Raw genomic sequence first — 57187 nt, forward strand, 5'->3', positions numbered from 1 at the left:
ATTCGTTGCCTTTCATGAACGGATCGTATTGGGTATGAACAATGTGATTCGTGTAGTTGCTCATGACCTTCGTTGCCACGCCGAGGATAACTTCGAGCACGTTTTGCCGCGTATATCCGGCGGCGAGGAACGCGTCGACATCGGCGTCCGACGCGAACCCGCGTTCCCGAACGACGATCGTCGCAAAACGGTGCAGCGCTTCAAGCTTCGCGTCAGGCAAAGGCTTGCCTTCGCGCAGCGCCGCGATGACGCCGGCGTCCATCTTGATCATCTTCGCGAGAGCGGAATGGCCGGCCATGCAGTAATGACAGTTGTTCTCGAAGTTCGAGGTTAGATAGACGACCTGCTGTTCGTGTGGCGTCAGCGTGCTTTTCGAAAAGAGATCCCACAATGCCGAGTAGCCCGCAAGCAGCTCCGGAGACTCAGCCATGTGCGACTGTAGGTTCGGCACGAAGCCGAAAGTCTTTTTTGCGTCTTCCAGGCCAGATTTTGAGGCGGCCGGGGCTGTTTCGATGGTGTACGAGCTGAAGGTGCCCATCGTCTGCTCCACTGAATGAAATTGATGATGAGCAGATGCTACGCGAGGCGCCAATGCCGCAGAAGACAGCGTTACGGCATAACGTTCATTCCTGGCACGCATAGGTCGAACGCGCTCCGTGGCGTCCGATTCGTCCAAGGGTCCGATCTCCGGAGCGGGTTCCGCATGCGCGAAAGCGTCGCTGGCAGAGGTGTGGAAATTTTCCTGCCTCGATGACACGACGCAGGTGGCCGTTTCCGGGCGCATGAAGTCCAACAGTACCGAAGTGCTGCGGGAAGCCGTACTGGACGACGCCGGCATTGCGCCGCGTGCAACGGACGATTGCACAGTGGCCGTATTCTGCGCGACGCGGTGAACGCTTAAGCTTTCGACAGTCGACGTCGGATGGCCTGCATGGGGGAAGTTGCAGTCGGTTGCTAAACATGCGCCAAAATAGCTCAAGCAGCAGGTACGACGCACGGATGTGCCCGACGACCGCTATTTCACCTCGCTCAGGGCGCTCGAAGTGGTCGGTACGGCACCGCGTGAGCAACCCGGGCATCGAGATCGACCGGGAAACCCTCTCCAACGGCCGGCGAATAGTGAAGCCGATGCAGGACCTTCGCGTCCGGCCGGACGCCCGGCTCCTGAAGAAGCGCCGCCCTGAGCGCCTCAAACACTGTCCAGTTCTCGATGGCCATGGCGAAATCAGGTATCCACCAGAGAGAAGCAAACCGCGCTAAAACATCGGATGTGCCGTCGGATAGAGCGCCGTTCTCAAGGCGAATCCACCGAGTACAACAAAGATGATGGCAGCAAGGATGTGAACAGCCTTCGTCGGCAGGCGATCGGCAAACTTATGTCCAAGATAGATGACCGGCACATTTGCCAGCATCATGCCCAGTGTCGTGCCTGCGACAACACCGAAGAATTCATGAAAGCGCGCAGCAAGCGCGATGGTCACGATTTGAGTCTTGTCGCCCATCTCGGCGAGAAAGAACGTTACAGCCGTTGTGCCGAAGACGCCCATCGAGTTCTTCGTCAATACCGAATCGGCGTCGTCCAACTTGTCGGGAATGAGAATCCACACGGCCATGACCGCAAATGATACGACGACGGCCCAATTCAGAATGTTGGGGCTCAGAATACTCGCGAGCCACACGCCCAGTGCACCCGATGCGCCATGGTTGATAAGGGTCGCTGCAAGCACACCGAGGATGATGGGAACAGGTTTGCGATAGCGCGCCGCTAACACCAGGGACAGCAGTTGAGTCTTGTCGCCGATTTCGGCGAGGCCGACCACACTGGTCGAAACGAGGAAGGATTGCATGGGATGTTGTACCCGGGCCGCGCTGAAAGAACGCGATGACGCGCATTCCGGCGACCCGGTTAGGTCGGAATGCGAGTCATCGGTCTTGCCAGGCACTTGGCTGCGTACGCCATAGCGGGTCTTTCGACTCGCCAAGTATGTTGACGTACGCCCTCGAACATGGCGTTCGAGGCGGCTACTCCCCAATGATCAGGCGCAATTCTATCGCGCCGTGTGTTACGGAAGCAAGTCGCCACGCCGGAAGCTCATGGCGGATAGCGACGCGCCCTAGATCGAGTTATTCAAAGTTGCAGCACCCGTGGGCAACGCCGAGGCTTCCCGCTGCAGCTTGGCCTGTCGCCTCGCCCGGTCGTTAATCACCTGATGGCGCCGGTGGTCGGTCATCTTCTTCCAGTCCCGAATTTCATCGAGGGTACGAAAACACCCAACGCACAATTTGGTCTTGCCATCGAAGGCACAGACATCGATGCACGGCGACTTGACTGCCATGGGTTAGGCCGCCGCGGGTGAAGGTTGCACTTCAACGGTGACATGCGACAGCCCCTTGAAGCGCTCGAGCACGGCGTGATAGAAGCGCGAATCACGCTCGGTTTCACCCGTTGCCACTGACACCACGGCACTCATGTGACCCGGACCCACCCGCCATACATGCAGGTCGACGACCTTGTCGCCACGATCCTCGATAGCGTTCCGCACGTTTTCCGCCATACGTCGGTCGGAGTTCATGTCGAGCAGAATTGCGCCCGTGTCCCGCATCAGGCCGTACGACCAGTTTGCAATCACCAGCGCGCCGATGACACCAGCGAGCGGGTCCATCCAGAGCCAGCCAAATGTGCGCGCCAGCAGGAGTCCGATGATAGCCAGCACGGAAACCGCCGCGTCCGCCATCACATGAATGTACGCGGACCGGATGTTATGGTCGCGGGTCGCTGCTTCATGCGTATCGTCGTGGTGCTCGTGCTCTTCGAATTCGACTTCGTGCTCGCCGTCCGCCATCCGCACGATGGCCTTGAAGGCGTGTGGCTCCGGAATGTCTTCCTTCGATTCCAGATAGCCGCCACGGTCCGCCAGCGCGAATACCTGTTGCGTCCCATCGGGTCGCACCGTCGTAACGGACACCGCGGAAGCGTCCAGTCGTGAACCCTCCGTCGCCGGTGTAATGCGGAAAACGGGCGGCACGCCATCCTCGAAGATGGAAACGGCAAACACACCGGACGGCGCGAAAATCTTCTGCACCTCGTCTTCATGAGCATGGTCGTCGTGACCATGACTGTGGCCGTGACTATGACCATGGCTGTGTCCGTGGTCGCCGCCACTCAGCAGCCACACACTCGCCAGGTTGACCAGCAGGCCGACCACCGCGATAGGAATCGCTTCGCCGAAGTGAATGGGTACCGGCGACAGAAAACGCGACACCGCCTCGTAGCCAATCAGCACGGCAATCATTGCGAGCACGATGGCACTCGTGAACCCTGCGAGGTCACCCAGTTTGCCGGTACCGAACACGAAGCGGGAATCGGTGGCGTGCTTGCGCGCGTAGGTGTACGCGAGGGCCGCAATCAGCATTGCGCCAGCGTGCGTCGACATGTGCAGACCATCAGCAACAAGCGCCAGCGACCCGAACATACTGCCACCGACGATTTCAACCAGCATCATCGCGCTGCACAGCGCAATCACGGCCCACGTTTTGCGCTCGTTCTTTTCATGACCGGCACCCAGAAAGATGTGGTCGTGCCCTGCGCCGAATGCGGCGTTTTTGAAATCACTCATGTTTTGCTCTACTTGAAATAGCTGTGAACGACTTCGATGAGCTGGTCAGTCGCACTGCCGGCCGGCTCTTCGTGCGTTTCCGCATCGACGAGATGGGTGCGGATATGGTCCTCGAGCACCACCGCCAGCAGGCCGTTCATCGCGCCGCGGCAACTGGTTATTTGCTGCAGGACGTCGATACACCCCCGCTCTTCCTCGAGCGAACGCTCAATGGCTTCCATCTGCCCCTTGATGCGGCGGACGCGGTTGAGCAGCTTCTGTTTGTCGCGAATGGTGTGGCTCATTAATGACCTCCGATATACCCTAGGGGAGTATAGCTAATATAGGGTGGAGGGGTATACCAATATTTGCGAGCGAAGGGTTTTTGAAAGCACTCGCCTGGACGACCTCGTCAAATAACCGTTTGCTCAGTCGGGCACCGCTGCGCGCACAATTATTACGGCAGCCTTTCTGTCGCATCATCACCCACGGCGTCAGTGGAAACCGTATTCGGGGTTGCGTCGATCGAAAATCGATTCGCTCCAGTGATGAGGTACGACGTCCCCGAAACGGATCATCTCCACCAGGTCGCCGCGTTCGTCCCACGCGGCTTCGCCACTTGGCCAGGGATGCTGAAGATCGAATAACAGTCTCACTCGTTGTGCATAGTGTGCCGGCGGTCCCGATGGAGCGGTCCATGTCCAGGCCAGCATGCGCGTGCCGTGCACGCTCACGACTTCGACCTGGGTCGGCTTTTCAGTAAGACGCTCGTCACAGAAGCTGCGGGCGTCGTGCTCGACGGTGCGCGCGATGAACTGCAGGCCGAGATCGCGGACACTATGGCGGGACTGTGCGCGCGCGAATGAGCCATTGATGGCGACCTTGCCCGAGAAAATACGCAGCGCGCCGCCCAGATGACCGAAGACGCTATCAGGGTCCCTTGTTTCGTCGTAGAGAATTTCCTGTCCCGCATGGGCGCCATCAGATAGCCATTTTGCGTAGACTTTTCGCGGAGTGTCCTGGTATCGGATAACCATGTGATCGGGCCGCTCGGCCCATCTGCCGGATACACGCTCCTGTCGAAACATCCGATATTCGTAAGCGTCATCGCGAACCATATCGAACCTCGCGTACTCGACGAAGGCGTCCGGCTTCATCGCACTCATCAGGGCAAGGATTTGGGCGTCGGCGAGAGACAAAAGTGAGTGGCTTTCAATCCGCGTTCGCAACGACGCCGCCTGTTCGCGAGCCGTGAGACAGCGGAAGTGGTTGATGTCCACACTCACGGTGTCCGGCGTGACGACATCGGCGCATCCCGCCGATGTACCGGAAAGGGCCGGCGTGACCGGGTTGGCCGATTGGGCGAAAGCGCTCATTGAGACAAACAGGCATATCAAGGCGAGCTCACACAGCAACGTCCGCACGGCTGCCTGCCAGCCCGCGGTGGACAGCGTGTTCCGACTTGCTGGATGATCGGAAATGCGAGTTCCGCGATGCATCATGGGTTCAAGCTGTCGCTGGCTTCCCGGCTTCTAAACGCCCGCCCAAGCATGCTGCATGCGTCGATTGCCATGGATCGCAATTGCACCGTGGAGACCAGGCCAGTCAGCGCGCATCCCGTCCCCCGACTTCCCCAGTAGAACGTGCTGCGATTGCCGTTACGAAACAGGCGGAATGCCGTCGCGTCCTTTGGAACCGCAGCGACGTACATCGTGAGCCTTGCGCCGGCCATGTTCTGATACATGAATAGCGCGGCGGGACCGGACTCGCCGGGCAGCAAGCGACCGCCAATCAGCGAATACCCATAGTCCCGAAGCGAAGGCACCGACAACCGCTGACCAAGGCGCCGTGACAGCCAGTCGACCAGTTGATCGCGTGGAGGTGCCGCTACCTCCACGGGGTGGCGTTGCTCAGGCGCGTACACCGCGAAAGCGATGTCGGCGCGCTCCGCGAACACGGGTGGATCGGTCGCGAAATTCGCCGACACCCAACCGGGCGACGAGCCGAGCGCCACGCCCACAGCCATGCACGATGCCGCCACGCCTGCCTGCCGCCACCACGGCACGCGGCGGCGCACGAGAATACAATGCGCATCGTCTCCCGGGTCTTCGAACAGTACGGTCAGCGCGGCTTTTTGCGCGCGATAGTTGCTCACGCGCGTGGCCGCCCCTGGGTCGGCCGCCAACCGAGCGAGCGTGGTTACGCGCTCCGTGGCGGAAAGCTCATCGTCTGCAAACGCCGACAGCGGCCGCAAATCCCGCTTGCCAAAACGTCCTCTCATCCGGTCGCTATCGTCGTTCATGGCGCGTTTGAAACTTCTCAACATGATGTCTCGTGACGACGAGCCGCGGCGCAGCGGCCATGAGCAGGATCGGTGTCAGCAAACGAGCTGGCGATGGTATTTGCGATACGCGTCAGCGGCTCGAAACATCCAGCGTCGACACCATTAATAAACGTAAGGCGTGGCCGCTATATTCCAATCAGGCGATCTAACGGTTTGCCGTGTCCGATCCAGGAATAGTTCGGACACCACGCCGCTACCGGCTCGGGCAGCCAACTTCGCAACGCCTTCGCGCCATCAAGTTCTGCACAAAGGATGGAATAGACGTCGCGCCGAATCGTTTAGAGGTAGTACGAACCCACGGCAGACTTCGATGAACATTCAACAGCAACACGTCATTCGTTTTGCCAACGCAAATCTTCTAGTTGCATCCGCTGCATTGTTCGCTGCGTGCGGAGGCGGCGGCGGTGGCGGCGGCAGCCCAAGCAGCGTGTCGATGATTTCGATCGCCGGTACGGCGGCAAGCGGCAAGGCACTCGCGAACGCGACGATTAGCATCGACTGCGCACAGGGCTCCATATCGGTCGCTGCAGATGCGAACGGAAACTACCACGCGACGCTCGGCGCAGTGACGCCGTGCCTGATCGCTGCGACTTCGGGCGCGACGATGCTGCATTCCGAGGCATTCGCTGGCGGCACGTACAACGTCACGCCTGAGACTGACTTGCTGCTGTCGTATCTCGCGGCGCAACTCGGTACGAATGAAAGCGGGCTCATCGCCAGCTTCACGACGAACACGCAGTTTCAGCAGACGCTGGAGAATCAGACCGACGTTCTGACTGCGCAGACCGCTGTCGTCCAGGGTCTGCAGCAGAAGTACGGTGTTACGCTTTCCACGCCCAATTTTCTGACCACCGCATTCACTGTCGGCCAACCAGGCGAAGACAGTGATCTGGAAGCGCTCCTTGCTCTCGGCGCAATCGACACAAACGGCGAACCGGACGCAGCCGCCGTCACACTCATGGCCACGACGGGGGCCGCGCATCCGATTACGACATCGCCAGGCACCGGCACCAGCGGGACCGGTGGGACCGGGGTGGGCGGCACGGGAAGCCCGGGCGGCATGATGTGAGACGACAGGACACCTCATGCCCTTGAGTCACCGTTCAACGTCTCCAGGTATCTTTCGACTAGTGCCGATGCACCCCGCCGAATCCGTGCGTCCCGCCGAACCCATGCATGCCGCCGAATCCCCTCGTACCACCGAAATCACGCACACCACCACCGGGGAACGGGCCGCGATGAACGCTCGCGCCGACGAATGTAACGTGGCCGTGACCCATCTGATGAAAGTGATCGAAGTGGTGAAAGTGATGGAAATGGTCGACGAAGATCAAGCTCACGCCCGCGCCAATGAATAGCGGCGGCCCCCACCACCAGGGGTCGGGATAGGGATAGGCCGCGACGGGGTACCACAGCATGCTGCCATCCGGGCTTTGCACAATCTGCCAGGTCCCGTCACTTTGCAGGCACGCACGTCCGACGACCTGCTGCATCGCCCCATCGATTTCTGCCTGCCCGACAACCGCGCGGCAATTCGTGCTGTCAACCGGCACGGGTGACTCGTCATAGGTTTGCGCGAGTACAGGCGCAGCGAAGCCGAGACAGACGAGCAATGTCCCGACACGAAGCAGGTTGTCCATGATGGTTGGCCACATGAATTCCCGACGTTTTCGACGTCATGCCATCGGCGTCACCCAGCACATCGGTGTGCTTGCATAAATTCACGCCGCGGGTGTGGCAGCCGTGAAAGCTTGCCGCCCGGGACGTGGTTGCCTGACGAGTAAACGATGGAGCACACCGGCTTATTCCAGCGTCGCACGTGTGACCGTTCACGCTGGAATATTTGTTCCCGCCACCCGTTTACTGCGCGCGGACGATTCAGTTCCGTGATGCATGAAGCGCGCCTCGCTTGCCACGCACCCGCCGGCAACGGGCCTGTGCTTGCCTGTTTGCAGGATTTGCCCCACCGTTGCTGACGCTGCGCGACGCGCGTTCGAGTTGCACAACAGTTGTCCTCGTACGCGTCTCGCAGGCACGGGCGAAATTCGCTAGCGGCGGCCTGCACGCATTGCGTGCAGCGACAACAACGCGCCCGCCCCGCGGCCTTCTTGGAGAGCCCAGTCATGAACCCCGTCATACACGGCTTCAATCCGACAATCGACCGGCAACCCTGCCAGCGCGGTGTCCGTGCAAAAGACCGCACATTGAAACACCTGCTGCTGGCTGCCCTGTACGGCGCCAGTCTCGCCCTTTCGACAGCGGGCTCCGCCCTTGCCGACGAGCTCACGCCGCTGCTCCCGCCCTCGTCCATCACCTCATCGACGGTGCCTGCCGATGGTGACCTCAATCCGTATGGTGTCGCGTTCGTGCCCGACGGATTCCCTCGCTTCGGTACCATCGCCCCAGGCGACCTGCTGGTCTCGAACTTCAACAACGCGCAGAACGCGCAGGGCACCGGCACGACCATCGTCAAGATCGTGCCGAACGACAAACCGGTCACGTTCTTCCAGGGCGCCCCGGGTCTTGGCCTGAGCACCGCGCTCGGGGTTCTCGAGGGCGGCTTCGTGCTTGTCGGCAGCGTACCAACCACGGATGGGACCTTCAAGACGATCCAGCCCGGCGTGCTGCTGGTGCTGAATCGAACCGGCGGCATCGTCGCGCAATGGACGCCTGCAACGGCGAAGATCGACGGGCCCTGGGATCTGACGATCTTCGATCAACGCGACCATGCAAAGGTGTTCGTATCGAACGTGCTCAACGGGACGGTCGTGCGCCTCGATGTAAGCGTCGACGACAACGGCATTCATCTCAACCACGCGACGCAGATCGCCTCGGGTTACCCGTTTCGCGGCGATCCGGCAGCACTGGTCGTAGGCCCGACTGGACTCGCCTACGATCCACAGCGCGACGTACTCTATGTCGCGTCCACCGTCGATAACGCGATCTTCGCGGTATTCGGTGCGGGCAATTCGCAGCACGACGGTGGCAAAGGCGTGGTGATCTATGCGGACAACGCACATCTCCATGGCCCGCTCGCGCTAGCCCTCGGACCGAACGGTCATCTGTTCGTCGCGAACGGCGATGCGATCAACAGCGATCCGAAGCAGCCGAGCGAAATCGTCGAATTCACGCCGCAAGGCCGCTTCGTCGCGCAGCTTCCTGTCGACCCCGCTCAAGCCGGTGCATTCGGATTGGCGTTCAGGCAGCCGGGTCAAGAGTTCGTGCGCTTTGCCGCGGTCGACGACAACACAAACACCGTGACCGTCTGGAAGGTGCCTTTCGAGAATGGTGGGCAATAAGGCGCGATGAAATGACGTGTAAAGCCGTCAGAAGCACGATCTCGTCGCCGTTGGTTTCGGCGACGAGCCGTTCGCCAGCCCCCTGAGTTCGCGCTCTGGAATCACGAAATCGAGACGCTCGAGCACTTCGCGTGCGACCTGCGCCATGCGCGGCCGGTCGATCACCTGAAGCCCGAATTGGCGGCGCCCGCGGCAAAGCGCGCCGATCAGTTGCGTCGGAAATGTCGTTACCGTTCTATTTATCCCAGCACATTCCGGAGATCGTATGCTTCTGCATAGTTACAATTGACTCCGCAACGTGCTCATGTGCGCATATGCAGGCGGCAAGGCGACACGACATGACTCATGATCCATCGACCGGACCACAATTTCGCTGGAGCGATTCGAACGACGCCCCGTGGATACCGTCAATGCTCGCGAAGGGCGTCGAAGTGAAGAATCTGGGCAAGGCGAACGGGCGCGCAATTCAGCTCGTGCGGTTCTCACCTGACGCCACGTTTCCCGATCACCTTCACACTGGCCCTGAGTTCATCTTTGTTCTGGAGGGCGAAGTGATCTGGAACGGCCGACCGCTAGCGCGCGGATGCGTCGGCGTGGCGGAAGCGGGAACGGTCGAGCGCGGATTTCGTAGCACGACCGGATGCGTGTTCCTGCTTATGTACGACCTCGATCAGCTTTTCGATTCGGTGCGGCCGGCAAGGGATTCACGCTGAGGATCCCATGCGACGCGCTTGCTAACCATCTTGAGATCGTTTCATTACAGCAAGGGCGAAAAGATCTATCGCGCTTTGCCCGCCCCACTCCAGTTAAAACCAAAACCGAACTGCATCGCCGGCACCCACTTCGCGCAGCCCTGAAAGCTCAACGCAGCGCCGCCGACGGCGAACAACACCGGAATCAGAAAGTCGTGGCTCACCCGGGTAAATTCAAAGACGAGAACCACAGCCGTTATCGGCATCTGCATCGATGCGGCTAGAAACGCGGTCGCACCAACAACGGCAAACGCCCCTGCGGAAGCCCCCGGCCAGAACAGACTCCAGGCTCCGCCGAGCACGATTGCCAACAGCGCGCCATTCGCAAGCCCTGGCGTCAACAGACCGCCTTCAGCACCCGCACGCAAACTACTCGCGGTAATCAACACCTTCAGCACCAGCAACATGGCCGCGAGACTCATCGTCAAGCCACCATCGAACGCCAGTCCCGCAGGCCCTTTGCCATTACCGAGCAGTTGCGGAAAGTGCATCGCCAGCACACCGATGATCGCGAAGTTCAACAAGGACAACACCGGCAAGCGCCAATCCTTCGGCGCCTCTGCACGCGCGCGCTTCGTCAGCTCGGTAAAACCCCATGCCGCAGCACCGAAAATCGGCCCGCACACCACGGACCACACCACCAGCGATGTACTCATCGTCAGCGACGGCACCAGATACTGATGCTCGTTGCCCAGACCGAATTGCGCGACCAGCGCCGCCACCGCGGATGTCGCCACGGCCGGCACCACGGCTTTCCAGCCAAACGTCCCCAGCAGGACCTCGAGCACAAACACCGCGCCGCCGAGCGGCACGTTGTAGACGGCAGCCAGACCCGCGCCGGCGCCGCAAGCGACCATGATCCGGCTCTGCTCGACCGATAACCCCGCTCGATGCGACAGCCACCCGGCCAGCACCGAGCCGATTTCGCGTGGTGCGACTTCACGCCCGAGCGGCGAGCCCAGCGCCACCGTTACGATCTGGAGCAACGCATGCACGATGGTGCTCAACACAGGCATACGCGGATCGTCGGATTTGACGGCCTGGCGAATGCTCACGAGCGGCCGCCCGAAGCGATACAGCAACCACCAGCCGAGCCCCGCCACCAGTCCGCACATCGTCAGGACGAGCACGCGACGCTCAGGCGCGGCATCGGTGACGCCTTGCAGAAAGCTCTCGCTGCTGATCACGTGCGTCACGCTGTAGCCGTCGGCGAGGTGCTGAATGCCGTGCAGCAGCAAGGCAAGCAACATGCCGCCGAGACCGGCGCCAATGCCGGTCAGCAATGTGACCGCGGCCATTGCCGCAAGGGGGCTGCGCGCGCGCCGCCGTGGCGCCGAAGTGTTTGATTTGACTGGCATGGTGCGTCGACAGAGGCGGAATTAGTGGGATGGCGGTCATCCTATTCCGCGTCGCAACATGAGTCCAATTGATTTTTCTGCTCGACTGATGCGTTATACGCATATGTGACACGCACCCGCCTGGGTCGACGGAAATCTAAACGCGTGAACCCATCCGGATCGTGGGAGCCGGCGACGCACGCATCAGTCGCCTCACCCCACGCTTCGCTTTACCTCAGTTCACCGCACGAAAAACATCGAGACCACACACGCGACGCCGACGAACCACACCAGCGAGCGCAACGACGCCAGATTCGCGACGTACAGCACGCCATACAGCACGCGCGTGACGACAAAAGTAATCGCCAGCCCGTTGATCCACGGGTTCGACCCGCCTGCCTGCCCTGCGACGACGATCGCGGCGGTAAACATCGCCAGTGCTTCCCACGCGTTCTGATGCGCAGCATGAGCACGCGCGCGCCAGCCTTCGAGGCCGGCGAGATAGGTGCGCGGCGCGCCATTGTCGTAGCGCTTGCTGACCTTCGCCAACATCGTCCATGGGAACGGCAGCAGAGCCACGATAAGCAGGCACAGATGCGGAATCGTCATTCGTCAGTCTCCTTGTATGCGCGGCGTGAATGCCGCGAGCCGCTGTTATACCCGCCTGCATCCGCCGTCGCCAACCTGAATCCCGCGAGTACCGCCTCTACCGGCCACGCGAAACGTGGAAGCCAGATTGACCGGATTGCCGCTCGCGATTGCGAAATTAATATTACAAATAACAAACAAAAAATCAAACACGATTAATACAATAATTACATTTACCAAACATTCCGCATGCAGCGAGATTCAGCATGAAATTCGCTCCAGGGATTAGTACGGATAAACGCCGGTTCAATCATGCAAGCGTTTAAGGGTCGGCGTACACTCGCTCGAAGCCCACGCCACAGGCCACACGGGGCTGCAGAGCCGCCCGTCGTCAAACACGGGTTATTGGAGACTCAGGAGAACAATCAATGAGCTGGACACGGGAACAGAGAAACGTCACGATCGCCGCCTATCTGGGCTGGACCCTGGACGCGTTCGATTTCTTTCTAATGGTGTTCGTATTGAAAGATATCGCGGCGGAGTTCAATACAAAAATCCCGACGGTCGCCTTCGGCATTACGCTGACTCTGGCGATGCGTCCAGTCGGTGCATTGATTTTCGGCTGGCTCGCCGACAAATACGGCCGCCGTCCCACGCTGATGGTCAACATTGCGTGCTTCTCGCTGCTGGAATTGCTGTCCGGCTTTTCGCCTAACCTGACCACCCTGCTCGTGTTGCGTGCCCTGTTCGGTATCGCGATGGGCGGCGAATGGGGGGTGGGCGGCGCACTGACGATGGAAACCGTGCCGGCGAAATCGCGCGGCATCGTCTCGGGTCTCCTGCAGGCCGGCTATCCGAGCGGCTACCTGCTCGCCTCTGTCGTGTTCGGCGTCTTCTATCAATACATCGGCTGGCGCGGCATGTTCTTCGTCGGCGTGCTGCCCGCGTTGCTCGTGCTGTACATTCGCGCGCACGTGCCGGAGTCGCCGGCCTTCAAGACGCTCGAGAAGAAAACGCGTCTGGGTCTCGTCGCCACGTTGAAGCAAAATGTCGTGTTATCGCTCTATGCGATCGTGCTGATGACCGCGTTCAACTTCTTCTCACACGGTTCGCAGGATCTTTATCCGACCTTCCTGCGCGTGCAGCATGGATTCGACGCGCATACCGTGTCGTTGATCACGATCACGCTGAACATTGGCGCGATCTGCGGCGGCCTGTTCTTCGGTTACATCTCGGAGCGGATCGGCCGCAAGCGCGCGATCTTCATCGCCGCGTTGATCGCGTTGCCGGTGTTGCCGCTGTGGGCTTTCTCGTCTACACCAGTACTGCTCGCCGCCGGCGCATTCCTGATGCAGATCTCCGTGCAAGGCGCATGGGGTGTGATTCCGGTCCACCTGAACGAAATCTCGCCCGATGAAATTCGCGCGACGTTCCCGGGCCTCGTGTATCAGCTCGGCAATCTGATCGCATCGGTGAACGGCCCGCTGCAGGCGAGCGCCGCCGAAGCGCACGGCAACAACTACGCGCTGATCATGGCCGTCGTGATCGGTATCGTGGCGGTGGTGATCGCCGTGCTGATTCCGTTCAGCCGCGAACGCCGCGGCATCGACATGACGCAGTCGGCGAAAGAGGTCGCGGCATAGCTTTAAGCGTTCGAACTAAACAGCTATTTCGCTGGCGCGTTATCGGGCACAATAGATACAAAGGCGGCTCGAACCGCCGCGAAAATAGCGCGGCAGCGCAGACGCAAGGCCAAACATAGGTAGCAAGCAATACGAGGCCGTTCCGATTTCGATCGGAACGGCCTTTTTTATTTCCGCGCGGTTTGACGTACCCGCGCGCATTGGAAAGACGGACCTTCGTCAGGTCTTCTAGAGGAGTTAGTCCACACAGGGCCCTTGATCGCAGTCCCCATCCTTCTTTATCCTGAAAAAAACGGCTGTTTCAAATAGTCATTTGAATCGCTTGTTTGCGGGCCGGATGCCCGGCAACTGGGAGACGCAACATGGCAGTTCGCACAACAGGCCGGCATGCCGGCGACACGAAGTCCCGCATCCTCGACGCCGCGGAAACGCTTTTCATCGAATGCGGCTATGAGGCCATGTCCCTGCGCCAGATTACTTCGCGTGCCGAAGTGAATCTCGCGGCAGTCAACTATCACTTCGGCAGCAAGGAATCGCTGATTCACTCCATGCTGGCGCGCCGGCTCGACCGGCTCAACCAGGAGCGGCTCAAGCTGCTCGACCGTTTCGACGACATGCTCGGCGAGCGTCTGACCTGCGAGCACGTGCTCGGCGCAATGTTCATTCCCGCGCTGCGGCTGTCGCGCGATCCACGCGTGGGCGGCAAGGCTTTTCTGCGCTTGCTGGGGCGTGCTTATACGGATCCGTCAGCATTCATTCGGGACTTTCTGAATGCGCACTACGAGTCTGTGGCGGTGCGCTTTTTCGATGCGTTCCAGCGTGCGCTGCCCCATCTGCCGCGTGAAGAGCTCGGCTGGCGTCTGCACTTCGCGATCGGCGCGCTGTCCGGGGTGCTGGCCGGCACCGATACCGACAGCCTGATTTCCGAGTTCTCGCAGGGCAAGTCGATGAACGACCTGCAACTGATCGCGCGTCTCGCTTCGCTGATGGTAGCCGCGCTGAAAGCGCCCTTACCCGACAGCTCGCAACTGGCCACGTTCGCCGCCGTGCTGGGCGACGCCACCGACGGCGCCCCGGAAGGCCAGTCGGAAGCCATGAACCCGGTGGCGGTGACGCAGCAAGCGCCGGGCGGGTTTGAAGCGTCGGCGCCAGCAGATTCAGAGGGCGAGCACCGCGGCGGCAACATGGAGGCAAGTTCGTTTCAGCCGGCGTTGCACGGCACTGCTTAATCTGGAAACCGCGCTGAAAACTGAGCTGGAGCCCGCGCGGGCGGCGCCGACATAGGCCGCCCGCGTGCAAACAACATGAATACCGCATTGCCGAGCAGCACGTCTAAGTCCCGCACCTAAGCAACGTGACGCTGTCGAACTACAAACACGACACGAAACGCGAAGCAGGCGCGACTCGAAAACCGCTCAGGAGCGCCTGGAACAGCGACTAAAAAACAGCTACAGGCAACTTGAAAGCGCCCCGAGCGCGCGACGCAGCAGCAACACCGCCAGTTAGAAGATCAATAGAACGCGAGCCGTCCGCGCCCCGTGGATGCGTTCGCACGCACCATCGAAACAGGAGGAAACGTCATGTCGTGGTTCATCCTAGTGCTCATCATTGCCGCTCTCGCGCTCGTCTACGTTCAGGCGCGCGCCTCATGGTGGCTTGCCTTCATGATCGCCTGGGTGGCAGCCGCGCATGCCAGCGGAGCAGCGGGTCCACTGGCGACGACGGTGCTCGCGATCGTCTTCGTGCTCCCCGCCCTCGTGCTCACGGTCAAACCGCTGCGCCGTGCGTGGCTCACGAAGCCCGTGCTCGACCTCTTCCGCAAGATCCTGCCGGAGATGTCGCCGACCGAGCGCGACGCAATCGAAGCCGGCACTGTCTGGTGGGACGCCGAACTGTTCTCCGGACGCCCGCATTGGGACACGCTGCTCGGCTACGGCCCGGCCACGCTCTCCGCAGAAGAGCAATCGTTTCTCGACGTCGAATGCGAGCATCTGTGCGATCTCGCGAACGACTGGGAAACCACCATGGTGTGGCAGGACCTGTCGCCGGCAACCTGGCAATACATCAAGGAACGCGGCTTTCTCGGCATGATCATTCCGAAGCAGTACGGCGGCAAGCAGTTCTCCGCTTACGCGCATTCGCAGGTCATCATGAAGCTCTCCACGCGCTGTTCGGCCGCCGCCGTTTCGGTGATGGTGCCGAACTCGCTCGGCCCGGCTGAATTGCTGATGCACTACGGCACCGAAGCGCAGAAGAATCACTATCTGCCGCGCCTCGCGCGCGGCGACGAGATCCCCTGCTTCGCGTTGACGAGCCCTTACGCGGGTTCCGATGCGGCCGCGATTCCCGACGTCGGTATCGTCTGCAAGGGCACGTTCGAAGGCCGCGAAACGCTGGGTTTTCGCGTCACATGGGACAAGCGCTACATCACGCTCGGACCGATCGCGACCGTGCTCGGCCTTGCGTTTCGCGCACTCGATCCCGACCATCTGCTCGGCTCGGATAACGAACCTGGCATCACCTGCGCGCTGATTCCGACCGACCACCCGGGCGTCAACATCGGCCGCCGTCACTGGCCGCTGAACGCGGTGTTCCAGAACGGTCCGAACTCGGGCAAGGACGTCTTCATTCCGCTCGACTGGGTGATCGGCGGCCGCGCGCAAGTCGGCAATGGCTGGCGCATGCTGATGGAGTGTCTCGCCGCGGGCCGCGCGATTTCGCTGCCGTCGTCGAATGTGGGGATGGCGAAGATCGCCGTGCGCGGTACCGGTGCCTATGCTGCGATTCGCCGTCAGTTCCGTACCGCCGTCGGCAAGTTCGAAGGCGTGCAGGAAGCACTCGGCCGCATGGGCGGCAATCTCTACGTGATGGACGCCGCGCGCCGCCTGTCCGCACATGCGGTGGACCTCGGCGAAAAGCCCTCGGTGATTTCGGCGATCGCAAAGTATCACATCACCGAACGCGCCCGCATGGTCATCAACGACGGCATGGACGTCGCCGCCGGCAAGGGCATCTGCATGGGGCCGTCGAACTTTCTGGCACGCGCCTATCAGCAGGTGCCGATTGCGATCACCGTGGAAGGCGCGAACATTCTTACGCGTTGCCTGATCATCTTCGGCCAGGGTGCGATTCGCTGTCATCCGTATGTGCTGAAGGAAATGGCAGCCACGCGCGAACCGGATCGCGCCAGGGCGCTGCGCGATTTTGATGCAGCCTTTTTCGGCCATGCCAGTTTCACGCTGTCGAACGTGTTGCGCAGTTTCGTTTATGGCATCACGGGTGGCGCGTTCATCGCCAAGCCGCGCATGGCGTACGCACCGCTGCTGTCGTACTACCGCGCGGCGACCCGCATTTCGACCGCGTTTGCGTTGCTCGCCGACGTCTCCATGTTCGTGCTCGGCGGCGATCTGAAACGGCGTGAGCGCATTTCCGGGCGTCTGGGCGATGTGCTCTCGCAGCTCTACCTGATCTCGGCAACGCTCAAACGTTTCGAAGACGAAGGCCGTCAGGAGGAAGATCTGCCGCTGGTGCGCTGGGGCGTCGAGGATTCGCTATACAAGGCGCAACACGCGCTCGACGGCGTGCTCGCGAACTACCCGAACCGCCTCGCCGCGGGTCTCGTGCGCGTGCTCGCCTTTCCGTTCGGCCTGCCGTATCGCGAACCGTCCGATCAGTTGGGCACCGAAATCGCGGAGCTGATGCAAACGCCGGGCGCTGCGCGCAACCGCCTGGTGTCCGACTCGTACGTGCCGCACCCGGATGTCGACGCGCTCGGCTATGGCGAGCTCGTGTTCGAGTTGAACCCGCGCTTCACGCAGATCGACCAGAAACTGCGCGATGCAGTCAAGCAAGGCCTGCTCGAACCGATGCCGCAGAGCCTGCCGCACCTGGCCGCGTGGACCGAAGCGGCCCAGCAGAAAGGCCTGATCGATGCCGACGATCGTCGCGTGCTGGAAGACTACGCACGGTATGGCGCGCAAGTCGTGAAGGTCGACGACTTCCCCGCCGACTTCGACATGCTCGCCAACTTGCAAAAGCGCAAGGACGCGCTCGAAAAAGCGCTGGAACTCGCGGCCTGAGTGCCTTAAAAACAACATCCAGGCGGGGCACACTCAGTGCCCCAAACTGGGTGCACACTGACACACGTCCGACGTCCCCTCGGGGTGACGTCCTTCGGGCCTGGCCAGCGGAGCAACGAATAACATGAACGACTTTTATCTGAACTTCGTCAACTCGCCGTTCGGCGCGCGCCTTGCGCGTTCCCTGGGCTTGCCGAAGCCCGAGGTGCTGCACCGCTATCGCGCGGACCGGCCCGAGTTCGACGGGCTGGTGGCGATCGGTGCGGGCCGCCAACCACATCTGCTCGAAGCGCTCGCGAATCTCGTCGCGAGCATCGGCGTGACCAGTGTGGCTCATGAAAGCGCGGGGCTGTGGGTGCCGCTCGCGAATCGCCATGGTCTGATGACGGGTCGTTTCGAACCGGCGGAGTCCGGTTCGCATGGCAAGCTCACCGCCTTGCTGTTCGATGCGAGCGGTATCGAAGACAGCAGCCAGCTCGAACCGCTGCACGGATTCTTCCACGACACGTTGCGCTCGCTCGGCAAGTGCGGCCGCATCATTGTGCTGGGGCAGCCGCCGGAAGCCTGCGCGACGCCGCGCCAATGGACCGCGCAGCGCGCGCTCGAAGGCCTCACGCGTTCGCTCGGCAAGGAAGCGCGACGCGGCATTACCGCGAATCTCGTCTACGTGGAGCAAGGCGCCGAGAACGGTATCGACTCAACGTTGCGATTCTTTCTGTCGCCGCGCTCCGCCTATGTGTCGGGCCAGGTGGTGCGAATCGGTGCGCGCGCCGCCGCCGATACCTTGCCGGCGTTCGACTGGAATCAGCCGCTCGCGGGCCAGCGCGCTGTCGTGACCGGCGCGGCGCGCGGCATCGGCGCATCGATCGCGAGCGTGCTCGCCGCGGAAGGCGCGCACGTGATCGGCATCGACATCCCGTCGGCGCGCGACGCGCTCGATTCGACCATGCGCCAATTGAACGGCACCGCCCTCGCCTTCGACATTGCCGCGCCCGAAGCGCCAGCACAGATCGCCGCAGCGCTCGACGAACAGGGCGTGGATATCGTCGTGCACAACGCGGGCATCACCAAGGATAAAACCATCGCGAAGATGACCGACGCCGCGTGGCAAAGCGTGATCGACATCAACCTGTCCGCGCAGGAACGGATCGACGACGCGTTGCTCTCGGCAGGCATTCTGCGCGACGGCGGCCGCATCATCGGTGTGTCGTCGATCAGCGGCATTGCCGGCAACCTCGGTCAGACCAATTACGCCACCTCAAAAGCCGGCGTGATCGGCCGGGTGCAAAGCATGGCGCCGCCTCTACGCGCGCGCGGCATCACGATCAACGCGGTCGCGCCCGGCTTTATCGAAACGCAGATGACCGCGAAGATTCCGTTGACCATCCGCGAGGCCGGCCGCCGCATGAATTCGATGAGCCAGGGTGGCCAGCCGGTGGATGTCGCACAGACCATCGCATGGCTCGCGCATCCGGGATCGGCGGGCGTGAGCGGCCAGGTCGTGCGCGTGTGCGGACAAAGCCTGATTGGAGCGTGAGCATGGGTGAGCCGGGTGATCCGTTCAGGAGTGCTCACGCAGCGAGCGTGACCCGTCCGAAGACCGTCGTCATCGAGCAGTTACCCGCGCCGGCGAAGCTGTATGCGCGCGCGTTGTCCGGCATCGTCAAACGCGGCCGGGACACGCATTTGCCGGCGTTGCGGCTCGTGCGCCCCGCCGTGTTCCTCGATCCCGGGCCGATCTGGCGTTATTCGCGGGTCTGCGGTTTCATCCCCGAGCACGGCGTGCCGCTCACGTATCCGCATCTGCTTGCCTTCCCGCTGCATCTGTTGATGCTGACCGACCCGGCGTTTCCCTGGCCGGCGCTTGGTCTCGTGCATCTGGCGAATCATGTGCGGCTGCGCCGGCCGCTCGCTTACAAGGACCAGTTGCGCGTCGAAGTGGAATTCGGCGCGCTGCTACGTCACGACAAGGGCCAGGCGTTTGTGCTGCATACCCGCATGTACCGCCGCGGCGAAGCGGTGTGGGACGGCGACAGCGTCTATCTGAAACGCGGTGTGCCGGCGAGCGGCAGTCCGCTCGATCCGCTGGAACTCGGGCACGACGCACTGCAGCGCATCTCGCGCTGGCAACTGCCGCCGCAACTGGGCCGCGACTACGCGAGTGTGTCCGGCGACTACAACCCGATTCATCTCACTGCGCTGTCCGCGAAGGCATTCGGTTTTCCGCGCGCCATTGCGCATGGCATGTGGACACTGGCGCGTGCCGCCGCCGCCCTGCAACCGCCGAAGCCACTCGCCGAGGCAACACTTTCCGCCGAATTCAAGTTGCCGATGCTGCTGCCAGGAGAGGCGTCTCTCTGGAGCGCGTCGCCATCGCTGATCGAGCGCGACATCGAAGTACGCGACATTGCTGGAGAGAAACCGCATTTGCGCGGCCGCATGCAGTGGAAGCTGCTATGAAGCATGCGCAGGCACACGCGTGTTTTCGTCGCCGGATGGAATTGAAGCCGTCTGCAAATCGTTGCTGATTTTGCAGAAACACCAACGCAAAGCAGTTTTAAGCACCAGTCGCACCGTTCAATAACCAGGGAACGACCCAAAGGAGCCGAGCATGTCCAACCCGCTGCCCGCCGTGCGCCGCGTCGCCATCATAGGCGGCAACCGGATTCCGTTTGCCCGCTCGAACACCGCCTACGCGACCGCGTCGAATCAGGACATGCTGACGTTCACGCTGCAAGGCCTGATCGACCGCTACAACCTGCACGGCGAACGCCTAGGCGAAGTGGCCGCCGGCGCCGTCATCAAGCATTCGCGCGATTTCAACCTGACGCGCGAATCCGTGCTGTCCACCACGCTCGCGAAAGAAACGCCGGCCTACGACGTGCAGCAGGCCTGCGGTACCGGGCTGGAAGCGGCCATTCTCGTCGCCAACAAGATCGCCCTCGGGCAGATCGAGGTGGGCATTGCGGGCGGTGTCGATACGACCTCAGACGCACCGATCGGCGTCAACGAGCGCATGCGCAAGATCCTGCTCGAAGCGAATCGCGGCAAGAGCACCGGTCAACGCGTCGGTGCGCTGACCAAACTGCGGCCAGGCATGTTTTTCAAACCGCTTTTGCCGCGCAACGGCGAGCCGCGCACCGGGCTGTCGATGGGCGAGCATTGCGAGCTGATGGCCAAGCGCTGGAACATCTCGCGCGAAGCGCAGGATGTGCTCGCTTACGACAGCCACCGCAAGCTCACCGAGGCGTATGCGCGTGGCTTCGTCAACGATCTGATGACGCCGTACCGCGGCCTTGCGCGCGACAATAATCTGCGCGCCGATCTGACGCTCGAAAAACTCTCCGGCCTGAAGCCGGTATTCGATCGCGACGCGGGCACGCTAACCGCTGGCAATTCGACGCCGCTAACGGACGGCGCGTCCGCTGTGCTGCTCGCGAGCGAAGAATGGGCGGCCAAACATGGACTGCCGGTGCTGGCGTATCTGAGCTGGTCCGAAACCGCCGCCGTCGACTTTTTCGACAAGAAGGAAGGCCTGCTGATGGCGCCCGCCTACGCCGTGCCGCGCATGCTGGCGCGCGCCGGGCTCACGTTGCAGGACTTCGATCTGTATGAGATTCACGAAGCCTTCGCCGCGCAGGTGTTGTGCACGCTCGCGGCGTGGCAGGATGACGCGTATTGCCGCACGCAGCTCGGCTTGCCGGGGCCGCTCGGCGCGATCGATCGGGCAAAATTGAATGTGAACGGCAGCTCGCTCGCCACCGGCCATCCGTTTGCCGCCACGGGTGGCCGCATCGTCGCCGGACTCGCGAAAATGCTCGCCCAGCTCGACAAGCCGGCCGGCACCGCGCGCGGGCTGATCTCGATCTGCGCGGCGGGCGGCCAGGGAGTGGTAGCAATTTTGGACCGCTGAGCGTCGCGGCTGGCTCAGCGCGTGCTTCAATGAATGCCTTGTTTCGAAGGCTGCTGCCATGACTGCTTCGAGGACCGCTTTGATAACGTCAATGACTGGCTGCAAGACCAGCACACAAACAGATGAAGCCACGGCTTCAGGAGACGACCGATGACCCAGCCCACTCAAGCCCCGCTCTCGCCCGCCGCCGGATCCGCACCGCTCGCGAATGCAGCGGACCCGGCGCCCAGTCAGATGCCCGGCCAGACGGCGAATCACGCGCCCAACACCGACGGCATCTGGTACGCGTCCTATCCGGCAGACGTACCGCACGAAATCGACGTCAATCAGTACGAGTCGATCGTGCAGTTCTTCGACGAATGCATTGCACAGTTTCGCGAGCGGGTCGCGTATGTGAGTGTCGGCGCGAACATGACCTATGGCGAGCTCGGCCGCAAGGCGACTGCCTTCGCCGCGTATTTGCAAAGCATCGGCGTGAAGCCCGGCGAGCGCGTCGCGATCATGCTGCCGAATACGTTCCAGTATCCGGTGTCGCTGTTCGGCGTGCTCAAGGCGGGCGGCGTGGTAGTCAACGTGAATCCGCTCTACACGGTGCGTGAGCTCGCGCATCAGCTGAAGGACAGCGGCGCGCAAACCATCATCGTGTTCGAGAATTTCGCGAAGACCGTTGAAGACGCGCTGCCCGGCACCAAGGTGCAGAACGTCATCGTGACGGGTCTCGGCGATCTGCTCGCCGACGGTCTGAATCTGAAAGGGCGTCTGCTCAATTTCATGCTTCGCCATGTGAAGAAGATGGTGCCGGCATACAACCTGCCGAATGCGGTGCCGCTGCTCAAAGCACTCTCGACCGGCTACACGCGGCCTCTGACGCCCGTGCGCCCCACTCACCACGACATCGCCTTTCTGCAATACACCGGCGGCACCACGGGTGTGGCCAAAGGCGCGATGCTCACGCACAGGAACATCATCGCCAACCTGCTGCAGGCGAAGGTATGGTCCGAGGGGCAGTTGAGCGGCGACATCGAGACGGTGCTCACGCCGCTGCCGCTCTATCACATCTATTCGCTGACGGTGAACGCGCTGATCTTCATGGGCCTCGGCGGACGCAACATCCTGATTGCCAATCCGCGCGACATGAAGCGCGTGATGATGATCATCCGTCACGAGAAATTTACCGGTATCACAGCGGTGAACACGCTCTACAACGCGTTCCTCGACAACGAAGAATTCTGCAAACGCGACTTCTCGAACCTGAAACTCGCGATGGCCGGTGGCATGGCCACGCAGAAGTCGGTCGCCGATCGCTTCAAGGCAGTCACCGGCAAGCCGATCATCGAAGGCTATGGGCTGACCGAGTGCTCGCCGATCGTATCGATGAATCCGGTGGACCTGACCAATCTGCGCGACTTCGAAGGCTCGATCGGTTTGCCCGCGCCGTCCACGCAAGTACGCTTCAGGAAAGACGACGGTACGTGGGCAAACATCGGGGAAGCCGGCGAACTGTGCGTGAAGGGTCCGCAGGTGATGAAAGGCTACTGGAATCGTCCGGAAGAAACTGCCAAGGCGATCGACGACGACGGCTGGCTCGCCACCGGCGACATCGGCGTGATGGATTCGCGCGGCTTCATCCGCCTGATCGACCGGAAGAAAGACATGATCCTGGTGTCGGGCTTCAACGTCTATCCGAACGAAGTCGAAGACGTGATCGCGATGCTTCCGGACGTGCGCGAAGTCGCCGCAATCGGCGTGCCCGACGCGGCGCAAGGCGAACGTGTGAAGGTGTTCATCGTCAAGCGCAACCCCTCGCTGACCGCGGAACAGGTGATCGCCCACTGCCGCAAAAACCTCACGGGCTATAAGGTGCCGAAGCTCGTGGAGTTCCGCGACGAGCTGCCGCAAACCAACGTCGGCAAGATTCTGCGCCGCGCGCTGCGCGACGAGGAACTCGCGAAGCAAAAACCTGCCTGACAGGCGAGGTGCTTGACACCACGCCTTGCGCCATCCTTTCGGAGAGATTCATGAAGCTCAGCATGTCCGCACGCTTGAACCGCTCGCCGGCCTTCATGCGCCTCACCCGTTTTTCGTCAGCGAGCGCAACATGGGGTGCGCCCCTGACTGCTTCATTACGTGCGCTTTCATCACGCGGACTCCTGATCGGCGCGCTCGTTGCCAGCGCTGCTGCGTTGGCCACGCCGCCGGCGTTCGCGCAGAACGACGACACGCCGCCCGCACTCGACACCGCGAGCGCCGTGAAAGCACCCACCACGCCGTCCTCGCAGGTCGGCAAGCTCACGCTCGATCAGCAGGTCAAGTGGCTGCGGGCCGCGCAACAAAGCGGCGAGATGGAAAAGCTCGACGACGCGCAACTGGTCGCTCTGTTCCAGTCGCTTGATCCGCTTGCGTTGCCGCGTTACATCAAGGAAGGGCCGAACGGTTATCCGTCATACGAGTTCATCATGTCGCGCTCGGAACGCATTCACGGCCAGTGGCCCGACAAACCCGATCACATGCTGGTGCGCCTCGCCCACGACCCGCTGCGGATCTACGCAAAGTGGTTGCCTGACGGTGCGCACGCCGGTCAGGAAATCATCTACGACGAGTCCAAACGCACCGACGAAATGTATGGCCACCTCGGCGGCATCATGAATGTGATGCCGCTATGGACCTCGCTGAACGGCGCCCTCGCCCGTGCGCAATCGAACCACCAGGTGCGCGATCTCGGTACCGAGTACATTGCCAATCAGTACCTCTCCGAAGGCAGAAAATACATCGAAGCCGGCGTGCCGCACTCGACTCAGGTGGAAGTGAAAACGATCGACGGCGTGCGCGTAGTCGCCTTCACCTTCGAAACGCCGAACGGCCAGCCGCAGTTCTATGCGAAGAAAAACACGCTCGGACTGGATCTGCGGCATCCATATTTCCGCACCGTCGAGTCGTATAACAACGACGGCAAGATCTTCGAGAAAATCGTCTTCGAAAGCATCACACCGAAAACGTTCGACGACTCGACCTTCGATCCGAAGAACAAGGCTTATAACTTCTAGCGGAGAAGGCGCGGCGTCAGCGCGAAGGCGACATGCGCAATGGGCCCCGCGCCCTGCTCGTGGCTGTGCTCGTCCATGTGGCCAACGCGGGTGGCGAGTTCCTTGAGCACGAAGTAATCGGAAGCGCGGATGAGGCCGATCAGCGACGTCGGCGTTTGCGTCGGCGTTTGCCGGAGACGCGGTGCAAGCGTCGTGTACCAGAGCGCGCCGATGTCGTCGCCGGTTTCGAAGGCGGGCAGTTTCATACGGGCGACGTAGTCGGCGAATGAAGGGCCACACGCAAGAGTGGAATCGATCACGGCGAGCGTGCCGTGCCGTGCGGCAGCATGCGTGAGCCACGGCCATGCGCCACCTGCCGCGGTCGAGAACCATGCGCCGGTCATCATGAAAGTGCGTCGGTCCATTGTCTGGTCACGCAAATAAGTCACGAATGTCACACACGTCGTTCATCCCGCTCACGCGCCTCACGTATAACCCCGCCGGTCGCGCCACGCCGCCGGCCAGATCCCCTGCTTGCCCGGCGCGAGAATACCGTTCGGGTCGAGTGCGTCCTTGATCGTTTCCGAGAGCCGCAGCAACGCGCCGTCGTTGAAACTGTACTGCGCCGCGGCGAAATCCATATACGCGAGATGCGCGCGATATTCGCCGTAACCCGCCGCGCGTGCGTCGCTCATCAGCGAACGCAGTAAAGCGCCGGCCTGCTCGACCTGGTTCGCGTCGTCGCGGTCGAAGATTGCCGCGAAGATGTGATGCAGATGACGCACACCCGCCGTAAAACCGCCGTAGTAATCGAAGCCATATTCCGCCGCGCGCGCCTTCACCATCGTGTACTGGCGCAGCGCGTCGCGCCCGGTCGCCGGGCACACCGGCGCGAAGTCCACATGTGCGCCCGCGCCGCCGCGCCAGTCGAGCATGCGGAACGCGCTCATCGCCGGGACACCGGCCAGGTTGCGATCGCCGCCCGCGATGGGTTGCGCATCGCCCGCATAGCGAGCGGCCGAGAGTCTGGCCTGCGGGACGCGGGCGAACGCGCGCTGCACGATCGCATAGCGGGCATCGATCAATTCAGGCGTCCCGTACAGCGCGAAATGCAGATTCCAGCGGCCCACATTCAGCCTGTCCAGCATCGCCGCCACCGCGTTCTCGGGCATCGCGCCTTTGCCTTCATACCACTGCTGACGTGACGACAGTCCCGCGGCCCGGCGCAAACCACCTTCGATCACCGCGTTGTTGCGGATCGTTTCATCGAGCCGCAACGGCCGCAGGAGTTCGACGATCGTTTCCAGATCCTCCTCGTGCCGGAACTGGATTTCGCCGAGCAGATACGCGGGCGGCGCGGGCATCAGCCAGACACCGAGCTTGGTGACGATGCCGTAGTTCGACTGCATGAACATCGCATCGAAGGAAGGCCCATAGCCCGGTTGATACAGTTGCCACGCGGTGCCGATTTCGATCCCGCCCATCCCGGTGCGCAGCACGTCGCCGTTGGCGAGCACCACTTCCATGCCGCACTGCGCCGCCGCGTGATCACCGTACGCGGTGTAGCCGAAGCCGCGCTCGAGCGTATTGCCGACCACGCTGCCCCAGCCCGCTGCCGGCGGATCGACCCAGAGCTTGTAGCCTTTATCGCGCAAATGCGCATAGAGATCGAAGTAGCTGACGCCCGGTTCGACCAGCGCGTAGGCAAGCGTTTCGTTCACTTCGATGATGCGGTTCATTCGCTGCAAATCGAGCACCACCGAACCCGTCAGCCGCGGCGCGGCGCCACCGTACGCGAAGTTGCGTCCGGTCGAGACCGTCCACAACGGAATACGAAATTGATTGGCAATCCGCAATACAGCACGGATCTCGTCGACGGATGCGGGCAACAGCGCGGCGGACGCCGAGAACGCTTCGCGCTCGCCGGGCGCGAACGGATCGAGGTATGCGGCAAGCCCGGTAGCCGAGGTCACCACCTGCGGATCGCCGACAATCGCGCGCCAGCCCGCGAGCGCGCGATCGAACTGAGTGGCGGAAACTTTCGGCGGCAAGCTGCGCGTCAAGATCTCTCCTTTGCGGTCACGTGTGTGGACGACGGGCGGTCACGCGTGTGGGCGCCGGCAAGCTAGCGGTGCATCCCACCCCCGCCGCCGTGCGACATGCCACTCCACATCTGCGTGGATGCACCGCCATGCCAGCCGCCGCGCGCCCCCATTCCAGACGATCCGCGCACATAGTGCACGTGGTCCATGTGATGAAAATGATGAAAACGATCGACGAAAATGACCGACACGCCGGCCGCGAATACCACCGGCGGCCCCCAGTACCATGAATCGTAGTAATACACCGGAGCCGGGCCTAAGGCCAGCGCGGCGGCATCGTCTTCGACGATTTGCCAGCTGCCGTCCGGCTGCAGGCAAGCGCGGCCGCTGACCTGCTGCATGACGCCGTCGATTTCGGCCTGACCCACGACGAAACGGCACGCCGAAGCGTCGCTCACCGGCGCATTGGCGTCAGATTGCGCCTCGACCGGCGCCGCGCAACCGGCGCACAGGCACAGACAAGCTACACCGGAACACAGCCCCGTGCCGAACAGATGAAAAGTAAGCATGATTTCGCTGCCTCGACGCGTCGGCGTTGCGACTCGCAAAGGGCGTGTCGACACCGTGAAGACCCCGTCGGTTTGCCTCGCACGGGACCGTGCCATACCGGTGCGCGTGCAAGGCGGGACGGCAGGATCCTGCAGCAAGTAAACGAAGCGCCGCGCGACGCTATTCCGACGGCTGCCCGCGAGCGCAAGGCGTTTCTGTTACCGCGTGTTGCAGCGGGGTCTTCTTGCCAACGTTTTGCCAGGTCCTGGTGCTCGCCGTGCTTTCAGCGCTACTGCCAGTCCTCCGGCTTGCCGCCGAGCGCGCTGCACACGTCGATCGCAATCGAGCGCAGCTTGCCTTCCGCAATCGGCCCGGACAGCGCATAGCCCATGCGGTCGCTGACCCAGTAGAAGGTCCTGCGGTTACCGTCGCGGAACAAGCGGAACGCGGTTTCGTCGCGCGAAATTCCGGTGATGTACAGCGTGAGCCGCGCGCCGCTGGAATTCTCGTACATGAACTGCGCGGCCGGTCCCGCCTCGCCGGGCAACAAACGCCCTCCTACCAGCGAGTAGCCGTACTCCTGCAATGACGGCACCGACAGCGGCCGGTTCAGCCGCTTGGACAGCCAGCTGATCAGATGCTCTTCCTCGTTCGCGGCGACTTCGACGGGGTGACGCCGCTCGGGTGTGTACACCGCATAGGCGACGTCGGCGCGCTCAGCAAAGCTCGGCGGCTGGCTGCCGCCCAGACCGTTCCACGCGCCGCCCGTCAGACGCGGGGCAAGTGGCCCCAAGGCGAGCGCGAGACCCGCGCCGGCCGCGAGCCAGCACGCCGCGAGGCCGACGCGTTGCCACCATGGGGTCGGCCGCCGCACCACGATGAAAGCCGGTTCATCGGCCGCGCTCTGCCCGACGCTCCCGCTGCGCTCATTGTGCTCATTGCGCTGTGGCGCACCACACAGCGCCCGCAGCGCCGCTTTCTGCGCGCGCCATGCGGCCACTCTCGCGACAGCCTGCGGCTGCTGCGGCAGTTGCGCCTCGATCGCGGCGTGCTCCACAGGCGGCAACTCGCCATCGACAAACGCCGACAGCGCGCGCAGATCGAACCCCTCAGGCAAGCTGGAATCGTGGTCGTCGTTCATTACGGATTTCTCACTACTTTCAACGGCGCGACTTTATGCGCCAGTCCCTCAGCGCCCCCTTCAACCGGCCCCTCCGTCATCAGCACGCGCATGTGCTCGCGCGCCCGCGAGAGCCGCGACATCACCGTACCGATCGGCACGCCGAGCGCCTTCGACGCCTCCTGATAAGACAGCTCCTCCACGCAAACGAGCAGCAGCACTTCCCGTTGCTCGACCGGCAGGCAATACAGCGCGCGCTGAAGATCGCGCAGCACCAGACCGTCGACTTCGCCATGCGGCGCTTCGAGATTGCGCCACGGCGCGCTTTCATCGTCGACGGCAATCTCGCGACGGCCGCGCAACTGATCGATGTAAAGATGCCGCAGGATCGTCAGGAGCCACGCGCGCAGGTTGCTGTTAGGACGGAAGGCCGCCCAGCGCGCAAGCGCGCGCTCCGCCGTATCCTGCACGAGGTCGTCGGCCCAGGCGCGGTCGCCCGTCAGTGCGCGCGCATAGCGGCGCAACTGCGGGAGCCACGAAATCACTTCCGCTTCGAAATTCACCCGGCGTGGCAACGCTCAGTAGCCGCCGCCGCTGCCGCTCGCGCTGCCGCTGGAGCCGCTGCTGCCTGAGGCGCTGCTGTCGCTCGCGGAGGTGCAGGCGCTCGTTGCGAGCGAGCCTAGCGCGAGCGCCAGCAGCACGAAGGCGGCCGAAAGAATGCGGGATGCTTTCATGGTGAGTCTCCTGATGAGTGCCTGGCCGGTGCGCGCGAGCCGGGGATCCGATCGGCCACGTGCGATATGCAGCGCAGCCATGTCTGACTTAACGTGAGCGGGCTGTGATTTATTCCGCGTGCGGCATCGGCACGCGCTATCTTTTTCCGCCATCCGTATCGGAACCGCCCGAGCGTGGCCGAAGAGAGCGCTATTCGTACGCAGATTCGTAACTCAACGTTACAGCTAATAGTTATCAGATGCTTATGTGCGCGCAAGCCGTTATAGTGGACGCAGTTCGCCCGCCGACGCGTTCCGCCCCCACACAGGGTAGAATCGCGGCGAACAACCGTCTTTCTAACCTGAATTGTCCATGGCTTCCGCAGAATCGCATCCGCAAAACGACTTCATGAACGCTGCGCGCAAAGAACGAAAGCGCGTCGAGATCTACCTTGTCAACGGCATTCGCCTGACGGGGTGCATCGAGTCGTTCGATCAGTATCTGGTGATGCTGCGCACGCCTGTCGGCCTGCAAGGCATTTACAAGCGCGCGATCTCGACGATCCAGCTCGACACCGGCACACGTCCGGCGCCGCGCGCCGGGCGGCCTTCGCACGGTGAACACACCACGCGTGGCCCGCACGGCTCGCGTGAACCGCGCGATCATCGTGAGCCGCGTGAACCGCGCGAGTCGTACGGCGCGCCGTCTTCGGATCGCCCTGCGTCAGATCGTAGCAGCAGTACGTCTGACGGTCCGGTGGTTGTCACACGCCGCCGGCGTCTGTTCGGCACGGGCGGCGGCGACGGCGGCAACCATGGCGGCGGGAATCATGGCGGCAATGGCGGCAGCACCCCCAGCGGCAACGAATAAACCGCCGCCGCAGCGGCTGGCTACTCCGTCGGATGGCCGAGCCGCTGTAAGATCTTCTCCAGTCGTATTGCCTGCAAGTCCGTCAGTTCGAATCCGCATTTGACCGCCAGCACGCGGCGCCGCCAGTACATGGCGTCCAGCATGCGCAGCGCCGGTTGCCGTGTTGCCCAATCCAGGTGTTCCAGTTCCGCTTCCACCACGTGTGACGCGTTGAAGCGCTGCGCGCGCGCAGGGTTGTTTCGGTCCATGTTGTTCGCTGCCTTGTTGTTCGCTGCTTTTGTTTGCTCCCCTCCCGAGCTGGATGTTGCCCATTCACGGTATGCCGTACGCTCTGCCTGTCGTTGCGGCAGGCGGATTGCTTTTGTTTTTTTAGGCGACACACGGAAAACGACTTGATGCGGGTTGGTTTGAAGTTTTGCTGTTTTGCCCGTTGTTTTCTGATCTGGGTTTTGGGGCGTTGGGGTTTGAAGGAAATGCTTATTGCGGGAGGGCTTAGGTCGTTCGGCTGATGCTCGCGTGGGTCCGCTTTGCGCTATGCTGAGCTGTTGACCCTCTTCTAATGGAGCATGTCATGACCAAGCAGAAGCACCACTCAACTCATCCTAAGGATGCGGCGCAGCCCGTTGAGTCTGCGGAGGACCGGCTCGATGAGGCTCTCGAGGAGAGCTTTCCTGCTAGTGATCCGATTGCCGTCGATGTGACGGAGCCGCGTCACTTGCCAGTGGAAGGCGGGCATTCGGGGGGGAAGAAGCGGCATTAAGGGATGGGCTTTTTTTGCCTTGGGCGGCGGCGTTGGCTGGTTGCCTACGGTGTTGGCCTTTCCTTGAATTTTTATTGGTCTATTAGCGTTGCCCCTGTGCGGGGCAGCACTTACTTTCTTTGCCGCCGCAAGAAAGATAAGCAAAGAAAGCGGCTCAAACCGCTAATTCTTAAGCGGGTCCCCCGCGCAGTCGCGGTAGTGGTGCATCTGGAATCCGTGCCCTCGCACATTCGGCGTCAGTGACAAAGGAGTCATCAGCTCCCACTCCGCACTGCGTGCGTCGCGGACGGGTCTGCCAGGGAAACCAGAGGGATGGCCGCTCTGCGGCAGAGAGGCTTCGGAAACGAGGCTTTTGCTGCGAGGATGGGTAACTCTTGCGCTACTAAACAACTTGTACGTCCGATGGGGCGGGCGGCACGTTCAAGCCGCGCCGCCCTCCCATCTTCCGTTCTTCCCAACCAGCGTGCTCAGTGCGTCGGCAGGCCAGTTTCCAGTTGTCGCTGCAGTTCGCGAACCTGGCGTTGCGCGGCGCGCAGCTGGTCTTGCGCGGCAGCCTTCTGCTGCGCCAGCGCCGTCGCTTCGGCACGGGTCTGCGTTTGCTGATTCGTGACAATCGTCTGCTGCTGATGCGCAACGTCGAGGTCAGCCTGCAGCCGGTTTGCGCGGTCCTGCGACAACGCAATCATGCGGTCCGTGAACGCCTTCTGCGCTTCCAGCTGCGTGCGGCGAATCTCCACGTCCGACAGTTGCACCGTCTGACGCACAAAATCCTTGTAGATCATGTCGGCACGTGTGGCATCCTCAGTCTTGATAACGCGCCAGAAGTTCTTCTGCTGGAACAACGCCACGTAGTACGTCATCTCCTTGCCGTAAAACAGCAAGCTCGCTCCATAGCTGCCGTTATACGTCGTGCGCAATTCGCTCAGATCCGAGCCCCGGATCATCTGCTGCAATTCCGCCACATTGCCCGCGGCAGACTGCTTGGCTTCCTCCGGCGTCAATGCGCTCGTCTGCGCCTGTCCGGCGACTGCATTGGCCGGCAAAGCCGTCGTCGTGCCCGGCTGGGAAACAACGCCTGCGCTCGATCCGCTATCCGGCAGAGCCTGCGCATTCACGCCCTGCACGCCCCCCATCACGATGAATGCAACCAGGGCAATCTGTCGTAGTTTCGACTTTCGGTCCATGTAAATCCTGCTCGAACAGTTTTTGTTTTAGTACAACCGTCTCATTATTACTCACTTTCGCGTGCTTCGGGCTCTTCGTCAAAAATTTGGTACTTGCGCATCTTCTCCCATAAAACCTTGCGGCTGATGCCCAGATAAAGGGCCGTATCCTGGCGGCGCCAACCGTTTGCGTCGAGCGCGGCCAGCACGCGGTTGCGCTCAGCCATGTCCCATTTGCTACGATCCACCAGCACCTCGGCCGCGCTCTCGGCCGGTACCGGCTGAGTGGTACGCGCAAGCGCGAGCAGCCGCTGCAGACGCGCCGCGTCCCACGCGCCGATCTGACGCACCGTCACGCCGATCCGCTCGGCCAGGTTGCGCAGTTCGCGCACATTGCCGGGGAAATACGTGTCGGCCACCGCGTCGGCAAGCCAGTACGGCAGGTCCGGTAACGCGGAGAGACGCTCGCTGCCGACGATCTGCGCAATGAACGCCTTGAAGATCGCAATCTTGTCGACGGCGCCCCGCTCTTCAAGGGACGGAATCTTCAATTCGATCACCGCAAGCCGATAGTAAAGATCGGCGCGGAAAGTGCCGTCCTTGACCAGTTGCGGCAGATGTTTGTTGGTCGCCGCCACCAGCCGGAAATCGAGCTTCACCGGCGTGGCCGAACCGATTCGCGTGACCGCGCTGTCTTCGAGCACGCGCAGTAGCTTGACCTGCTGGTATAGCGGCAGATCGCCGATTTCGTCGAGGAACAGCGTGCCGCCGTCAGACTGCTCGAAGTAGCCCTTGTGCGCGACCACCGCGCCCGTGAACGAGCCTTTCGAGTGGCCGAAGAACAGCGATTCGAACAGACCGTCCGGAATCGCGCCGCAGTTCACCGCGACGAACGGCCCCTGGCCGTAGCGGGTATGTTTTTCGTGCAGCAGTTGCGCGATGCGCTCCTTGCCGACGCCGGTTTCGCCGTGCACCAGCACGCTCGTGTCGCAGTCGGCAAACGTGTCGACTTCGTGCAGCAGCGCCTGCATGCACTCGGAGTTGGCGATCATCGCGTCCGACTCGTGCGTCTTGGCGCTGTGCGCGCGCAGTTGCAACACGAGCTTCATGACCATGCCGCGCAATTCGGCGCAGGTGAAATCCAGCGGCAGGATGTGCGAGTAGTCGGACGGGTAAGTCGCCGGGTCATGGTCGCGCGGCGCGGCGCCGACCCACACAACGGGAATGCCGTGCGCCGCCTGCCAGTCGCGCATGAGCAACGCGCCGCTGTCGATCACCGAAACGCTGATGATCGCGAGCGACGGCCGCAGCGCGGTCCGCTCAGGCGAGATCGCGATATCGTCCGCGCGGATCACTTCGACGTCGAAGCTCGCCATGCAGCGCGCGACCCGGTCGACAATGTCGGCCTTGCCCTCCCAGACGTAGATATCGAGTTCCTCGATTTTGGGGTTGGTTCTCATAGGCGCGAAATCAATTAACCAGTTGTGCCTGACCGCAGGCAAGCCCGAGATCGTGGACCGTCGCTACGCCGATCTGGACACCGAGGAGTTGTAAAAGAGGAACGAGAAGAAGATCGAGCGAATTCAGTACTGGCGTCAACAACGCTGCCAACGCGCTGGTCAGCGACGAGGCCGCTGCAGTGATATCCAGGCCGAGCAGCGTCGTCACATGCATCGAACCAGCCAGTCCGGACGCGAACTGGCTGACGAGGCCGCCTGCCGCGGAGCCGAGACCGTTGGTATTGGTGGTCTGATAGTCATCACTGTCGCCTGTCACGCCGTTGAACTTGAAGACTGTCGGCGTTGGTGGCTGCAGGTTCAGATTAAAACCGCTTGCCGGCGAAGTCGTCCCAACCGAAACATTCAGGAGGCTAAGGGCGAGCAACGGCACACTGACTGAAGTCAATGTCGCCGGTTGGTTGCACTGCGTTGGCACCGTGGTGTTGGTCAGATTAGCTGACGCATCGCCCCCAATGCACAATGCCGTCACTCCGGGCGTCGTGGATATCCAGCTATAGCTACTGGATTTTTGCGTCGAACACTGCGTGGTTTGCAAATCGGCGGTGCCTGGCGCAACCTCGAGATAGATCGGCAGATTCAACAGGCTGACATTGACCAGGGACGGCAATCCGGAGCCCGGGCTCAGGTTGACGTTGACTAGCTGGACGTTCAGGTACAACTGTATCGCTGCGGAATGGGCGCTCGTGCGGTAAGTAACGCCGTCAGGGTACGTTCCAGCCTCGCCGATCGCGATCACTGGCGGCCGAATAACTCTGGCCTGCGCGGTGACGCTTGCAATCGGACTGAGATTGAGCGCCGCACCAAGATTGATGGCTGACGACCCGTTCGCGATCTCGGCAGCCGCCATCAGCACATCGAGCGCGTTGACTGTGGCTGTAGCTGCCGCCTGTGGGTCGCCAAGACCAATGGCCAGCAGCCCATTGTTAGAAGAGGTATTTCCAAGGTTGATTTTCGTGTTGCCCGTCGACGCGCTTGCAATAGTGCTCAACGCATTTGTGACGCTGGCGCTGACTACATTGCCCTGACTCAGCACGGTTGCCATTGCGGTCGCAAGTTGGGCAACAGTGACCTGCGCCTTGAGCAGGTCGTTCATCGAACTCACACCAAGCGCGGTCGCCAGATCCAGCAGCTTGATTTGGGCTGTCGCCAGACCCTGATACGACCCCACATCCAGATTAAGATTAGTGTTGAGCAAACCATTCAACAGGCCATTTACCAGTCCACCTGACAGGCTGGCTATCGAAGTGGTAAGCGAAAAGGACCGGATATCTGTAGCCTGCGCTGTCGCTGTCGCCGTCAGCGTGCGCGTCTGCCCCGCCAGAAATAAAAACGACACAGGCTGGCTCACCACGACCTGCAATGCGTTCAGCGGCAAAGCACTAGGCGACGCACTGGCAGCCACAAAATACGATGGCGCTGCGTTCACCGATGGATCCCATCGGCCGCAGGTTGACTGAATGGCGCCGTTGCTCGACAAACCATTTGCCTTCGTCGCATTCAACTGCGCCGAGTTGATCGCCGCTGTACAGCTTCCCGCGCTGCCGATCGTCTGCACGCCTGCCGCAGCGGCCAGATCTGCGATGCGCTGCAAGTCGCGACGCACATAGTAGAAATGGCCGATATCGATTGCAGCCATCGTTATAACCGCGACGCTCACCCATACCGCCGCCAGAATTGAAACCGCGCCGCGCTGCGAGCGTGATGACATACCGGCCACGCGGCGCACGCGCGATATGCGCAAGCGTCGAACGTAGGGGAGAGATGCAATCCGTGACGACATATCAATTCTGCGGCGGTTGCCCGCTCATGCCGCCGCTCTGCCCGCCTCCGCTGCCTTGACTAAGCGCCGAGCCGTACAGTTCGGGAATTTTCGATTTGAACGAATCCATGTAGCGCCGGTAGGCCAGACCGGCCTCTTCGCCGAGCATTGGCTGTTCCGGAGCGGCCTGACTATTACTACGTTGCAGATCAAGCCATGCCGTCGTCGCATGACCGACTTCGCTGCGGGCGGCCGGCGGCGCCGATACGGCCTGGGCGCGCGCAACCTGCAGCATGCCGACTGCCAGCACCGCGATCAACGCGCCGCAAGCCAGCCTCCGCATTCCCCTGAGTCTTCCTTGGTATTTCATTTGGTCTCTCCTGCCCGTCGGCCCGTTATTGTGCGAACCGCTGCAGCAAACGCGGCGCGGGTTCCATCATTCCCTGCGTGCTGGCGACAGTCCCTGGCTGAGCCCCTTGCGACCGCCCCGCTCCCTGTGCCTGTGCGCGTGCCGCGGCAACGACTTTGGCCGCTTCATTGCGGATCGCCGCACGCACGTCCAGCGAAAACTTCTGCTGATTCATCAACGCCTGCGACCGCTCCGTCTCTCCGTCGACGAGCAGATACAGAGCAATATTGCTGGCGACCTTCGGATTGTTCTGGTCAAGCTCCGCTGCTTTCATCAGCGGCACCCGGGCTCCACTGATATCGCCGGCACGCATGCGCGCGTAACCAAGATCCGACAGAACTGAGGCGTCTGTCGGCGCCAGTTGCGCCGCCTGCTGCAACTCGTCCGCAGCACGATTGAAATCACCGGATGCGCCTGCAATCAATCCCAAGCCACGATGCGCACGCGACGCGAGCGGCGTCTGCAGCAATCGTTCATACGCAGCCGCACTCGCCGCGGGTTGATCAGTCATACGCAGGGCATCAGCGCGCAACAGAATCGTGTCTGGCGTCACCCCATACTGCCTTTCATAGGCATCGATATGCGCGAGCGAGGCGAAGTACAGCCCTTGCGACTGCATGCGGTCGATCAGCCCGAGATACATACCCGGAGTGTCCGGCGCCGGATCACGATTGGCCTGCTGGATCAAAGCCTGACGCTCCGCCTGCGGGCCGACGCCATAGCCGAGATCTTTCGCGCACGCGGCAAGCAGCACGAGCGCAATACCGGAAGCGACGCACTGCGCCGCCCGTACAAAGCCATTCGACCTAACATTTAACGTCATTGCCATATCCCTACCGCTTCATCGCTTTCAGCGAATGTGACACCGACAGAACGCCGGGACCCGCTGTGACGATCATCAACGCCGGAAGCAAGGTCAAGATCATCACGCCAGTCATCTTCACCGTCATTCGTCCAATACGCTCGCGCAACATCGCGCGACGCGTTTCGCGTAGGCGATCGCCAAACTGCTTCAGCGGTTCTTGCACCGCTCCACCGTGCCGATCGACCTGAATCAGCAAACGCACCACAGCTTGCATATCCTCATTTTCGTAACTTGAAGCAAGCCGATGCAACGACTGCTCCCGGGTTCGACCGGCAGCAAATTGCCGCTGCGCAATCTCCAGTTCGCTGGAAAGTACGGGCAATATGCCGCGAAAATCGTTGACCATCACCTGGAGACTCTGATCCAGTGACAAGCCGACACCCTGGAGCAAGCGCAATAGATCGACCAACATCGGCAGTTCATCAACGACGCCCCGGCGGCGTGCCGCCGCGCGTCGGCTCAGCACGACCTTTGGAATCATGACGCCGCACACCATCGCGACAACCACCAGCATCACGTAGCGCTGCCCGTCGATACGACCGCTAGCAATCGTACCGACGAGCAGCGGCAGCACGATTGCGCCCGCGATCCGGGCAATCAGGAAAAGCCCGCGAGTACGCGCATCGACAAAGCCGCATTGCTCCAGCAGGCGGCGGTCCTCCTCCGCTACGATATGTCGGCCAATTGGCGTATCGAGCCAGCGGACACCGGTATGCACAAAGCGCTCAAACACTCCCCCCATGCCACTCGCAGGCGCGCTCGTACTCTGCTTGCCCTGAGCACCGTCTGTGCCGCGCGCCGCCGCTGCGACAGCGTTTTGCAGCGCGCGCTCGTCGAGTGCTTGCATGAGCATGCGGTCGCTCCGTCGCGCGGCCGCGATCCGCACGATCAGAAGTCCCGCGATCAGGAGCGAAGCCAGCGCCACGAGACCGAGCGCAAGCGCGATAAGGTAGTTCGGTTGCATTGTCATGATTTCAGCCGAGCCAACCGGTACAACAAATATGCGCCAAGCAGTTGTAGACCGAACGCGAGATACAGTATTTGCCGCCCGCTCGGATCGAACCACATCGATCCGAAATAGTTTGGGTTCGTCAGGATCAGAAACCCGCCAATCCCGACCGGCAACATACCGAGTACCCAGGACGACAAGCGCGTTTCCGATGACATCGCCACGAGCTCACGTTCGGCCTGTTCCAGATCACGCATGAACGACGACATCCGATCGAGCATCACGTCGGCCCGGCCGCCGTACTTGACAGACAGGCGTAACACCGCACCCACCAGTTCCAGCTCGCGAGCGCCATACAACAACGCAACGTGAGAGAGCGCACGATCGATCTCCACACCGGACCGCAGCATCCGTGAGACATGATCCAGGCATTCGCGCAGCGGGGCATCCGTGGTTTGCAATGCCGCCTGGAAAGCCGCCGGCACGCTGTTGCCGAGCGTAATCAGACGAACAATGCCATCAAGAAACGACGGCAATTGCCGAACGATTGCCTGACGGCGCTTGTTTGCGCGCATCGACAGCACGAAGTAGAGAAACACAAGGCATGCGAGGAGCGTCGCACCGGCTGCCAGTGCCCCCCCCTCATTTGCCGCAACGAGACACAACGCCAGCCCGATGCCTGCAACCATCAGTGCCAGCGTGCGGGATTTTCTCAGGCCCGCGCGATTCATCAGGGTTCCGAATGAATAGCTGATTCGTGCGTTGACGTACCGGAGATATTCATTCCAGTCCGCTCCGGGCGCCGGAGCCTGTGGTGAAAACGAAACCGTAGGCGTCATCCGGCGCGTAGTCGCGGCGCGGGATGAGGGCACGGACACCGCCGGCTGGCCAGCAGCCATCCGACTGTCGATGAAGCGCTCAGTACTCGCCTGGTCTTTGCGTAGTGCACCGCGCTGCAATATCAGCAGCGCACCTGCAGCGCACAGCAGCGCGAGCGCCGCAAAGACCATGACTGCGCTAGACATTGAAGCCCCCGCCGAAGCCACCGCTACCGGTGTCGAAGCCCCCTCCGCCGAAACCGCCAGCGTTCGTCGAACCGCCGAGCGCCTGCCGGAAGCGTGCCAGCTTGGGCGAATGCGGATGAATGCCGAGCGACACCCACTGATCTAGCTCTTCCCCATCCTGCGCCATCACAGGCTCATAGCGATAGAGTTCCTGAGTCGCGATAATGTTGTCGGAAAGCCCTGTCACCTCGGTGATGGACAAAATCCGCCGGCGCCCATTGGACAGGCGGCCGATCTGCACAATGAAATCGATCGCATTGGCGATCTGGCGGCGTAAGCTCGACTCGGTACCCTGAAATCCGGCGAACCCCGCCAGCATTTCCAGCCGGTAAAGACATTCACGCGGCGAACTGGCGTGTACTGTGCCCATCGAGCCGTCATGACCGGTGTTCATCGCCTGCAGCATTTCCAGCACTTCTCCGCCGCGCACTTCGCCGACGATGATCCGGTCCGGACGCATCCGCAAGGTATTGCGCAGCAGGTCGCGAATCGTCACGACACCCGCGCCGTCGAATCCACCTGGACGACTTTCGAGTCGCACCACATGCGGATGGTTGAGCGAAAGCTCGGCCGTGTCCTCGATCGTCACTACGCGTTCCGCTTCAGGGACGTGAAACGCTAGTGCGTTGAGCAACGACGTTTTTCCCGAACTCGTCCCGCCGGACACCAGCACGTTGCAGCGCGCGGCGACCGCCGCTTCGAGCAGCGCACCAATTTCCGGGTTGTACGTGCCGTTGCCTAGCAGATCGTCGGGGCGCAGCGGATCTTTACGGAACTTGCGGATCGATACAATTGGCCCGTCGATCGACAGCGGTTCGATCACCACGTTGACACGGCCGCCATTCGGCAAGCGCGCATCCACCATCGGATTCGATTCATCGAGACGACGGCCGATCGGTGCGAGAATACGCCGCACGATACGCAGCAAATGTGCGTTGTCGGCAAAGCGCACTTGAATTCTGGTCAGAATGCCGTGGCGCGACACGTACACGTCGTTGTAGCCGTTAATCAGAATGTCTTCAACGGCTGTATCGTTCAGCAGATCCTCAATGGGACCAAAGCCCGCCAGTTCCTTGGTGAGCGCCTCCGAGATCGAACGGACCTCGGCTTCGTTGATCGGGATTCTGCGCAGCCGGACAAAGCTGTCCATTTCCAGATCGACGAACTGGTTGATCGCGTTACGCGACCACCGGCCGAACTCGGAGCCCAGTTCCTCAATGCGAGTGAGCAGATGCTCGTGCGCCGCGTTCTTGATGTCCTGGAACTGCTGGCTTTGCGCGAACGATGGCACGTCGTCGGCGAATTCGATCTCTTTTACCATCGTCTATGACCGCTTGGTGGAGGTTGGAATAAGGCGCTTGAGAGCGCCAAGCGCGGACTTGCCTGTCAACTGCGTTGCTGCGCGGGCGGCGCCGCCAAGGCGTTCGATGAGAGGCTCAAGCGCACGCACATACGGGTCACGGGCTGCCGTTTCGACAAGGAGATGTCCTTGATTGGCACTCTGACCGAGTGCCACGCGCCGTTCAGGCAAAGTAGCAAGTAATGGAATTTCCAGGCGCTGGCCAATCTGGACGGCGCTCAGGCCGAGATCCGGATCAAACTTATTGACGATCAACCGCACATTGCCCAAATCGATGCCTTCTTCGCGCAACGAGTCGAGGACGCCGACCGCCGATACGATCGACGCTACCCCCTGGTCACACACCAGCCAGGTCTCGTCAGCCGACTGAACGACATGCGCGATGAACTCGCTACTGGAGAACCCTCCGAGATCGACGATCTGCTGGTCGAAGAAAGCACGCAAGCGATTCAGCAAACCGATCGACGACGAATACGACACTTCACGCATCTCAGCGAGATTCGGCGGCAGCGTGGTAAACGCGAGGCCGCTTGCATGATGCGAAAGCGCCGTGTGCACGAAGGTCTGATCGAAGCGGCGTAAATTGCGCACCGCTTCGACGAAATGAAATTCGCTGCGCGTGTTGAGCAACAACGTGCCGTCGCCGGCCGGCAAGCCAAGATCGAGCAACGCCGCCTGCCGACCCTGCTCGACGTCGCGCCGCTGCAACATGACCGCCAGATTCGCGGCGAGCGTGCTGACGCCCATGCCAATGCGCGCGCCCACTAGCGCCGTCACATGGCCGTGCCGGCTGACCGGCTCGACCAGATTGTCGATGACCTGGTGTGTAATGCGCAGCGCATCGGTAGCGGGAGCAGACAGATCGATAAAGTCGCGCACCCCGGCACGCAACGCGGCGATCGCGCTCTCCGGCTCGGCAAGCGACCCTATCGCAACGATTTGCAATCCCGGATAAGCTGCACGCACGGTGCTTGCGGCAGCACTCGCAGCGGCCGCTCGGCCGCCCGAAAAGTCGATGAATACCAGCGACGGGTTGAGCACCGCAATGCGCTGCGTAAGCGTCGCCGGATCAAGCGTCACCGCTTCAACCCGCCCTGCTGCAATCAGCGTTTCGACAAGCCAATTCACGTGCTCGTCAGCCAGTGACGCGAACACGAAGGAATCGGTGACAGCCCTTTCAGTCAATGAATGCGTTCTCGCGTTCATGTTGGACATCCTGTTGCGGCATTGGCCGAAGCGCCGCCGCCTTGTACTGCTCACCGCAACGCGTGACCTGCACCGCAGCGCAAGAGGCCTTGTCGCAGTGCCGGAGCGCGCCACATGCTGAATGCGCGCGCCTGCTCACTTCGAGAACCCCGGTACAGCATCCGGGGATGCGAACCCGCCGATCAACGCGCGCCACACCGGACCGTTGCGCTGCTCAGCCTGCTCGCCCGGAGTGGACGGCAGCGTTGCACCCTTCGCAAGCGGAGACACCAGATGGGGCGTCACGATAATCACCAGTTCCTTGTCGTTCTGCTGGTAGTTCAATTGCTTGAAGAACGCGCCGATGATCGGCAGATCGCCTAGCATTGGCACCTTTGAAACGTTCGAGATCGTTTCGCGATCGATCAGGCCGCCAATCACGAAGCTCTCGCCATCGCCGAGTTCGACTGTCGTGTCGGCGCGCCGGGTGGTGATCGCGGGAACCGACACACCGCTAATCGTCACGGCGTTCGTAAAATCGAGTTGACTCGCCTCGGGCGCCACTTTCAGCGCGATTCGCTGTGGGCTGAGCACGGTCGGCGTAAGCGTTAGGCCTACGCCGTAGGGTTTGTATTCGATCGACGTAGTACCCAGCCCTTGGGGAATCGGCACCGGGATCTCTCCACCGGCGAGAAAACTTGCGCTTTGCCCGGACAACGCAACGAGTGTCGGTTCTGCGAGGACCCGCGCCAGGTTGTTGGATTCCAGCAAACTTAGATCCGAAAAAATGCCGTGCGACGCTGAATTGAATACCAGATTGAAAGCAGAAGACAGCGGCGTCGCTAACGGCAACGTCGCTGAGGTGCTCGACGTCGGGGCGAATGTACCGAACGAAAATCCGTTGTTCTGCCGGAAAAAGTTAAAGCCCACCTGCTTGAGCACCGAGCGTGTGAACTCCACGACCCGCACGTCGACCTGCACCACCGGGCGCGTGACGACCGTCGACGTGTCGTACGTCGCGACACCTGCGCCAGCGTCGCCGCCAATCCCGCCCGCGTCGCCACCCTTACCGCTCGCACCGAGACCGGCGGCACCGCCGGTGCCACTGCCGCTGCCCTCGCGAGCCGCGCGCTGACGCGCTTCGATTTCCGCGGCCACGACTGCTCGCTGGTGCTTTTCCATGGTCGGCGTCGCGCCGGAAATCAGCGCAGTGTCGCCGAGCACTTTCACAGCAGGTATGTCAGGCCCGAGCAGCGTTCGCGAGGCTGCGGTAGTCACGTTGACCGTATAGGAAATCGGCACATCTTTACCCTGCTCCCACAGCATGATGCTGGTGGTGCCTGGTGATTTTCCGATCAACAGCACACCGCCCGTTTTGTCGCCTCTTACGATCAGCACATCAGCGACGGACGGGTCGCCGATCGCGACACGTCGTAAGGCGTGCCCGCTCGCGAGCGTTTGCTGTGAGCCGACAATGATGTCGAGATCCCGTGCGCCGGTGGCAGCATCGCTCACCGACGACACGGCGAGCGATGCTGCGCACAACATCGCCATGGTCCCGTATGCAAAAAAACGTTCTTTCATTTTGTTTTGGGCGCGCGTGGCCGCCTGCTCCCTGAAACTGCTATCGGGCGACCATTTCGGCGCGCCCACCCCGTATGACTTCAATCGCACCACTCGTATTTCCGGCAACCCTTGTCATGGGGGCTGCAATCCGTGGCGCTGCTAGTGTTCGGCCAACCGTGCTTCCTGCTGTGCCCGACAACGCATCAAGCGAAATGCCGGCGGCCGCACGAGTCGAATCTTTGAAAGGCTCGCCGCTGGCTTGCGTCGACGTCTTCAACACTGCCGGCAGCGCCGCGAATGCGCTCGTATCGACGACTTCCGTGTCGTTCGGATTACGCAACGCGAATACAAGACGACCGGAGGTCTCAGCGAGAGTCAACCGGTCCACGTCAGCGACGGGAACTGCAAGCACGGCAGTGCGCACCATTCCGTTCGGATCACCCGAATTGTCGTTGCCAGCCGTGGCATTACCGAAAGCCAACACTCGCAACTTCGAGATCAGGAGGCGCGCCTGCGTCCGATCGATCTCAGCATTGCCGCCCATGTTTCCGTCGCGCTTCAGTGTGAAGAAAACATCGACGAAATTGCCAGGTCGCAGCCGGTTACCGACCGCATTGGATTCGTCGACGCGCACAGCGATCGCACGCTCACCCGGTGCGATGCGCTCGGCAATCCCGGACGTCAGTTGAGCTTCCAGTACCGGCGTCTGCGCGCCGACATCCGCATTCGGAATACGGCCTACGAGCTGCGCGGGATCGGCGAAGGCACCGTTCGGATTGATCGGCAACGACTGAACGCGCAATCCGTCGGTCGTGATCGGCTGGCCGGCTGGCAGAAGGCGTGTTGCCACAACCACAGGAAAACTGGCTTGTGCAACCGATGCTGCCGGCATGGTAGTCGGCCTGCGCGAAAGCGTTACCGCGAAAATACCGAGTAACAAGGCCAATACAATCAGCGCGCCCGCAGCGATTTTGGTTAGTTTAGGCATGCTGACTCACTGAATAAGGCGATTGCGCCCACTGGCTTATGCACTCGGAAGAACGAAGCAGCGCGGTGCGACGAGGAGCAGGCGCGTAAGTCAAAGTATGTTCACCGGATTGAGTTGCACTGTTGCTGTACTGCTCAGGTTCTGTGGCAGCAAAAGACCGAGACCCGGCAAGGTCGGTATAAGCGGACTGGCCGCGTAGTTATAGGTCAACGTTACGGCGATACAGGTCATGGTGGAATCGTAGTTACACGTAGCTTGAGCGGTTTGGCAGGCGGCGCTCTGAATCATCGGTGCAACCATGTTAGTAGCCGTATTGCAAGCAGCGGTGGCACGTAAGCTAACCGCACCAGGCACACTGCTCGCCGACCGATAGTTCAACGCTGCGCGCGCGCCCTCCGCGGTCGCGAGCGTCAGGCTCTGTTGCGCAACGAAGATCATGCTGAACGTCACGATCACGTAAAAAATCGAAAAAAAGATCGGGAATACCAACGCGAATTCGATAGCGGTCGCGCCGCGTTGCCCATCTCTTCGGCAACTGAGAGGTCGAGCCCACTTGCGAGCGTTGCTTCGCGTCGAATACATGGTCATCGCGCGCTCCCGGCAACAAGCTGGGTCGCCAACCACACAATCGTCGGCACGGTCAGGCATGCAACAAACGGCGTGGCGCGCTTGCCGGCCAACGCGAATGTCGGCGCTCGACGCTGCAGCAATGACGCGAAACGGGTACGAGTCGCAATCAGCAACCAGACTGCGTGAGCGCCAGCCGCGAGACTCGCGACCGCCCACAACCCGAACAATGCGTGCACACCGCACCATGCACCGAGTACCGCGAACACTTTGACGTCGGCAGCGCCCATCACACCGATGGCAAAGAACGGCAGCAACGCGACCAGACCAACCACGGCGCCAACCGCAGCCTGCGTGATGGAAATGCCGAATGGATTCTGGCGCAGGAGTGCGCAAGCCAATGCCGCCACCAAACCGGTAACGATCATCGAATTCGAAATGCGCCGACTACGGCAGTCGCACACGGCGACCCACGCTGCCCACGCAACGAACAGAATTAGAGTGACGGACCCGTTCATATCAGCCTCGACAGGCGCAACAAAACGCATACGGACCATGACAACAGTCCGCACGCATCCTATCGGAAACGCCCCTGAATAATCACCAAGTCAGCCGAAATGCACGCCGGCTTTCTCAACAAATGATTGCAGGAGCCGTAGCGCTAGATTAGGCCGCTGCTGGCAACAGGGCGACAATAGAATTGAATGCCGCGTCCAACTGAAGGCCCAAGGTGTGCACCGTCCCGCCAATGACGACGACGATAAGGCCTGCGATCAACCCGTATTCCAGAGCGGTTACCGCCCGGTTATCTCTCAGGAAGCGAATGGCGAACTTTTTCATTTTTACCCTCGGACTTTCATTTATTTCGTTTGTTTACGTGCTACTTCAGATGACGGAGTCTTGAGCGCTGCGGACCATTGGTCTCTCATTCCTGGTCCTGCTTGTTGCGCCGCAGAAGCACCGCCTTGCAGCCGGCTTCAATAAAACAGATGTCGATGAGCTGTCTGTTCGATTACGCACCTCCCTCGTCAATCCTTGATGCTTTCGGGTTTTATAGCCGAACAATCATATTTAAGCAATTGTCCGCCGCCCTGAGCCCGACACCATATGCGTTTTTGTGTCGTACTCAGGTTAACGGCAGTTCGTGCGTTGCAGCACATAGGAATAACCATGAGTTAGATTCGCTGCACTAATTATTTGTTTGAACAGAACGTTTCAAGCGCGCGGGGCCCTCTCGTTGCGCCTGCGTTACGCCGTGTTTCGTAACGGCGCGTGTGACTCGTTACGTTACGCAGCCCTCGCAAACGTTTAGCGATTTAACCTTCGCACGATATATCCGGGTTAGCGGACGCTTCATCAATCAACCTCAAAGCCATATCACGTATGGCTTTACGCCCTTCAGAAAGAAAATACTTCGCATTGCTCAGTCGAAATGGCACGGCTCGTGCAGAGGTAGGCACGCAGCAACATCCAATAACACATGCGATTCGAGGGCGACATGAATATTCAAACGGCCAACACCACACTACGAACAACCCTGATTGCGGCCAGCGTGGCCGCAATGCTTTCTCTTGGTGCTTGCGGAGGCTCCGGAACCCTGAGTACCGGCACCGGCAGCAGCGGTAGCGGCTCCGCCGGCGGCGCAATTTCCACCACCAGCGGCAGCGGTTCGATGGGTTCGGGGGGATCCGGCAGCAGCACCAGCAGCAACGGCTCGGGAAGCGGCTCCGGTACGGGAACAGGAACAGGAACGGGTACGGGCACAGGAACGGGAACCGGCACGACCCCGGTCGCCAATGCACTCGGCACCGTAGTCGGCAACGGCGGCGGCGTGATCAGCGATGCCGGCTCGACGGTCTCGAGCATCGGCGCCGTGATCGGCTCGCAAACGCTGCCGGGCGTCAGCTCGCAAACCACGCAGGCCGCCGGCGGCATCGTGCAGCAAGGCGGCTCGGCGGTCTCGACGCTCGGCAACGGTGTATCGCAAGGGCTCGGCCAACTCGGCACCGGCAGCGACGCGGTCGGCACGACGGTCTCGAGCCTCGGTGGCGTGGTCAGTCATGTCGGTGGCGCGGTGACGGATGCAGGCAGCCTCGTGACGAGCCTCGGCAGCGGCCCGCTCGCGCCGTTGGCCGCCGTCACCACACCGCTCGGCGGCGTCGTCAATACGCTCGGCGGTGCAGTCACCAACGGTGGCAACACCCTCACCATCGCGCTCTCGACTGGGCCGGTGCAGCAAGTCACGCAAACGCTCAGCACTGCGATCACGCCGATTACGTCGATGGTCGCGGCGACCACGCAGACGGTCGGCAACACCACGGGCCTCGGCGCACCGCTGAACGGCCTGCTCTCGACCCTCGGCGGCGGTCTGGGCAAGGCCGGCTCGCTGATCAGCGCAACCGGCGGCAATCCGATCACGGCCGCTCTTGGCCATACGGTCACGGATACAGGCACCACGGTCGCATCGGTGGGCGGCCTGCTCACCGGCGGGACCGGCGGCAATCCGCTGGCACCGCTCACCAGCGCACTCGGCGGTCTGACGGGCGGCACCGGTGGTGGCCCGCTCGCTCCGCTGACCAGCGTACTCGGCGGCTTGACCGGCGGCACCAGCAGCGGCAGCAGCCCGCTCGCTCCGCTCACCAGCGTGCTCGGTGGCCTGACCGGCGGCACCGGCAGTGGCAGCAGCCCGCTCGCTCCGCTCACCAGCGTACTCGGTGGCTTGACCGGTGGCACCAGCAGCGGCAGCAGCCCGCTCGCACCGGTTACCGGCTTGCTGTCGAGCGTCACCGGCGCGCTCGGTGGCGTCACGACCACGGCGGCGGCCACGCCGACCACGACGACGACTTCGACCAGCTCGAGCCCCGGCCTGTCGCTGTCGAGCACCAGCGGCAAGGGAACGGGCAGCAGCCCGCTCGCCCCGGTGACGTCGCTCCTCGGCGGCCTGCTCGGCGGTATTTCGAAGAAGTAAGCAACGACGTCGCAGCCATCGAAAGAAGTGCAGTAACCGGCAACCCGGCGCCCGGAAGCCCGGAGTGCGGCCCGCCAGCCGCGCCCCGGCTCCGCCGGAACCCGGCTTGAATTGAGTCGCGCCGCTCAGACACCCGCTGCACCGGCGCACGGAAACAACGCACACGACACCTAAAAGACACTGAGGAGCACACATGTCCAACCAACGTTTTTTTACTCTCCATGCGGCGTGCGCGACCGTGTCGTCGTTGCGCGCACCGCTGATCGCCGTCGCGGCCGCCGGCTTGCTCGCGGCGTGTGGCGGCAACACCATCAGCTCGCCGCCGAGCGCATCCGGCAGCGGTAGCGCCGGCGGCGGCGGTTCGACCAGCGGCGGGCCGACCACCGCCACCTCCTCGAGCACCAACGGCGTTGCCACCGCCGCCGCAAAGACCACCAGCGACCTCGGCAACACGATCGCCTCGCAGACGATTCCGGGCCTCAGCCCGCAAGTCACGCAAGGTCTCGGCAACGCAGTATCGAGCACGAGCGGCACGCTGAACTCGCTCGCCAACGCGGTGAGCGGCGGCGTCGGGCAAATCGGCGTGACCTCCAATCCGGTCGGCACCACGGTCGCCGGACTCGGTTCAGTGGTCAGTTCGACGAGCGGTGTCGTGCAAGGTCTGAGCACCACGGTCGGCGGCCTCGGCACCGGCAATCTCGCGCCGCTGTCGCCGCTCACCACGCCGCTGGCAACCGTCCTCTCCACAACCGCCGGCGCACTGAACGCGGGTGGCGCGACGCTCGGCAATTCGCTGGCCTCCGCGCCGGTGCAGCAGATCACCCAGCCGATCGGCACCGCGATCACGCCGATCGTGCAGACCGTTGGACTCGTGACGCAGACGGTCGGTACACAGACCGGCCTCGGCGCGCCGGTAGGCGGCCTGCTCGCGCAAGTCGGCGGCGCTTTGAGCTCGGCCGGCTCGCAAGTCGGCGCGGCAACGAAGAACCCACTCGGCGCCGATGTCGGTACGCTGGTCGGCTCGCTCGGCAACACGGTGACGAACGCCGGCGGTCTCGTCAATCCGAACGGCCCGAATGGCGCGAATCCGATTCCCGGCCTGATTACGAGCCTCGTCGGCAGCACGAACGTGGCCGTCGTCAATGGCCCGCCTGCCAACGGCAACCCGTTCAGCCCGCTGCAAAACTCGCTCGCGAGTCTCGGGCTCGGCAACAACCCGATCGGCTCGCTGTCGACGCTGCTCGGCGGCACGCCGCTGGCCGGCCTGACTTCGGTGCTCGGCGCCACGCCCTTGAGTTCGCTGACTTCGGGGACGGGCGGCTCGCCGCTGGGTTCGCTGACTTCGGTGCTGGGTGGCACCCCCTTGAGCGCGCTGACCTCGGGGACGGGCGGCTCGCCGCTGGGTCCGCTGACGTCATTGCTGGGTGGCACGCCCTTGAGTTCGCTGACCTCGACGTTGGGTGGCAGCACGGGTAGCGCATCGAATCCGCTGTCGACGCTGACCGGCGCGCTCTCCGGCGTCACCAGCAGCGCATCGGGCAGCAGCAGCGGCAGCAACCCGCTCGCCCCCGTGACCGCTCTCGTCGGCCAGTTGACCGGCGCACTCAGTTCGGCGGCCGGTTCGACGAGCGGTTCGAGTAGTGCGACGGGCGGCTTGACGACCCTGCTTGGCGGCCTGGTGCCGGTGAGCCATAAGTAGTCCGCATAAGTCGCGCATCGATGCCGCGCGCATAACGCGTCCCATCAGACATTCCGTTACGCCGCGTGCGTCAGCAGTCCGCCTCATCACGTGCTCCGTGCTTTTGCAGCCAATGCTCAAGCTCGACGGAGCACGTGACGTAATACATATAAGCATGGCAGTATGCGTCGAGCCACACATAAGCGATCGCGACCAGCCCGGCCAGGCGGCGCGTCCGCAAGACAAGAACGGCATACGAGGAAAATCCGATGAAACTCGGGTACGGTAGTACATGGACCCTCCTGCTCGCGGCGATTGCGGCAAGCGGGATGCAGGTAGAAGCGCAAGCGCAGTCACGCCCGGCCAGCCCGTCAGTGGGCGGCAACCCGATGGATACGCTGCCGCAGATCAAGGCGCCCGACAAAGGCCCGAACGTGACCATGCAGGTCACGCCGCAAGCACCTCAACTTCAGGAACTGCTCGCCCGCCACCTGACGCCGTCAAAGATTCAGGTCGAGGGCGTGAAGTCCATTCCGTTCGACGAAGTCGCGCAGCGCTTCACACCTCTCGTCGGCAAAGACACCACCATCGGCGATCTGATCCAGGTCGCCAACGGCGTCACGAAGCTGTATCAGGATCGCGGCTATGCGCTATCGTTCGCGTTCATCCCCGCACAAACTTTCGAAGGCGGCGTGGTGCGCGTGACGGTGGTCGAAGGCTACGTGTCCACCGTCAAGGTGACGGGCAAACCCGGCGCGGTCGAAGACAAGATCCGAGCGATCGCCGACCACATCGTTGCCGACCGGCCGTTGCGGCGCGCCACCTTCGAGCGTTACATCAACGTGCTGGGTCTGTTGCCCGGCGTGAAAGTCGCGGCCAACGTGGCGCCCCCCCAAAATACCGACGGCGCCACGACGCTCGAGTTGAACGTGGACCGCAAACCGTTCGACCTCAGCACGGGTATCGACTTCAATCACCCCGGCGTGCAGGGCCTGTTGACGGCAACCGAAAACGGCCTGACCGCACTCGGCGAACAGTTGAGCGTGTCGGCCTTGCTACCGAAGGGCCGTGACAATGTCACCTATCTCGCCGCGCACGCCGCGGTACCGATCGGCAGCGATGGCCTGATGGGGAAGATCGACGCGTCGCACTATCGCGGCAATCCGGTCGACAATCCCGGCCTGCCCTCTTACGTCGCGCGCACGGTCATCAACGACAAGGTCGGCGGTTCACTGGCCTATCCGCTCCTGCTGAACAACAAGCAAAGCGTGATCGGCACCGCCTCGGTCTACGCCTCGCACGACGAAGATCGCTACAACAACCAGGACACCGGCGCGCAGATCGGCTTGCGCTCACAGGTGCGGGTGATGCAACTGCAGGCCGACTACGCCAGCGTGGAAACGGGTCAGGTGCGCCGCGCGAGTATCAATGTGGCGAAGGCATTCGATATCCTGGGCGCGTCGAAATCCGGCGACTCCAACGTGCCCGGCACAACGGTCACGAATCCGGCTTCGATCAACTTCGTGCGGACCGGCGCCAGCTTTTCGCAGACCAACGACTGGCCGCTGAAGATCGGCACCGCGGTTTCGTTGACCGGTCAGTACAGCGCCGTCTCGCTGCCGACCTCCGAACAGATCTCGTTCGGCGCACAACGTTTTGCGCAGGGCTATCAACCGGGCGAGGCATCGGGCGATTCGGGCTGGGGGGCCATGTTCGAAGTCAACCGGGGCTTTACGCCGGGCTTCACCTATCTGCGCACCTTCACACCGTACGTCTCGTTCGACATGGCGCGCGTGTATCTGCATGCGGGGACGCCCTCGCCGTCGAAGCTGTCATCGATTGCATTCGGCTTCCGGATCTCGGACGCGAAGTATTACAGCCTGGATTTGTCGGTGGCCAAGGCAATCGGCGACGCACCGGTGGAGAGCGCGTCGCGCAGCCCACGTATCAACGCGACATTCTCGTATCAACTGAACTGATACTCAAAAATGCCGCGTGCCGATTAGAGGTTCCACTATCAAACTCCGCGCGCATTTTCACGCGCACTTCACGTATTCTGCGCTGATGACGTGCGACTCGCGGCACCCTGGCCGCGAGTCGCAGACCGATGTAGCCGAAGTTGAACCTGAGGGGCACCACTAGGCATCACGGCGGCCGGCTGCTGAAGACTGCCCGAGATGCCCATAACGCCGCGCGACCATGATCGCGCCGTCTTTAATCAAGGAGGAAGACAATGATGCAATTCACTCAACGCGCGCGCACAATCGCGCTTCGCACAGCGAAACATGCCGCCCTCGCCGGTGTGCTGCTCGTCAGCGCCGTCACCGCGATGGCGCAGGCCGATTCCCCGGTCGGCATGTGGCAAACCATCGACGACAGCACCGGCCAACCCAAGGCGGTCGTGCAAATTGCACAGGACAGCAATGGCTCGCTGAGTGGCAAGGTGATCAAGGGACTCGGTGCAAACGATCATCCGGATCGCCGCTGCACTGAATGTACCGACGCGCGCAAGGACCAGTTGATTCTCGGTATGACGATCATCAACGATATGAAAAAGGACGGCGACGGCTGGGATCACGGGCAGATTCTCGACCCGGAAAACGGCAAGGTCTACAAGTGCAAAATGCACCTGGAAGACGGGGGGAACAAGCTGGTGGTACGCGGCTACATCGGCGTTTCGCTGTTGGGCCGCTCGCAGACGTGGGTTCGTCAGCAATAGTGGACGAGTCGTTCAGGCGCCAATGCCTGACGCGCGAAGGTGGTGTTCCATCAGGGCCACGCCCGCTGCCAGGATGGAACCAGAAGAAACGGCCGACGATCACCATCGTCCGGCCGTTTTTTTGTTTGAGTCTGGCTGGTTGGAATCGTCATGCAGCGTGCTTGAAGGGCGACGCATAGGCGAACGGCGAAGACGGTAACGGCTTGACCGGTGCCGGGCTATACACTGCGGGCGCCGTGGCCGGAACCTTTTCTGCTTCAACGTTCTTCTGTTGCGCGCTCACATGCGTGCGCATGCGCCCTTCCATCAGCTTACACAGTTCTTCGCTCGCCTCGCCGAACAGCTGATCCATGACGCGCTTGAGCACGCCGGATTCATACCATGCCTTGAAGCGGCGATGGCAGGTTTGATACGAAGGATATTTGCGCGGCATGGCGGACCAGGTCGCGCCGCTATACATCACCCACAGCACGCCGTTGAGCACCGAGCGCGTATTGGCGAGCGGCCGGCCACGCAGTTCGGAGCGCGGACGCAGTTCAGGGAGCAACGGTGCAATGCGTTGCCATTCTTCATCATTGATATCACGGTACGGATTCATGGTTTCTCCTTTGTCAGAACCATGACTAAGAAGATATCCAGTCGTCCGCCGACGGAATATAAGACCAATCCGAATCTTGAAAATACGACTTCGAACACCGCCTCTTTGGTAAGCGGACCGTGATCTATCGCAAAAGCATCGGCGCCCGCGTCACGCGGCCGCTTAAGTCAGCGACGTATCGACGATCCGGCGCGGCGCGTCGAGATATTCTTTCGATTGCATTTCGACGATGCGCGACACCGTGCGCGTGAATTCGTTGGCCATCGGACCGTCGAGGTAGAGTTGATCGGGTGGCACCTCTGCCGACATCAGCAGCTTGACCTTGTGGTCGTAGAACACGTCGATGAGCCATGTGAAGCGGCGCGCCTCCGAAGCCATCCGCACCGACATCTGCGGCACGCCCGACAGGATCACCGCGTGAAAGCGGCTCGCCAGTTCCAGGTAATCGTTCTGCGAGCGCGGACCGCCGCAGAGCGTCGCGAAATCAAACCATACGACGCCGTCCGCGCGCCGCAGTGCCTTCAGCTCCCGCTTTTCGATGCGCAGGATCGGGCTCTCGTCGGGAACCGCTGCAAGGCGCGCAAACGCGTCGCGCAACGCTTTGTCCGAAGCTGCGCCGAGCGGCGTGTGATACACCTCGACCTGTGCCAGCGTGCGTTGCCGGTAGTCGATACCCGCGTCGACGTTGATCACGTCGAGCTTCGACTTGATCAGCTCGATTGCCGGCAGCATGCGGTCGCGATGCAAACCGTCCGGATACAGCGTATCCGGATCGTAATTCGACGTCATCACGAATTGCACGCCGTTCTCGAACAGCTTGTCGAGCAGGCGGTACAGGATCATCGCATCAGCGATATCCGACACGTGGAATTCGTCGAAACAGATCAGCCGGTAGCGCTTGGCGATACGGCGCGCGAGTTCGTCGAGCGGATCGGCCGTGCCTTTCAGATCTTCCAGCTCGCGATGCACCTCGCGCATAAATTCGTGGAAATGCAGCCGCGTTTTTCGGTGCAGCGGCACGATCATGTAGAAGCTGTCCATCAGGAAGCTCTTGCCTCGCCCTACGCCGCCCCACATGTACACGCCGCGCGGCAGGTCCGGATGGATAAGCAGTTTCTTGAACGCATTCGAGCGGCGCGATTTATATTCGGTCCACTCTTCATAGCACCGCTGCAGACGGTCGACCGCCGCGCGTTGCGCCGGGTCCGATTGATAACCTCGTGTCTGCAGTTCTTTTTCGTAGTATTCGGTGACGTTCATTGTGTTGCTGCAAAAAGAAAGGCGGGAGGGAGTGAACCCGCCCGCCTTTGTGGTGATGCCAGAGTTGCGTTCAGCCAGGCGTGCGCGTGATTACATGTTCAACGCGCGCTTGTCCACGGCGAGCGCCGCTTCGCGCATGACTTCCGACAGCGACGGGTGCGGATGGCAAATGCGGCCGATGTCTTCCGACGCCGCCTTGAATTCCATCGCCACCACGGCTTCCGCGATCAGGTCCGATGCGTTTGCCGAGATGATGTGCACGCCGAGCAGTTCGTCGGTCTTTGCGTCAGCGATCATCTTGACGAAACCATCCGCCTTGTTGATGCCGAGCGCACGGCCGTTCGCCATGAACGGGAACTGGCCCGTCTTGACTTCGCGGCCTTCGGCCTTCAGTTGCTGCTCGGTCTTACCGACCCACGCGATTTCCGGTTCGGTGTAGATCACCCACGGAATGCAGTTGTAGTCGATATGCGGCTTCTGACCGTCGATGATTTCGGCCACCATTACGCCTTCGTCTTCAGCCTTGTGCGCGAGCATCGGGCCACGCACCACGTCGCCGATTGCGTACACGTTCGGCACAGCCGTCGCGCAGTGGTCGTCGACGTCGATGAAGCCACGCTCGTTGGCCTTCAGGCCGATGGCTTCGAGGCCGAGGTTGTCGGTGTTCGGCACGCGGCCAATCGACACGATCAGGCGGTCGGCTTCGAGCGTTTGCGCGTTGCCGTCCTTGTCCGTGTACGCGATCGTCACGTTCTTGTCGGTCGTCGTCACTTCGCCGACCTTCACGCCGACGTGGATGTCCAGACCTTGCTTCTTGAATTGCTTGGCGGCTTCTTTAGCCAGCGCCTGGTCTGCCGCGCCGAGGAATTCCGGCAGCGCTTCGAGAACGGTCACGTCCGAGCCCAGACGGCGCCACACCGAACCGAGTTCCAGACCGATCACGCCCGCGCCGATCACGGCGAGCTTCTTCGGCACGGTGTCGAACGTCAGTGCGCCTTCGTTGTCGGCAACGATCTTGTTGTCGACCGGAACGTTCGGCAGATGGCGCGCCTTCGAACCCGTTGCGATGATGACGTTCTTCGCCGTCACGACTTCGGTTTCGCCTTCGCCGCTGACTTCGATCTGCACGCCGGCGTCCGTCTTGCCGGTGAACTTGCCATGGCCCTTGAGCCACGTGATCTTGTTCTTGCGGAACAGGAATTCGATACCCTTGGTCATCTTCTCGACGATGCCTTCCTTGCGGGCCAGCATCTTCGTGATGTCGAGCTTCACGTCCGACACGTTGATACCGTGGTCAGCGAGGTGATGTTGCGCGTTTTCAAATTCTTCCGACGACGCGAGCAGCGCCTTCGACGGAATGCAACCCACGTTCAGACACGTGCCGCCGAGCTTCAGCGCGCCGGCCGGGTTCTTCCATTTTTCGATACATGCGACGGTCTTGCCGAGTTGCGCTGCGCGGATAGCGGCGATATAACCGCCGGGGCCGGCGCCGATCACGACGACGTCAAATTCTTTGGACATGACAATCCTTTTGATGACGGAACGACGCGCGGCCACGCTTCGTGGCGCGCATCGTTCCAGTACTGCGGAATGCTAAAGACGTGCTGCTTATATGGCGTCGACTTGCGCATTGGCAAGCCGACGCCGGCCAAACCGGCGATTACAGGTCGAGCAGCAGGCGCGCCGGGTCTTCCAGCGCATCCTTCATCGCGACCAGCGACAACACCGCTTCGCGACCGTCGATGATCCGGTGGTCGTACGACAGCGCCAGGTAGTTCATCGGACGGATCACGATCTGGCCGTTCTCGACCACAGCGCGTTCCTTCGTGGCGTGCACGCCCAGAATCGCGGATTGCGGCGGGTTGATAATCGGGGTCGACAGCATCGAACCGAACACACCACCGTTCGAGATCGAGAACGTACCGCCCGTCATTTCTTCGATCGACAGCTTGCCGTCCTTGGCCTTCTGACCGAACTCGGCAATCTTCTTTTCGATTTCGGCGAGGCTCAGCTGATCTGCGTTGCGCAGGATCGGCACCACCAGGCCACGCGGCGAACCGACCGCGATACCGATGTCGAAGTAGCCGTGATAGACGATGTCGTTACCATCGATCGACGCGTTCACGAGCGGGAATTTCTTCAGCGCGTGAACAGCCGCCTTCACGAAGAACGACATGAAGCCCAGCTTCACGCCATGTTCCTTTTCGAACTTGTCTTTGTACTTGTTGCGCAGGTCCATCACCGGCGCCATGTTCACTTCGTTGAACGTGGTGAGGATGGCGTTGGTTTGCTGCGACTCGAGCAGACGCTCGGCGATACGCGCACGCAGACGCGACATCGGCACGCGTTGTTCCGGACGGTCCTTCAGCCATTGCTCGGCGGAGGCCGGTGCCTTGACATCCGGCAGCGACGGCTTGGCAGCCTTCGGTGCGGCAGCCGGTGCCGGTGCAGCCTTGGCAGCCGGAGCGCCTGCCGTCAGCACGTCACCCTTGGTGATACGGCCGTCGCGGCCCGTGCCGGCGACGTCGCCCGCGCCCAGACCTTTCTCAGCCATCAGCTTGCCGGCAGCCGGCGAAGCAGCGGTGTTCGCACCCGTTGCGGATGCAGCCTGAGCGGCCGGTGCAGCAGCCGGTGCCGGTGCGGCCACGGGCGCCGGCTTCACTTCGGCTTCGACAGCAGCAGCGCCTGCCGTGCCTTCGGTGTCGATCTTGGCGATCACTTGATCCGCGACGACGATGTCGCCGTCGTTCGAGATCACTTGTGCGAGCACGCCGGCGGAGGGTGCCGGCACTTCGAGCACGACCTTGTCGGTCTCGATTTCGATGAGAATTTCGTCTTGTGCAACAGCCTCGCCGGGCTTCTTCTTCCACTGCAGCATGGTGGCTTCCGAGACCGACTCGGACAGCTGGGGAACCTTGACTTCAACAATAGCCATTATGAATATCCTGAATGCGTATCGGGTGACGGCGCGCGATCTATGTACTCGACGACCGCCTGCGAACCATACCTGCCGGGAACGAACCACCATGTGGTGACTGAACACGGCACGGGAAAGCGCAGCGCGCTTTCCCGGTTCGTCTGTTTTCCTTATTTAGCGATCGACGCGCTCTTGAGGCGGCCGAAAGCGCCTTCGATCAGCGCCTTCTGCTGCTCGTAGTGCTTCGCGTAGTAGCCGACTGCCGGCGAGGCCGAAGCCGGACGTCCGCTGTATGCCAGCTTCTGCCCGTCCTTCATGCCTTCCTTCAGGTGGTGCTCGATGTAGAACCACGGGCCTTGATTCTGCGGCTCGTCCTGCACCCAGACCACTTCGGTCGCGTTGTCGTACTTCTTCATTTCCGCTTCGAACTGCTTATGCGCGAACGGATAGAGCTGTTCGATACGGATGATCGCGACGTCGTTCGACTTCGATTCACGGCGATGCGCCAGCAGGTCGTAGTACACGCGGCCCGAGCAGGCCACCACGCGCTTGACCTTCTTCGGCTCGATCGCTTCGTCGATTTCGCCGAGGATCGGCTGGAACGCGCCCTTCGCCAGTTCGGACAGATCCGACACGGCTTCCTTGTGACGCAGCAGCGACTTCGGCGTAGCGACGATCAGCGGCTTGCGGAACAGGCGGATCATCTGACGGCGCAACAAGTGGAAAATCTGCGCCGGCGTGGTCGGCTGAACGACCTGCATGTTGTGGTCTGCGCACAGTTGCAGGAAACGCTCGATACGTGCCGACGAGTGCTCCGGACCTTGACCTTCGTAGCCGTGCGGCAGCAGCATCGTGAGACCCGACACGCGGCCCCACTTCACTTCGCCCGACGAGATGAACTGGTCGATCACGACTTGCGCGCCGTTCACGAAGTCGCCGAACTGCGCTTCCCATGCGACGAACGTATTCGGTTCAGCGGTCGAGTAACCGTATTCGAAGCCCAGCACCGCTTCTTCCGACAGC

At 61.8% G+C, this 57187-nt stretch carries 55 protein-coding genes and 1 riboswitch (1 of these 56 cut by a window edge); of the genes, 18 read left to right on the forward strand and 37 right to left on the reverse strand.

The window, feature by feature from the left end; translation table 11 throughout:
* Positions 1-538 (reverse strand): carboxymuconolactone decarboxylase family protein (locus GNZ12_RS29410; protein ID WP_172315665.1); only part of this gene is annotated, 538 nt, incomplete at its 3' end.
* Positions 539-656: 118 nt separating this feature from the next.
* Here GNZ12_RS29410 and GNZ12_RS29415 point away from each other — a divergent pair.
* On the forward strand, positions 657-893 hold the full coding sequence (locus tag GNZ12_RS29415) for a hypothetical protein (protein WP_172315664.1): 237 nt from the start codon (positions 657-659) through the stop codon (positions 891-893).
* A gap of 136 nt (positions 894-1029) precedes the next feature.
* Here GNZ12_RS29415 and GNZ12_RS29420 read toward each other — a convergent pair whose 3' ends face one another.
* The 7 genes from GNZ12_RS29420 to GNZ12_RS29450 all read right to left on the reverse strand — a co-directional run bounded on the left by GNZ12_RS29420 (position 1030) and on the right by GNZ12_RS29450 (position 5898).
* Entirely contained in the window at positions 1030-1218 is a 189-nt protein-coding gene (locus GNZ12_RS29420; protein WP_172315666.1) for a hypothetical protein, read from the reverse strand.
* Between the two features lie 38 nt (positions 1219-1256).
* Positions 1257-1847, reverse strand: coding sequence for a TMEM165/GDT1 family protein (locus GNZ12_RS29425; RefSeq protein ID WP_172315725.1), 591 nt, complete (start codon positions 1845-1847; stop codon positions 1257-1259).
* A gap of 14 nt (positions 1848-1861) precedes the next feature.
* A riboswitch (yybP-ykoY riboswitch) is annotated at positions 1862-2043 on the reverse strand.
* A gap of 71 nt (positions 2044-2114) precedes the next feature.
* Entirely contained in the window at positions 2115-2336 is a 222-nt protein-coding gene (locus GNZ12_RS29430; protein WP_172315667.1) for a DUF1289 domain-containing protein, read from the reverse strand.
* 3 nt (positions 2337-2339) lie between these two features.
* Positions 2340-3617, reverse strand: a complete 1278-nt coding sequence (gene dmeF, locus GNZ12_RS29435; protein WP_172315668.1) for a CDF family Co(II)/Ni(II) efflux transporter DmeF — start codon at positions 3615-3617, stop codon at positions 2340-2342.
* Positions 3618-3625: 8 nt separating this feature from the next.
* Positions 3626-3901, reverse strand: a complete 276-nt coding sequence (locus GNZ12_RS29440) for a metal/formaldehyde-sensitive transcriptional repressor (protein ID WP_172315669.1) — start codon at positions 3899-3901, stop codon at positions 3626-3628.
* Between the two features lie 189 nt (positions 3902-4090).
* Positions 4091-5098: a DUF1571 domain-containing protein gene (locus GNZ12_RS29445; RefSeq protein ID WP_172315670.1), complete on the reverse strand. Its 1008-nt coding sequence runs from the start codon at positions 5096-5098 to the stop codon at positions 4091-4093.
* Positions 5095-5898, reverse strand: coding sequence for an anti-sigma factor family protein (locus GNZ12_RS29450; RefSeq protein ID WP_172315726.1), 804 nt, complete (start codon positions 5896-5898; stop codon positions 5095-5097). The genes GNZ12_RS29445 and GNZ12_RS29450 overlap by 4 nt, the downstream gene beginning before the upstream one ends.
* Before the next feature lie 352 nt (positions 5899-6250).
* Between GNZ12_RS29450 and GNZ12_RS29455 the strand changes: the two genes are divergently transcribed.
* Positions 6251-7009: a hypothetical protein gene (locus tag GNZ12_RS29455; RefSeq protein ID WP_172315671.1), complete on the forward strand. Its 759-nt coding sequence runs from the start codon at positions 6251-6253 to the stop codon at positions 7007-7009.
* Positions 7010-7067: 58 nt separating this feature from the next.
* On the opposite strand, the gene GNZ12_RS29460 is transcribed toward GNZ12_RS29455, so the two are convergent.
* Positions 7068-7580 carry a hypothetical protein gene (locus GNZ12_RS29460; protein ID WP_172315672.1) on the reverse strand — a complete coding sequence of 171 codons (513 nt, stop codon included), beginning with the start codon at positions 7578-7580 and terminating at the stop codon, positions 7068-7070.
* Positions 7581-8063: 483 nt separating this feature from the next.
* On the opposite strand from GNZ12_RS29460, the gene GNZ12_RS29465 reads away from it, so the two are divergent.
* Both GNZ12_RS29465 and GNZ12_RS29470 read left to right on the forward strand, forming a co-directional pair.
* Entirely contained in the window at positions 8064-9239 is a 1176-nt protein-coding gene (locus tag GNZ12_RS29465) for an NHL repeat-containing protein (protein WP_235993921.1), read from the forward strand.
* 338 nt (positions 9240-9577) lie between these two features.
* Positions 9578-9952, forward strand: coding sequence for a cupin domain-containing protein (locus tag GNZ12_RS29470; RefSeq protein WP_172315673.1), 375 nt, complete (start codon positions 9578-9580; stop codon positions 9950-9952).
* Positions 9953-10017: 65 nt separating this feature from the next.
* On the opposite strand, the gene GNZ12_RS29475 is transcribed toward GNZ12_RS29470, so the two are convergent.
* Both GNZ12_RS29475 and GNZ12_RS29480 read right to left on the reverse strand, forming a co-directional pair.
* Positions 10018-11349 (reverse strand): chloride channel protein, encoded by a 1332-nt coding sequence (locus GNZ12_RS29475; RefSeq protein WP_172315674.1) that lies wholly within the window; start codon positions 11347-11349, stop codon positions 10018-10020.
* 219 nt (positions 11350-11568) lie between these two features.
* The gene (locus GNZ12_RS29480; RefSeq protein ID WP_172315675.1) at positions 11569-11937 is read right to left on the reverse strand and encodes an MAPEG family protein; all 369 of its coding nucleotides are present in this window, start codon (positions 11935-11937) and stop codon (positions 11569-11571) included.
* Positions 11938-12344: 407 nt separating this feature from the next.
* Here GNZ12_RS29480 and GNZ12_RS29485 point away from each other — a divergent pair, with 407 nt between their 5' ends.
* The 8 genes from GNZ12_RS29485 to GNZ12_RS29520 all read left to right on the forward strand — a co-directional run bounded on the left by GNZ12_RS29485 (position 12345) and on the right by GNZ12_RS29520 (position 24595).
* Positions 12345-13559 carry an MFS transporter gene (locus GNZ12_RS29485; RefSeq protein ID WP_172315676.1) on the forward strand — a complete coding sequence of 405 codons (1215 nt, stop codon included), beginning with the start codon at positions 12345-12347 and terminating at the stop codon, positions 13557-13559.
* Between the two features lie 362 nt (positions 13560-13921).
* Positions 13922-14788, forward strand: coding sequence for a TetR/AcrR family transcriptional regulator (locus tag GNZ12_RS29490; protein ID WP_172315677.1), 867 nt, complete (start codon positions 13922-13924; stop codon positions 14786-14788).
* A gap of 351 nt (positions 14789-15139) precedes the next feature.
* Entirely contained in the window at positions 15140-17638 is a 2499-nt protein-coding gene (locus GNZ12_RS29495) for an acyl-CoA dehydrogenase (protein WP_172315678.1), read from the forward strand.
* A 124-nt stretch (positions 17639-17762) separates the two neighbouring features.
* The gene (locus GNZ12_RS29500; RefSeq protein WP_172315679.1) at positions 17763-19175 is read left to right on the forward strand and encodes a 3-oxoacyl-ACP reductase; all 1413 of its coding nucleotides are present in this window, start codon (positions 17763-17765) and stop codon (positions 19173-19175) included.
* Between the two features lie 2 nt (positions 19176-19177).
* Complete coding sequence (locus GNZ12_RS29505; RefSeq protein WP_172315680.1) at positions 19178-20098, forward strand: MaoC family dehydratase; 921 nt, start codon at positions 19178-19180, stop codon at positions 20096-20098.
* Positions 20099-20249: 151 nt separating this feature from the next.
* Positions 20250-21551 carry an acetyl-CoA C-acetyltransferase gene (locus GNZ12_RS29510; RefSeq protein ID WP_172315681.1) on the forward strand — a complete coding sequence of 434 codons (1302 nt, stop codon included), beginning with the start codon at positions 20250-20252 and terminating at the stop codon, positions 21549-21551.
* A gap of 150 nt (positions 21552-21701) precedes the next feature.
* The gene (locus tag GNZ12_RS29515; protein ID WP_172315682.1) at positions 21702-23519 is read left to right on the forward strand and encodes an AMP-binding protein; all 1818 of its coding nucleotides are present in this window, start codon (positions 21702-21704) and stop codon (positions 23517-23519) included.
* Between the two features lie 50 nt (positions 23520-23569).
* The gene (locus GNZ12_RS29520; RefSeq protein WP_172315683.1) at positions 23570-24595 is read left to right on the forward strand and encodes a DUF1571 domain-containing protein; all 1026 of its coding nucleotides are present in this window, start codon (positions 23570-23572) and stop codon (positions 24593-24595) included.
* Here GNZ12_RS29520 and GNZ12_RS29525 read toward each other — a convergent pair.
* The 6 genes from GNZ12_RS29525 to GNZ12_RS29550 all read right to left on the reverse strand — a co-directional run bounded on the left by GNZ12_RS29525 (position 24592) and on the right by GNZ12_RS29550 (position 29019).
* Positions 24592-24999 carry a hypothetical protein gene (locus tag GNZ12_RS29525; RefSeq protein WP_172315684.1) on the reverse strand — a complete coding sequence of 136 codons (408 nt, stop codon included), beginning with the start codon at positions 24997-24999 and terminating at the stop codon, positions 24592-24594. The genes GNZ12_RS29520 and GNZ12_RS29525 overlap by 4 nt on opposite strands.
* A gap of 60 nt (positions 25000-25059) precedes the next feature.
* Positions 25060-26637, reverse strand: coding sequence for an FAD-binding oxidoreductase (locus GNZ12_RS29530; protein WP_172315685.1), 1578 nt, complete (start codon positions 26635-26637; stop codon positions 25060-25062).
* Positions 26638-26699: 62 nt separating this feature from the next.
* Complete coding sequence (locus tag GNZ12_RS29535; RefSeq protein WP_172315686.1) at positions 26700-27185, reverse strand: hypothetical protein; 486 nt, start codon at positions 27183-27185, stop codon at positions 26700-26702.
* 269 nt (positions 27186-27454) lie between these two features.
* On the reverse strand, positions 27455-28306 hold the full coding sequence (locus tag GNZ12_RS29540; RefSeq protein WP_172315687.1) for an anti-sigma factor: 852 nt from the start codon (positions 28304-28306) through the stop codon (positions 27455-27457).
* Entirely contained in the window at positions 28306-28848 is a 543-nt protein-coding gene (locus GNZ12_RS29545; RefSeq protein ID WP_172315688.1) for an RNA polymerase sigma factor, read from the reverse strand. The genes GNZ12_RS29540 and GNZ12_RS29545 overlap by 1 nt, the downstream gene beginning before the upstream one ends.
* Before the next feature lie 15 nt (positions 28849-28863).
* Entirely contained in the window at positions 28864-29019 is a 156-nt protein-coding gene (locus tag GNZ12_RS29550; RefSeq protein ID WP_172315689.1) for a hypothetical protein, read from the reverse strand.
* A gap of 352 nt (positions 29020-29371) precedes the next feature.
* Between GNZ12_RS29550 and hfq the strand changes: the two genes are divergently transcribed.
* Entirely contained in the window at positions 29372-29869 is a 498-nt protein-coding gene (hfq, locus tag GNZ12_RS29555) for an RNA chaperone Hfq (RefSeq protein ID WP_172315690.1), read from the forward strand.
* A gap of 20 nt (positions 29870-29889) precedes the next feature.
* Here the strand turns inward: hfq and GNZ12_RS29560 are convergent, their stop codons facing one another.
* Entirely contained in the window at positions 29890-30117 is a 228-nt protein-coding gene (locus GNZ12_RS29560) for a hypothetical protein (protein ID WP_172315691.1), read from the reverse strand.
* 323 nt (positions 30118-30440) lie between these two features.
* Here GNZ12_RS29560 and GNZ12_RS29565 point away from each other — a divergent pair, with 323 nt between their 5' ends.
* Positions 30441-30629, forward strand: coding sequence for a hypothetical protein (locus tag GNZ12_RS29565; protein ID WP_172315692.1), 189 nt, complete (start codon positions 30441-30443; stop codon positions 30627-30629).
* A 467-nt stretch (positions 30630-31096) separates the two neighbouring features.
* On the opposite strand, the gene GNZ12_RS29570 is transcribed toward GNZ12_RS29565, so the two are convergent.
* The 14 genes from GNZ12_RS29570 to GNZ12_RS29635 all read right to left on the reverse strand — a co-directional run bounded on the left by GNZ12_RS29570 (position 31097) and on the right by GNZ12_RS29635 (position 44864).
* Positions 31097-31813, reverse strand: a complete 717-nt coding sequence (locus tag GNZ12_RS29570) for a DUF2968 domain-containing protein (RefSeq protein WP_172315693.1) — start codon at positions 31811-31813, stop codon at positions 31097-31099.
* Positions 31814-31860: 47 nt separating this feature from the next.
* Entirely contained in the window at positions 31861-33252 is a 1392-nt protein-coding gene (locus GNZ12_RS29575; protein ID WP_120303972.1) for a sigma 54-interacting transcriptional regulator, read from the reverse strand.
* 10 nt (positions 33253-33262) lie between these two features.
* On the reverse strand, positions 33263-35092 hold the full coding sequence (locus GNZ12_RS29580; protein ID WP_172315694.1) for a TadG family pilus assembly protein: 1830 nt from the start codon (positions 35090-35092) through the stop codon (positions 33263-33265).
* Position 35093: 1 nt separating this feature from the next.
* The gene (locus GNZ12_RS29585; RefSeq protein ID WP_172315695.1) at positions 35094-35441 is read right to left on the reverse strand and encodes a DUF3613 domain-containing protein; all 348 of its coding nucleotides are present in this window, start codon (positions 35439-35441) and stop codon (positions 35094-35096) included.
* Positions 35442-35466: 25 nt separating this feature from the next.
* Positions 35467-36309 (reverse strand): tetratricopeptide repeat protein, encoded by an 843-nt coding sequence (locus tag GNZ12_RS29590; protein WP_407947738.1) that lies wholly within the window; start codon positions 36307-36309, stop codon positions 35467-35469.
* Between the two features lie 4 nt (positions 36310-36313).
* Complete coding sequence (locus GNZ12_RS29595) at positions 36314-37309, reverse strand: type II secretion system F family protein (protein ID WP_172315728.1); 996 nt, start codon at positions 37307-37309, stop codon at positions 36314-36316.
* A gap of 2 nt (positions 37310-37311) precedes the next feature.
* A complete protein-coding gene (locus GNZ12_RS29600) occupies positions 37312-38319 on the reverse strand; it encodes a type II secretion system F family protein (protein ID WP_172315697.1) in 1008 nt (335 codons plus the stop codon).
* Positions 38312-39679: a CpaF family protein gene (locus GNZ12_RS29605; RefSeq protein ID WP_172315698.1), complete on the reverse strand. Its 1368-nt coding sequence runs from the start codon at positions 39677-39679 to the stop codon at positions 38312-38314. The genes GNZ12_RS29600 and GNZ12_RS29605 overlap by 8 nt, the downstream gene beginning before the upstream one ends.
* A 3-nt stretch (positions 39680-39682) precedes the next feature.
* Complete coding sequence (locus GNZ12_RS29610; RefSeq protein ID WP_172315699.1) at positions 39683-40924, reverse strand: fimbrial protein; 1242 nt, start codon at positions 40922-40924, stop codon at positions 39683-39685.
* A 135-nt stretch (positions 40925-41059) separates the two neighbouring features.
* Positions 41060-42487 (reverse strand): type II and III secretion system protein family protein, encoded by a 1428-nt coding sequence (locus tag GNZ12_RS29615; RefSeq protein ID WP_172315700.1) that lies wholly within the window; start codon positions 42485-42487, stop codon positions 41060-41062.
* Positions 42488-42527: 40 nt separating this feature from the next.
* Positions 42528-43457, reverse strand: a complete 930-nt coding sequence (cpaB, locus tag GNZ12_RS29620; RefSeq protein WP_172315701.1) for a Flp pilus assembly protein CpaB — start codon at positions 43455-43457, stop codon at positions 42528-42530.
* 90 nt (positions 43458-43547) lie between these two features.
* The gene (locus GNZ12_RS29625) at positions 43548-44045 is read right to left on the reverse strand and encodes a TadE/TadG family type IV pilus assembly protein (protein ID WP_407947739.1); all 498 of its coding nucleotides are present in this window, start codon (positions 44043-44045) and stop codon (positions 43548-43550) included.
* Positions 44042-44542, reverse strand: coding sequence for an A24 family peptidase (locus tag GNZ12_RS29630; RefSeq protein ID WP_172315702.1), 501 nt, complete (start codon positions 44540-44542; stop codon positions 44042-44044). The genes GNZ12_RS29625 and GNZ12_RS29630 overlap by 4 nt, the downstream gene beginning before the upstream one ends.
* A 148-nt stretch (positions 44543-44690) precedes the next feature.
* A complete protein-coding gene (locus tag GNZ12_RS29635; protein WP_172315703.1) occupies positions 44691-44864 on the reverse strand; it encodes a Flp family type IVb pilin in 174 nt (57 codons plus the stop codon).
* A 658-nt stretch (positions 44865-45522) separates the two neighbouring features.
* Here GNZ12_RS29635 and GNZ12_RS29640 point away from each other — a divergent pair.
* The 4 genes from GNZ12_RS29640 to GNZ12_RS29655 all read left to right on the forward strand — a co-directional run bounded on the left by GNZ12_RS29640 (position 45523) and on the right by GNZ12_RS29655 (position 51389).
* Positions 45523-46992: a collagen-like triple helix repeat-containing protein gene (locus GNZ12_RS29640; protein WP_172315704.1), complete on the forward strand. Its 1470-nt coding sequence runs from the start codon at positions 45523-45525 to the stop codon at positions 46990-46992.
* A gap of 193 nt (positions 46993-47185) precedes the next feature.
* Entirely contained in the window at positions 47186-48691 is a 1506-nt protein-coding gene (locus GNZ12_RS29645) for a collagen-like triple helix repeat-containing protein (protein WP_172315705.1), read from the forward strand.
* Between the two features lie 248 nt (positions 48692-48939).
* Positions 48940-50649, forward strand: coding sequence for a ShlB/FhaC/HecB family hemolysin secretion/activation protein (locus GNZ12_RS29650; RefSeq protein ID WP_172315706.1), 1710 nt, complete (start codon positions 48940-48942; stop codon positions 50647-50649).
* A gap of 254 nt (positions 50650-50903) precedes the next feature.
* Positions 50904-51389, forward strand: a complete 486-nt coding sequence (locus tag GNZ12_RS29655; protein WP_172315707.1) for a DUF2147 domain-containing protein — start codon at positions 50904-50906, stop codon at positions 51387-51389.
* Positions 51390-51537: 148 nt separating this feature from the next.
* On the opposite strand, the gene GNZ12_RS29660 is transcribed toward GNZ12_RS29655, so the two are convergent.
* The 5 genes from GNZ12_RS29660 to GNZ12_RS29680 form a co-directional block, all read right to left on the reverse strand.
* The gene (locus tag GNZ12_RS29660) at positions 51538-51987 is read right to left on the reverse strand and encodes a transposase (protein WP_172315708.1); all 450 of its coding nucleotides are present in this window, start codon (positions 51985-51987) and stop codon (positions 51538-51540) included.
* A gap of 162 nt (positions 51988-52149) precedes the next feature.
* Complete coding sequence (gene zapE / locus GNZ12_RS29665; RefSeq protein WP_172315709.1) at positions 52150-53247, reverse strand: cell division protein ZapE; 1098 nt, start codon at positions 53245-53247, stop codon at positions 52150-52152.
* Between the two features lie 90 nt (positions 53248-53337).
* The gene (gene lpdA, locus GNZ12_RS29670; protein ID WP_172315710.1) at positions 53338-54768 is read right to left on the reverse strand and encodes a dihydrolipoyl dehydrogenase; all 1431 of its coding nucleotides are present in this window, start codon (positions 54766-54768) and stop codon (positions 53338-53340) included.
* A gap of 139 nt (positions 54769-54907) precedes the next feature.
* Complete coding sequence (odhB, locus tag GNZ12_RS29675; RefSeq protein ID WP_172315711.1) at positions 54908-56182, reverse strand: 2-oxoglutarate dehydrogenase complex dihydrolipoyllysine-residue succinyltransferase; 1275 nt, start codon at positions 56180-56182, stop codon at positions 54908-54910.
* Between the two features lie 152 nt (positions 56183-56334).
* A protein-coding gene (locus GNZ12_RS29680; protein ID WP_172315712.1) for a 2-oxoglutarate dehydrogenase E1 component crosses the window boundary here: on the reverse strand, positions 56335-57187 show its 3' end. 2009 nt of this gene lie beyond the right edge of the window; only the last 853 of its 2862 coding nucleotides appear in the window; the start codon falls outside the window, past its right edge; the stop codon is at positions 56335-56337.

It is taken from the genome of Paraburkholderia solitsugae, from assembly GCF_013177695.1.
Classification (GTDB): Bacteria; Pseudomonadota; Gammaproteobacteria; order Burkholderiales; family Burkholderiaceae; genus Paraburkholderia; species Paraburkholderia solitsugae.

Bases quoted from the DNA above. Each gene is read 5' to 3' on its own strand.
- GNZ12_RS29640 (WP_172315704.1), top strand. From the start codon at position 45,523: ATGAATATTCAAACGGCCAACACCACACTACGAACAACCCTGATTGCG.
- GNZ12_RS29565 (WP_172315692.1), top strand. From the start codon at position 30,441: ATGACCAAGCAGAAGCACCACTCAACTCATCCTAAGGATGCGGCGCAG.
- GNZ12_RS29650 (WP_172315706.1), top strand. From the start codon at position 48,940: ATGAAACTCGGGTACGGTAGTACATGGACCCTCCTGCTCGCGGCGATT.
- GNZ12_RS29425 (WP_172315725.1), bottom strand. From the start codon at position 1,847: ATGCAATCCTTCCTCGTTTCGACCAGTGTGGTCGGCCTCGCCGAAATC.
- GNZ12_RS29475 (WP_172315674.1), bottom strand. From the start codon at position 11,349: ATGCCAGTCAAATCAAACACTTCGGCGCCACGGCGGCGCGCGCGCAGC.
- GNZ12_RS29585 (WP_172315695.1), bottom strand. From the start codon at position 35,441: ATGAAATACCAAGGAAGACTCAGGGGAATGCGGAGGCTGGCTTGCGGC.
- GNZ12_RS29460 (WP_172315672.1), bottom strand. From the start codon at position 7,580: ATGGACAACCTGCTTCGTGTCGGGACATTGCTCGTCTGTCTCGGCTTC.
- GNZ12_RS29500 (WP_172315679.1), top strand. From the start codon at position 17,763: ATGAACGACTTTTATCTGAACTTCGTCAACTCGCCGTTCGGCGCGCGC.
- GNZ12_RS29485 (WP_172315676.1), top strand. From the start codon at position 12,345: ATGAGCTGGACACGGGAACAGAGAAACGTCACGATCGCCGCCTATCTG.
- GNZ12_RS29660 (WP_172315708.1), bottom strand. From the start codon at position 51,987: ATGAATCCGTACCGTGATATCAATGATGAAGAATGGCAACGCATTGCA.
- GNZ12_RS29445 (WP_172315670.1), bottom strand. From the start codon at position 5,098: ATGATGCATCGCGGAACTCGCATTTCCGATCATCCAGCAAGTCGGAAC.
- lpdA (WP_172315710.1), bottom strand. From the start codon at position 54,768: ATGTCCAAAGAATTTGACGTCGTCGTGATCGGCGCCGGCCCCGGCGGT.
- GNZ12_RS29590 (WP_407947738.1), bottom strand. From the start codon at position 36,309: ATGGCAATGACGTTAAATGTTAGGTCGAATGGCTTTGTACGGGCGGCG.
- GNZ12_RS29535 (WP_172315686.1), bottom strand. From the start codon at position 27,185: ATGCTTACTTTTCATCTGTTCGGCACGGGGCTGTGTTCCGGTGTAGCT.
- GNZ12_RS29495 (WP_172315678.1), top strand. From the start codon at position 15,140: ATGTCGTGGTTCATCCTAGTGCTCATCATTGCCGCTCTCGCGCTCGTC.
- GNZ12_RS29430 (WP_172315667.1), bottom strand. From the start codon at position 2,336: ATGGCAGTCAAGTCGCCGTGCATCGATGTCTGTGCCTTCGATGGCAAG.
- GNZ12_RS29470 (WP_172315673.1), top strand. From the start codon at position 9,578: ATGACTCATGATCCATCGACCGGACCACAATTTCGCTGGAGCGATTCG.
- GNZ12_RS29420 (WP_172315666.1), bottom strand. From the start codon at position 1,218: ATGGCCATCGAGAACTGGACAGTGTTTGAGGCGCTCAGGGCGGCGCTT.
- GNZ12_RS29635 (WP_172315703.1), bottom strand. From the start codon at position 44,864: ATGAAAAAGTTCGCCATTCGCTTCCTGAGAGATAACCGGGCGGTAACC.
- GNZ12_RS29655 (WP_172315707.1), top strand. From the start codon at position 50,904: ATGATGCAATTCACTCAACGCGCGCGCACAATCGCGCTTCGCACAGCG.
- GNZ12_RS29560 (WP_172315691.1), bottom strand. From the start codon at position 30,117: ATGGACCGAAACAACCCTGCGCGCGCGCAGCGCTTCAACGCGTCACAC.
- GNZ12_RS29580 (WP_172315694.1), bottom strand. From the start codon at position 35,092: ATGTCGTCACGGATTGCATCTCTCCCCTACGTTCGACGCTTGCGCATA.
- GNZ12_RS29440 (WP_172315669.1), bottom strand. From the start codon at position 3,901: ATGAGCCACACCATTCGCGACAAACAGAAGCTGCTCAACCGCGTCCGC.
- GNZ12_RS29480 (WP_172315675.1), bottom strand. From the start codon at position 11,937: ATGACGATTCCGCATCTGTGCCTGCTTATCGTGGCTCTGCTGCCGTTC.
- GNZ12_RS29540 (WP_172315687.1), bottom strand. From the start codon at position 28,306: ATGAACGACGACCACGATTCCAGCTTGCCTGAGGGGTTCGATCTGCGC.
- GNZ12_RS29510 (WP_172315681.1), top strand. From the start codon at position 20,250: ATGTCCAACCCGCTGCCCGCCGTGCGCCGCGTCGCCATCATAGGCGGC.
- GNZ12_RS29600 (WP_172315697.1), bottom strand. From the start codon at position 38,319: ATGTCTAGCGCAGTCATGGTCTTTGCGGCGCTCGCGCTGCTGTGCGCT.
- GNZ12_RS29520 (WP_172315683.1), top strand. From the start codon at position 23,570: ATGAAGCTCAGCATGTCCGCACGCTTGAACCGCTCGCCGGCCTTCATG.
- GNZ12_RS29595 (WP_172315728.1), bottom strand. From the start codon at position 37,309: ATGCAACCGAACTACCTTATCGCGCTTGCGCTCGGTCTCGTGGCGCTG.
- hfq (WP_172315690.1), top strand. From the start codon at position 29,372: ATGGCTTCCGCAGAATCGCATCCGCAAAACGACTTCATGAACGCTGCG.
- GNZ12_RS29455 (WP_172315671.1), top strand. From the start codon at position 6,251: ATGAACATTCAACAGCAACACGTCATTCGTTTTGCCAACGCAAATCTT.
- GNZ12_RS29525 (WP_172315684.1), bottom strand. From the start codon at position 24,999: ATGGACCGACGCACTTTCATGATGACCGGCGCATGGTTCTCGACCGCG.
- zapE (WP_172315709.1), bottom strand. From the start codon at position 53,247: ATGAACGTCACCGAATACTACGAAAAAGAACTGCAGACACGAGGTTAT.
- GNZ12_RS29515 (WP_172315682.1), top strand. From the start codon at position 21,702: ATGACCCAGCCCACTCAAGCCCCGCTCTCGCCCGCCGCCGGATCCGCA.
- GNZ12_RS29625 (WP_407947739.1), bottom strand. From the start codon at position 44,045: ATGACCATGTATTCGACGCGAAGCAACGCTCGCAAGTGGGCTCGACCT.
- cpaB (WP_172315701.1), bottom strand. From the start codon at position 43,457: ATGCCTAAACTAACCAAAATCGCTGCGGGCGCGCTGATTGTATTGGCC.
- GNZ12_RS29450 (WP_172315726.1), bottom strand. From the start codon at position 5,898: ATGAACGACGATAGCGACCGGATGAGAGGACGTTTTGGCAAGCGGGAT.
- GNZ12_RS29465 (WP_235993921.1), top strand. From the start codon at position 8,064: ATGAACCCCGTCATACACGGCTTCAATCCGACAATCGACCGGCAACCC.
- GNZ12_RS29605 (WP_172315698.1), bottom strand. From the start codon at position 39,679: ATGGTAAAAGAGATCGAATTCGCCGACGACGTGCCATCGTTCGCGCAA.
- GNZ12_RS29550 (WP_172315689.1), bottom strand. From the start codon at position 29,019: ATGAAAGCATCCCGCATTCTTTCGGCCGCCTTCGTGCTGCTGGCGCTC.
- GNZ12_RS29615 (WP_172315700.1), bottom strand. From the start codon at position 42,487: ATGAAAGAACGTTTTTTTGCATACGGGACCATGGCGATGTTGTGCGCA.
- GNZ12_RS29645 (WP_172315705.1), top strand. From the start codon at position 47,186: ATGTCCAACCAACGTTTTTTTACTCTCCATGCGGCGTGCGCGACCGTG.
- dmeF (WP_172315668.1), bottom strand. From the start codon at position 3,617: ATGAGTGATTTCAAAAACGCCGCATTCGGCGCAGGGCACGACCACATC.
- GNZ12_RS29610 (WP_172315699.1), bottom strand. From the start codon at position 40,924: ATGAACGCGAGAACGCATTCATTGACTGAAAGGGCTGTCACCGATTCC.
- odhB (WP_172315711.1), bottom strand. From the start codon at position 56,182: ATGGCTATTGTTGAAGTCAAGGTTCCCCAGCTGTCCGAGTCGGTCTCG.
- GNZ12_RS29630 (WP_172315702.1), bottom strand. From the start codon at position 44,542: ATGAACGGGTCCGTCACTCTAATTCTGTTCGTTGCGTGGGCAGCGTGG.
- GNZ12_RS29570 (WP_172315693.1), bottom strand. From the start codon at position 31,813: ATGGACCGAAAGTCGAAACTACGACAGATTGCCCTGGTTGCATTCATC.
- GNZ12_RS29575 (WP_120303972.1), bottom strand. From the start codon at position 33,252: ATGAGAACCAACCCCAAAATCGAGGAACTCGATATCTACGTCTGGGAG.
- GNZ12_RS29490 (WP_172315677.1), top strand. From the start codon at position 13,922: ATGGCAGTTCGCACAACAGGCCGGCATGCCGGCGACACGAAGTCCCGC.
- GNZ12_RS29505 (WP_172315680.1), top strand. From the start codon at position 19,178: ATGGGTGAGCCGGGTGATCCGTTCAGGAGTGCTCACGCAGCGAGCGTG.